The organism is Streptomyces sp. NPDC002754, assembly GCF_053592315.1.
This window is the reverse complement of sequence record NZ_JBSFVM010000043.1, coordinates 1-41823: the sequence shown is the minus strand read 5'-3', so window position 1 is coordinate 41823 and position 41823 is coordinate 1. Positions and strand designations below refer to the sequence as shown.

At 70.5% G+C, this 41823-nt stretch carries 41 protein-coding genes; 21 read left to right on the top strand and 20 right to left on the bottom strand.

Features of this window, described 5'->3' with window-relative positions:
* Positions 1–91: 91 nt before the first annotated feature.
* Genes ACWD2L_RS38300 through ACWD2L_RS38275 form a run of 6 tightly spaced genes read right to left on the bottom strand, consistent with a single transcriptional unit; the run spans position 92 to position 5044 of the window.
* A complete protein-coding gene (locus tag ACWD2L_RS38300; RefSeq protein WP_351340308.1) occupies positions 92–1036 on the bottom strand; it encodes a threonine/serine dehydratase in 945 nt (314 codons plus the stop codon).
* A gap of 47 nt (positions 1037–1083) precedes the next feature.
* Complete coding sequence (locus tag ACWD2L_RS38295; RefSeq protein WP_351340305.1) at positions 1084–1752, bottom strand: Type 1 glutamine amidotransferase-like domain-containing protein; 669 nt, start codon at positions 1750–1752, stop codon at positions 1084–1086.
* Positions 1753–1805: 53 nt separating this feature from the next.
* Entirely contained in the window at positions 1806–2663 is an 858-nt protein-coding gene (locus ACWD2L_RS38290) for an aldo/keto reductase (protein ID WP_351340302.1), read from the bottom strand.
* The gene (locus tag ACWD2L_RS38285) at positions 2660–3094 is read right to left on the bottom strand and encodes a cupin domain-containing protein (protein ID WP_351340300.1); all 435 of its coding nucleotides are present in this window, start codon (positions 3092–3094) and stop codon (positions 2660–2662) included. The genes ACWD2L_RS38290 and ACWD2L_RS38285 overlap by 4 nt, the downstream gene beginning before the upstream one ends.
* A 58-nt stretch (positions 3095–3152) precedes the next feature.
* A complete protein-coding gene (locus ACWD2L_RS38280) occupies positions 3153–4139 on the bottom strand; it encodes an aldo/keto reductase (RefSeq protein ID WP_351340297.1) in 987 nt (328 codons plus the stop codon).
* A 2-nt stretch (positions 4140–4141) separates the two neighbouring features.
* Entirely contained in the window at positions 4142–5044 is a 903-nt protein-coding gene (locus ACWD2L_RS38275; RefSeq protein WP_351340294.1) for a helix-turn-helix transcriptional regulator, read from the bottom strand.
* Positions 5045–5196: 152 nt separating this feature from the next.
* Between ACWD2L_RS38275 and ACWD2L_RS38270 the strand changes: the two genes are divergently transcribed.
* The 4 genes from ACWD2L_RS38270 to ACWD2L_RS38255 all read left to right on the top strand — a co-directional run bounded on the left by ACWD2L_RS38270 (position 5197) and on the right by ACWD2L_RS38255 (position 8225).
* Complete coding sequence (locus ACWD2L_RS38270) at positions 5197–6045, top strand: oxidoreductase (protein WP_351340291.1); 849 nt, start codon at positions 5197–5199, stop codon at positions 6043–6045.
* Positions 6045–6659, top strand: a complete 615-nt coding sequence (locus ACWD2L_RS38265) for a TetR/AcrR family transcriptional regulator (RefSeq protein ID WP_351340289.1) — start codon at positions 6045–6047, stop codon at positions 6657–6659. The genes ACWD2L_RS38270 and ACWD2L_RS38265 overlap by 1 nt, the downstream gene beginning before the upstream one ends.
* 265 nt (positions 6660–6924) lie before the next feature.
* Entirely contained in the window at positions 6925–7803 is an 879-nt protein-coding gene (locus tag ACWD2L_RS38260) for an MEDS domain-containing protein (RefSeq protein ID WP_351340287.1), read from the top strand.
* Positions 7803–8225 carry an ATP-binding protein gene (locus ACWD2L_RS38255; protein ID WP_351340284.1) on the top strand — a complete coding sequence of 141 codons (423 nt, stop codon included), beginning with the start codon at positions 7803–7805 and terminating at the stop codon, positions 8223–8225. Before ACWD2L_RS38260 ends, ACWD2L_RS38255 begins: the two co-directional genes overlap by 1 nt.
* Before the next feature lie 16 nt (positions 8226–8241).
* Here the strand turns inward: ACWD2L_RS38255 and ACWD2L_RS38250 are convergent, their stop codons facing one another.
* Entirely contained in the window at positions 8242–9765 is a 1524-nt protein-coding gene (locus ACWD2L_RS38250) for a PucR family transcriptional regulator (protein WP_351340282.1), read from the bottom strand.
* Between the two features lie 245 nt (positions 9766–10010).
* Here ACWD2L_RS38250 and ACWD2L_RS38245 point away from each other — a divergent pair, with 245 nt between their 5' ends.
* The 3 genes from ACWD2L_RS38245 (at position 10011) to ACWD2L_RS38235 (ending at position 13313) form a co-directional block, all read left to right on the top strand.
* On the top strand, positions 10011–11414 hold the full coding sequence (locus tag ACWD2L_RS38245; protein WP_351340280.1) for a purine-cytosine permease family protein: 1404 nt from the start codon (positions 10011–10013) through the stop codon (positions 11412–11414).
* Positions 11411–11908 (top strand): nucleoside deaminase, encoded by a 498-nt coding sequence (locus tag ACWD2L_RS38240; protein WP_351340277.1) that lies wholly within the window; start codon positions 11411–11413, stop codon positions 11906–11908. Before ACWD2L_RS38245 ends, ACWD2L_RS38240 begins: the two co-directional genes overlap by 4 nt.
* Before the next feature lie 61 nt (positions 11909–11969).
* On the top strand, positions 11970–13313 hold the full coding sequence (locus ACWD2L_RS38235) for an amidohydrolase family protein (protein WP_351340275.1): 1344 nt from the start codon (positions 11970–11972) through the stop codon (positions 13311–13313).
* A gap of 66 nt (positions 13314–13379) precedes the next feature.
* Here the strand turns inward: ACWD2L_RS38235 and ACWD2L_RS38230 are convergent, their stop codons facing one another.
* Positions 13380–14549 carry a glycosyltransferase family 4 protein gene (locus ACWD2L_RS38230; protein WP_351340272.1) on the bottom strand — a complete coding sequence of 390 codons (1170 nt, stop codon included), beginning with the start codon at positions 14547–14549 and terminating at the stop codon, positions 13380–13382.
* Positions 14546–15688, bottom strand: a complete 1143-nt coding sequence (locus ACWD2L_RS38225; RefSeq protein ID WP_351340270.1) for a glycosyltransferase 87 family protein — start codon at positions 15686–15688, stop codon at positions 14546–14548. The genes ACWD2L_RS38230 and ACWD2L_RS38225 overlap by 4 nt, the downstream gene beginning before the upstream one ends.
* Positions 15689–15830: 142 nt before the next feature.
* Here ACWD2L_RS38225 and ACWD2L_RS38220 point away from each other — a divergent pair, with 142 nt between their 5' ends.
* Together ACWD2L_RS38220 and ACWD2L_RS38215 are read left to right on the top strand one after the other, a co-directional pair.
* On the top strand, positions 15831–17033 hold the full coding sequence (locus ACWD2L_RS38220) for a sensor histidine kinase (protein ID WP_351340268.1): 1203 nt from the start codon (positions 15831–15833) through the stop codon (positions 17031–17033).
* A complete protein-coding gene (locus ACWD2L_RS38215) occupies positions 17030–17782 on the top strand; it encodes a response regulator transcription factor (RefSeq protein WP_351340266.1) in 753 nt (250 codons plus the stop codon). Before ACWD2L_RS38220 ends, ACWD2L_RS38215 begins: the two co-directional genes overlap by 4 nt.
* Here ACWD2L_RS38215 and ACWD2L_RS38210 read toward each other — a convergent pair.
* Complete coding sequence (locus ACWD2L_RS38210) at positions 17715–18197, bottom strand: MarR family winged helix-turn-helix transcriptional regulator (protein WP_351340263.1); 483 nt, start codon at positions 18195–18197, stop codon at positions 17715–17717. The genes ACWD2L_RS38215 and ACWD2L_RS38210 overlap by 68 nt on opposite strands.
* A 172-nt stretch (positions 18198–18369) precedes the next feature.
* Here ACWD2L_RS38210 and ACWD2L_RS38205 point away from each other — a divergent pair, with 172 nt between their 5' ends.
* From ACWD2L_RS38205 to ACWD2L_RS38195, 3 genes are read left to right on the top strand one after another with little or no spacing between them, the layout of a single operon-like run.
* Entirely contained in the window at positions 18370–19593 is a 1224-nt protein-coding gene (locus tag ACWD2L_RS38205) for a cytochrome P450 (RefSeq protein WP_351340260.1), read from the top strand.
* An 11-nt stretch (positions 19594–19604) separates the two neighbouring features.
* A complete protein-coding gene (locus ACWD2L_RS38200) occupies positions 19605–19802 on the top strand; it encodes a ferredoxin (RefSeq protein ID WP_351340257.1) in 198 nt (65 codons plus the stop codon).
* On the top strand, positions 19799–21001 hold the full coding sequence (locus tag ACWD2L_RS38195) for an NAD(P)/FAD-dependent oxidoreductase (RefSeq protein WP_351340255.1): 1203 nt from the start codon (positions 19799–19801) through the stop codon (positions 20999–21001). The genes ACWD2L_RS38200 and ACWD2L_RS38195 overlap by 4 nt, the downstream gene beginning before the upstream one ends.
* 48 nt (positions 21002–21049) lie before the next feature.
* Here the strand turns inward: ACWD2L_RS38195 and ACWD2L_RS38190 are convergent, their stop codons facing one another.
* Genes ACWD2L_RS38190 through ACWD2L_RS38180 form a run of 3 tightly spaced genes read right to left on the bottom strand, consistent with a single transcriptional unit; the run spans position 21050 to position 24026 of the window.
* Entirely contained in the window at positions 21050–21703 is a 654-nt protein-coding gene (locus ACWD2L_RS38190; RefSeq protein ID WP_351340252.1) for a LutC/YkgG family protein, read from the bottom strand.
* Entirely contained in the window at positions 21700–23244 is a 1545-nt protein-coding gene (locus ACWD2L_RS38185; RefSeq protein ID WP_351340250.1) for a LutB/LldF family L-lactate oxidation iron-sulfur protein, read from the bottom strand. Before ACWD2L_RS38185 ends, ACWD2L_RS38190 begins: the two co-directional genes overlap by 4 nt.
* Positions 23241–24026, bottom strand: a complete 786-nt coding sequence (locus ACWD2L_RS38180) for a (Fe-S)-binding protein (protein ID WP_351340247.1) — start codon at positions 24024–24026, stop codon at positions 23241–23243. The genes ACWD2L_RS38185 and ACWD2L_RS38180 overlap by 4 nt, the downstream gene beginning before the upstream one ends.
* A 284-nt stretch (positions 24027–24310) precedes the next feature.
* Between ACWD2L_RS38180 and ACWD2L_RS38175 the strand changes: the two genes are divergently transcribed.
* Positions 24311–25981, top strand: a complete 1671-nt coding sequence (locus ACWD2L_RS38175; RefSeq protein ID WP_351340244.1) for an L-lactate permease — start codon at positions 24311–24313, stop codon at positions 25979–25981.
* A gap of 12 nt (positions 25982–25993) precedes the next feature.
* On the opposite strand, the gene ACWD2L_RS38170 is transcribed toward ACWD2L_RS38175, so the two are convergent.
* Both ACWD2L_RS38170 and ACWD2L_RS38165 read right to left on the bottom strand, forming a co-directional pair.
* Positions 25994–26761, bottom strand: coding sequence for a FadR/GntR family transcriptional regulator (locus tag ACWD2L_RS38170; protein WP_451193412.1), 768 nt, complete (start codon positions 26759–26761; stop codon positions 25994–25996).
* Between the two features lie 108 nt (positions 26762–26869).
* A complete protein-coding gene (locus ACWD2L_RS38165) occupies positions 26870–27607 on the bottom strand; it encodes a DUF4232 domain-containing protein (RefSeq protein WP_351340240.1) in 738 nt (245 codons plus the stop codon).
* Positions 27608–27809: 202 nt separating this feature from the next.
* Here ACWD2L_RS38165 and ACWD2L_RS38160 point away from each other — a divergent pair, with 202 nt between their 5' ends.
* Positions 27810–29165 (top strand): helix-turn-helix domain-containing protein, encoded by a 1356-nt coding sequence (locus ACWD2L_RS38160; RefSeq protein ID WP_351340237.1) that lies wholly within the window; start codon positions 27810–27812, stop codon positions 29163–29165.
* 27 nt (positions 29166–29192) lie between these two features.
* Here ACWD2L_RS38160 and ACWD2L_RS38155 read toward each other — a convergent pair whose 3' ends face one another.
* Complete coding sequence (locus ACWD2L_RS38155) at positions 29193–30533, bottom strand: MFS transporter (RefSeq protein WP_351340234.1); 1341 nt, start codon at positions 30531–30533, stop codon at positions 29193–29195.
* A 20-nt stretch (positions 30534–30553) separates the two neighbouring features.
* Positions 30554–32242 carry an amidohydrolase gene (locus ACWD2L_RS38150; RefSeq protein ID WP_351340231.1) on the bottom strand — a complete coding sequence of 563 codons (1689 nt, stop codon included), beginning with the start codon at positions 32240–32242 and terminating at the stop codon, positions 30554–30556.
* 253 nt (positions 32243–32495) lie between these two features.
* On the opposite strand from ACWD2L_RS38150, the gene ACWD2L_RS38145 reads away from it, so the two are divergent.
* Positions 32496–33749 carry a PucR family transcriptional regulator gene (locus ACWD2L_RS38145; protein WP_351340228.1) on the top strand — a complete coding sequence of 418 codons (1254 nt, stop codon included), beginning with the start codon at positions 32496–32498 and terminating at the stop codon, positions 33747–33749.
* A gap of 47 nt (positions 33750–33796) precedes the next feature.
* Here ACWD2L_RS38145 and ACWD2L_RS38140 read toward each other — a convergent pair whose 3' ends face one another.
* The gene (locus tag ACWD2L_RS38140; RefSeq protein ID WP_351340225.1) at positions 33797–34411 is read right to left on the bottom strand and encodes a TetR/AcrR family transcriptional regulator; all 615 of its coding nucleotides are present in this window, start codon (positions 34409–34411) and stop codon (positions 33797–33799) included.
* 110 nt (positions 34412–34521) lie between these two features.
* Between ACWD2L_RS38140 and ACWD2L_RS38135 the strand changes: the two genes are divergently transcribed.
* Together ACWD2L_RS38135 and ACWD2L_RS38130 are read left to right on the top strand one after the other, a co-directional pair.
* Positions 34522–34782: a hypothetical protein gene (locus tag ACWD2L_RS38135; RefSeq protein WP_351340223.1), complete on the top strand. Its 261-nt coding sequence runs from the start codon at positions 34522–34524 to the stop codon at positions 34780–34782.
* 155 nt (positions 34783–34937) lie between these two features.
* A complete protein-coding gene (locus ACWD2L_RS38130; RefSeq protein ID WP_351340220.1) occupies positions 34938–35279 on the top strand; it encodes a DUF4333 domain-containing protein in 342 nt (113 codons plus the stop codon).
* 50 nt (positions 35280–35329) lie between these two features.
* Here ACWD2L_RS38130 and ACWD2L_RS38125 read toward each other — a convergent pair whose 3' ends face one another.
* A complete protein-coding gene (locus ACWD2L_RS38125) occupies positions 35330–36802 on the bottom strand; it encodes a DHA2 family efflux MFS transporter permease subunit (protein WP_351340218.1) in 1473 nt (490 codons plus the stop codon).
* A gap of 248 nt (positions 36803–37050) precedes the next feature.
* Positions 37051–37833 carry a MerR family transcriptional regulator gene (locus ACWD2L_RS38120; RefSeq protein ID WP_351340215.1) on the bottom strand — a complete coding sequence of 261 codons (783 nt, stop codon included), beginning with the start codon at positions 37831–37833 and terminating at the stop codon, positions 37051–37053.
* Between the two features lie 132 nt (positions 37834–37965).
* Between ACWD2L_RS38120 and ACWD2L_RS38115 the strand changes: the two genes are divergently transcribed.
* The 4 genes from ACWD2L_RS38115 to ACWD2L_RS38100 all read left to right on the top strand — a co-directional run bounded on the left by ACWD2L_RS38115 (position 37966) and on the right by ACWD2L_RS38100 (position 41500).
* Positions 37966–39078 (top strand): serine hydrolase domain-containing protein, encoded by a 1113-nt coding sequence (locus tag ACWD2L_RS38115; protein ID WP_351340213.1) that lies wholly within the window; start codon positions 37966–37968, stop codon positions 39076–39078.
* Between the two features lie 76 nt (positions 39079–39154).
* Positions 39155–39661 carry an ArsR/SmtB family transcription factor gene (locus ACWD2L_RS38110; RefSeq protein ID WP_351340210.1) on the top strand — a complete coding sequence of 169 codons (507 nt, stop codon included), beginning with the start codon at positions 39155–39157 and terminating at the stop codon, positions 39659–39661.
* A gap of 24 nt (positions 39662–39685) precedes the next feature.
* Positions 39686–40540 (top strand): M23 family metallopeptidase, encoded by an 855-nt coding sequence (locus tag ACWD2L_RS38105; RefSeq protein WP_351340208.1) that lies wholly within the window; start codon positions 39686–39688, stop codon positions 40538–40540.
* A 174-nt stretch (positions 40541–40714) separates the two neighbouring features.
* Positions 40715–41500, top strand: a complete 786-nt coding sequence (locus ACWD2L_RS38100) for a hypothetical protein (RefSeq protein WP_351340206.1) — start codon at positions 40715–40717, stop codon at positions 41498–41500.
* The last annotated feature ends 323 nt before the right edge of the window (positions 41501–41823 follow it).

Here is a 41823-nt window from a genome sequence, read left to right as displayed (position 1 = left end):
GACACCCTCCAGGACATGCTGCGGTGCTGGACCGGCATCTGCACCACCTGCGGCCGTCCGCTCACCAGAGCCAGAACCTAACGAAGCACTACTAGCCCATGTATGCGGCCACTTCATCCACGGATACGTTGCCGCCACAGACCACCAGTCCGAGCCGCGCGCCTTCGCCGGTCTTGGCCAGGACGCGGCGGGCCGCGGGCACGAGACAGCCCGCGGCGGGCTCGGCCCACACCTTGGCGTGCTCGGCCAGCTCCTGCACGCCGGCGAAGGCCTGCGTCTCAGGTACGACGAGCACTTCGTCGACCAGGTCGCGCACCATGTCGTAGGTCAGCGGGGACACGCTGGGAGCGCCGAGCGTGGGGATGCGCGAGTCGACGGCGACCGGCACAGGACCGCCGCGGGCCAGCGCCTGCGACATGGCATCGGCACCAGTGGTCTCCACACCCCAGACGCGTACGCCCGGTCGCAGAGCCCGCAGCGCCGCCGCCACGCCGGAGATCAATCCGCCACCCCCGATGGAGACCAGCACGTCCGTCAACTCGCCCGCGTCCGCGGCGAGTTCGAGCCCCACCGTGCCCTGGCCCGCGATCACCACCGGATCGGCGAACGGGTGCAACGGCGTGAGCCCGCTTGCCTGGAGCCGCTCCATGAGGGCGAAGGCCTCGTCCACAGTGGCGGTCAGTTGCACGTCGGCACCGGCGGCACGAGCGATCTCCACCGAGCGTGGCCGAGCGCTGCGCGGCATCACGACTGTGGCGCGCACTCCCAGGACGGCGGACATCTCCGCCACGGCCACACCGTGGTTGCCGCCGGACACCGCGACCACACCGGCCGCGCGCTCCTCGCCGGTCAGCGTGAGCAATTTCGATACGACACCGCGCGCCTTGAACGACCCGGTGCGCTGCAGCAGTTCCAGCTTCACCGTCACGGGAACACCGAACAGTGTGCTCAGCCCCGGACTGGTCACCGTGGGAGTGCGCACCACGTGACCGGCGATCCTGTCCGCCGCGGCTTCCAGCTCCTCCATACCGATCATCGCGCGCTCCTCACAGTTGTGTCCGGGGCTCCTTACGACGTGTTGAGTCACTGATGGAACCTCCAGCGGCCCTCAGAAACGACATCCACCTTGCCGTCCCTGACGCGGACGGCCGTGTCGTCGTCGATGAAGTAGATCGGGAAGTCCGCCCGCTCAACGATGCCATCGACCCAGGCGTCGTCCCGCTCGGGGAAGTTCGGCGAGTACAGGTGGGGCTTGAGATACCAGTCGAAGAGGCCGAACGGCGGCTCCACGGTCGTCGCACCGAGCAGGTGGAGGTCCTTGGAGTCCCCGATGATGTCGGCGGAGTGTTCGGTGAGATGACGGCTGAAGACCATCGACCCGGCGCTGACCCCCACATAGACCCGGTCCTCCAGCGCCTCCAGGAAGCCCTCGGCCAGACCGTTGCCGGTGATGCTGCGCGCGAGGTGGTAGTGGTTGCCGCCCTCGACATAGATGACGTCGGCGTGGAGCAGCCGGTCGAGCACCACTTGCCGGGGCAGGCCGTTCGGCTCCAGGACGTCGAACTCCCGCCAGCCGAGGCCATGCAGGCGGTTCAGGTCCTCGACGAACCACCCATGGTCCCCGGGCTCGGCGACCGACGCCGTGGGAACGAACACGACGTTCGCCGATCCGAACGGCTTGCCCAGCATGTCCCGCAGTGCACCCCGGAGTGTCTCGTTGCGCAAGCCACTCGCCGTCAACAGAAAGTTCATCGCGCGAGCCAAGCACGGCCGACGGGCGCGCGCAACGAGCCCGGGGCCCTGGCCTACTTGCCGCTGTAGACGGGGAACGCGCTGTGTTCCCCGTAGTCCACGTGGCGCAGGCCGCGCAGCGCGTCCATGTCGACGTCGGAGACCTCGAAGTCGACTTCGGCGTTGGAGCGCATGTGTGCGGGGTTCGCCGTCTTGGGGAGAGACACCGTGCCCAGTTGCAGGGTGTAGCGGATGCACAGCTGCGGGACGGAGACGCCGTACTTCTCGGCCATCGCCTTGACCTCGGCGTTCTGCAGGATGGCGCCGTGGGCGATCGGCGAGTACGCCTCGACGAGGATCTGCTTGCTCTCGCAGTAGGCCAGGAGGCCGGAGGGGGTGTTGCCGGCGTGGACAAGCAGTTGGTTCACGTGCGGTACGACGGTCGCGCCGCGCAGGATGTTCTCCAGGTCCTGCTGCTGGAAGTTGGACACCCCGATGGAGCGGATCTTGCCGGCCTTGTGCGCCTCTTCGAGCGCGCGCCAGGCCTCGCGGTTGCCCTCGGCGTAGTCGCCGCCGCGGAAGTCGTCCCACGGTTGCGGGCTGTGGATGAGCATCAGGTCGATGTGGTCGAGCCCGAGCTTCGCCAGTGACGCGTCGATCGCTTCGACCGCCCGGCCGTAGTCCTTGATCTCGGCGGCGAGTTTGGTCGAGACGAACAGTTCGTCGCGGGGTACGGCGGCGGTGCGTACGCCCTCGCCGACGCCGCGCTCGTTGCCGTAGGCCTGGGCGGTGTCGATGTTGCGGTAGCCGATCTCCACGGCCGCGCGGACCGCTTCGGCCGCCTTGTCGTCGTCGATGAACCAGGTGCCGAGTCCCAGCTTGGGGATCTCGACGCCGTTGGACAGTGTGTAGGTGTCGTCCAGGATGGTCATGCGGTCGCTCCGTTCCTCGGCAGCTCGCCGTACACCTCGTCGGTGACGGGTTCGAGCCATTCGTTGCTTACGCCCTCGCCGGGCGTGATGAGGGCGACGTGGGAGAACCACGAGTCGGCCTTCGCGCCGTGCCAGTGCTTCGTGCCCGCCGGGACGCGGACCACCGTTCCCGGCTCCATGCTGATGGGGTCCTCGCCGTCGGCCTGGTACCAGCCGCTTCCCGCCGTGCACAGCAGGATCTGGTCACCGCCGCCGCCCGTGCCGTGGTGGATGTGCCAGTTGTTGCGGCAGCCCGGTTCGAACGAGACGTTGCTGACGGGGACGCTTCCCGGGGCGAGCGGCGCCAGGTAGCTCTGGCCGGTGAAGTACTGGGCGAAGGCGTCGTTCTTCTCGCCGAGCGGGAAGATCTGGTCGAATTCGTTGGCGGTCATTTCGTTCGTTCCTTCTTTCTGTTCCAGCGCGTCGCGCTGCTGTTCCGGCGCGTCGCGCCTAGCGATTGACGTACGTCATGTGCTCGGCGTTGTAGCGGTCGCCGCTGACGCCGACCCGCTGCGCGAGGTCGTCGAGATCGGCCACCTCGTCCGCGGACAGCGCGACGGCCGTCGCGGCGTTGTTCTCCTGGATGCGTGCCGTGCGGCGGGTGCCGGGGATCGGCACGATCCACGGCTGCTGTGCGAGCAGCCAGGCCAGCGCTGTCTGGCCCGGCGTCGCGCCCTTCGTTTCGGCGAGCTGCCGAACGTGGGCGACGAGCGCCTGGTTCGCAGCCAGGTTCTCCGCCTGGAAACGCGGGACCCGGTGGCGGATGTCCCCGTCGGTGAAGACCGTGGACGTGTCGACGGCTCCGGTGAGGAATCCCTTGCCGAGAGGGCTGAACGGCACGAATCCGATGCCGAGTTCGGCGAGTGTGGGCAGCACCTCGGCCTCGGGATCCCGCGTCCAGAGCGAGTACTCGCTCTGGACCGCCGTCACGGGGTGCACGGCGTGTGCCGCGCGGATGGTGGCGGCCGAGGCCTCGGAGAGCCCGAAGTGCCCGACCTTCCCCTCCGCGATCAGCTCGCCGACCGTGCCCGCGACGTCCTCGATCGGCACGTCGGGATCGACGCGGTGCTGGTAGAAGAGGTCGATCATGTCGGTACGGAGCCGCCGCAGGGATGCCTCCGCCACCCGGCGGATCTGCTCGGGACGGCTGTCGAGACCGACACTCCGGCCGTCCTGGATGTCCCAGCCGAACTTCGTGGCGATCACGACCTGGTCGCGGATCGGCTCCAACGCCTCACCGACCAGCTCCTCGTTCACGTAGGGCCCGTAGACCTCGGCGGTGTCGAAGAAGGTCACTCCCTCGTCGACCGCGGAGCGCAGCACGGCGATCATGTCGTCGCGGCTGCCGGGGTTGGGGCCGTAGCTCTGGGACATGCCCATCGCGCCGAGCCCGATCGCGGACACGTCCAGGCCTTGTCCGAGGGTTCTGGTGTGCATGATCAACCTTCCTGGGTCGAGGTCCGGTGTCCGCCGCGCGGCGGACCCGCGGCGGGCGTCGCGGCGAGGCTCGCGAGCAGTTGCAGGCGCTCCTGGCTGGGCGAACCGGGCTCCGCGGCGTAGATGAGCAAGGACAGGCCCGGCTCGGCGGTCAGCTCCATCCCCTCGTACGTCAAGGTGAGGTCGCCGACCTCGTGGTGGTGGAACTCCTTGGTGCCCGATCCGTGGCGGCGCACATTGTGTGCTCCCCACCGGGTGCGGAATGCGTCGCTGCACGTGGACAGCTCGCCGATCAGGTCGTGCAGCTGCTTGTCCCGGGGGTCCCGGCCGGCTTCAGTGCGCAGGATCGACACGGTGACGTCCGCGGCCGCCTCCCAGTTGGGGTAGAACTCCTCGGCCCGTTCGTCGAGGAAGCAGTGGCGCGCCAGGTTTCCCTGGCCGGGGCCGTCGAGCACCTCGTCGTAGAAGGCGCGCCCGAGAGGGTTGGTGGCGAGGACGTCCATGCGGCCGTTGCGTACGAAGGCGGGCCCGAGGGCGATGGCGTCCAGCGCGCGGGCCAGGCTGTCCCTGGGCGCCCATTTTTTCTTCGACCCGCGTCTGCGCACGGGCCGCGCCGCGCCATTGGCCGCTCGGGCAAGGTCGAAGAGGTGCTCGCGTTCGGCGTCGTCCAGCCGCAGCGCCCGGGCGAGCGACTCCAGGACGGCGTCCGAGACACCGGCCAGCCGGCCGCGCTCGATCTTCGCGTAGTACTCCGGGCTCACGTCCGCGAGCATCGCCACCTCGCCGCGCCGCAGGCCCGCCACCCTCCGGTGCCCGGAAACCGGCAGCCCCGCCTGTTCGGGCGTGAGGTTCGCTCGTCGGGACATGAGGAACTCCCGTGCTTCATTGCTGGCCCTCGCGTCCATGCGTTCCACGCTAAGGCGCGAAGCCGCTGTGAGGGATGCCCTGCCAGTACGCCCCTCGCCGGAATCTGCACGACGATGACAAAAATCGACGGTGTGTAGACTTTGAGGTGAGGGAGCAACCAGGCTCCTTCCGAGTCCCAGCTGGGAGAACAATGCAGGAACAGAAGTGGCTCATCACCGGCGTCAGCACGGGCCTCGGACGTGCGTTCGCCCAAGCGGTCCTGGCCGCCGGGCACACCGTCGTCGGTACAGTCCGCTCGGAGAAGGACCTGCGGGCCTTCGAAGAGCTCGGCCCCGGGCAGGCTCACGGCCGCATCCTGGACGTGACGGACGGCGACGCCGTCTCGAATGTGATCACAGAGGTAGAGCAGAGCGTCGGAGCTTTGGATGTCGTCGTCGCCAACGCCGGCTATGGCCTGGAGGGCACCTTCGAGGAGACGCCGCTGGCCGAGGTGCGGCGGCAATTCGAGGTCAACGTACTCGGGACAGTGGCCACCCTGCAGGCAGCACTGCCCCACATGCGCCGGCGTCGCCGCGGACACCTGATGGCCGTCACTTCCATGGGCGGGCTCATGGCCGTGCCCGGCATGTCCGCCTACTGCGGCAGCAAGTTCGCGCTGGAAGGCATCCTTGAGGCGCTGGGCAAGGAGGTCGCGCAGTTCGGGATCCACGTGACGGCGATCGAGCCCGGCTCCTTCCGTACCGACTGGGCCGGACGGTCCATGACACGCGCCGCGCAGTCCATCGACGACTACGACGAGCTGTTCACCCCCATCCGCGAAGCGCGGCAGAAGGCAAGCGGGAACCAACTGGGCAACCCGGCCAAGGCCGGGGAAGCCGTCGTGCACATCACGACGGTGGACCAGCCGCCGGCCCACCTCGTCCTGGGCTCGGACGCGCTGCGACTGGTCACCGCCGCGCGCACGGCCGTGGACGAGGAGATCCGCGCATGGGAGACGCTCTCCCGTACGACCGACTTCGCCGAGGGTGCTCAGCTCTGATGCCCGGCCACCACCCCACGCGAAGCCGACGTGCCGCCGAACGCAAGGGCGATGTCCGGGAGCGGGCCATTCTGGACACCTGCGAAGCTCTGCTGGCGCGGAAGGGCTACGACGCCATGACCGTCGGCGACATCGCCCAGGGCGCCGGCATCACACGCGGCGCCCTGTACTTCTACTTCGGCTCCAAGCAAGAAGTGGTCACGGCGCTCGTGGCCCGGACGGTTGAGCACCTGTGGGAACGGTCCCGGGTCACCGCGCAGGCCGATGAGCCGCGCCAGGCCATCGCGGCAGCCATACGGCGCACGGTCGACCTGTGGAACGAGCACGGCCTGGTCATGCGCACGGCGATCGACCTGTCCCTGACAGTGCCGGAGATCGGCGAGCTGTGGAACCACACGGCTGACCTGTTCATCGCGGCTATCACCGCCGTCCTGGAACGAGCCGGCATCCAGGCCGGCGCCGCACCGGACCAGGCCCCGGCGATGGCACGCGCCCTGTGCTGGATGATCGAGCGGACCTTCTACCACGCCTCGCAGGAGTCCCGCGAGAAGCTCCAAGATGCGTCGGAGACTTGCGAACACATCTGGCTGGTCAGCGCCGGCCTGACCGTCTGATTCATCTGGCATAGACGGTGGAGCACAAGAACCGGGCCTCGCGGTTTCGGCAGGACAAGCCGACGAGATCTCGGCCCGAACCTGACATTGCACGCCATCCCGCCGATCCGGCGTGAAATACGGCGTCTCCGTGCATTTTTTCGATCGTCCTGAGCGGCACTTCTGTCAGATCGTTGCGATAACCGGGCAATCGCATGGCTATTCGTTGCAGATCACTAGCATGTCCGCGTATTTGTCTCGTGGGCCGTCATGGATGAGGTGAGGGATGGCCAGCACTGGCTCGGCATCTGCCGGTACGGTCCCGGTGCAACAGCTCCGGCCCGGCGACCACGCCTTTGTCAGTTATGACGACGATGACGCGGGCCGTGACGTGGTGTCCGCTTTCGCCTGGACGGGTGTGGTGAAGCGGGAGAAGGTGATGATCTTCGCCGCGCCTCAGCTGGCCGAGGGCGAGGTGTGGAGACGGCTCGACGTGCCGGGCGCTCTGCTGGGCGCCGCCCGCGAGCGCGGTCAGTTGGTGGTCAGCAGCATGCGCGCGCTCATTCACCCCGAGGACGGGTTCACTCCCGATCGGCAGTGGCAGCGCATCACGCAGGAGACCGACCGTGCCCTGGCCGAGGGCTATCGCGGGCTGCGCGCCTATATCGACATGCACTGGGTGGGGGACCTGAACGCGGACGTCGAGGTGATGATGTATCGCGAGTCCCACGCCCACCACTTGTTCACCGAGCGCCCCTATACGGAGATCTGCGCCTACGACAGCCGCTGGTTCACCCCCGCTGTACTGGCGGCCATGCACCAGACCCACCCTTGCCGACTACTGCCCCATCTGGGCGCCTTGCACGTGGAACACGCGGACGGCGCGGTGAAGTTGGCGGGCGAGGCCGACCTGGCTACACGTGAGCAATTCATCGGTGCCATGCGCGAGGGACTGAGACGCAGTGGCGAAGCCCGGCATCTGACCGTGGACCTGTCCGGTCTGATCTTCCTCAGCGCGGGCTGTGCGGTGGACCTGCTGCGGCTGGTTCGGGCCCATACCGATGGGCCGGTCCAGGTGCGCTGCCAGCAGGTCACGGCCCGCGTACTGGCTCTGGCAGGTGCCGGTCATGTGCCCCATCTGGTGCTCAGTGAGGTGAGCCGCTGATGACGACCCCGCCCGGCCCCCGCGAGGTACCTGTTGTCACCCTGCTGGAATCCCGCTTCGCCCAGGACGACCTGCCCCGGCTGCGGATGCTCGTCGAGCAGCATGCGGACCGCGAAGGGCTGACCGAGCCCCGGCGGGGCGAGTTCATCGTGGCGATGGACGCCGTGGCCGTCAATGCGGTCGAGCACGCGGGCGGGGGCGGCACACTGGTGTTGCAGCGCAGCAACGGCCATCTCTCCTGCCACATCCATGACTTGGGCCCCGGTTTCAGCGCCACGGTCATCCCTGAGCCGGCTCCCGGGCTCGACGGCGCCGCGGACGGGCGCGGGCTGTGGCTGGCCGGCCTGCTCACCGACGACCTCACCATCACTGCGGGCCCCAGCGGAGCCACAGTGACCTTGACCGTGCAACTGCCCCACTGAAGCGCGACAGGGGCCCTCACCGAATACTCAGCGCCAGGCAGAAGTCGACGCGGTCGCGCAAGGTGGCCAGGCTGTGCCCGGTGAGCTCCTCCACCCGTCGCAGGCGGTAGCGCAACGTGTTGACGTGGACGTGGAGTTGCTCGGCGCAGCGCTGCCAGGATCCGGACGCGTCGAGGAACACGGTGAGCGTGGCCACGAGGTCGCTGCCGTGGTCGGCGTCGTAGCGTTCGACGACGCCGATCAGCCGGTCGCGGTAGAAGCGGCGTACGTCGTCGGGGACGGCCGCGAGCAGGAGTTGGTACGAGGAGAGGGCGCCGCGCTCGGCGGTGCGGACGGTGCCGGTGCCGAGGGCGGCGACCCGGAGCGCGTTGCGGCCCTCCTCCAGAGAACGGCGCAGACCGGCCGCGCCGGTGGTCGGCCCACCCGTGCCGATGGCCGCGTGGCCGTCGGCCAGCAGCGGGGTGAGCCGTTGCGCTGCGTCGGCCGTGTCGTGGTCGTCGGCCGGTACGAGCATGAGGTGGGCGCCGCCCTCGACGGGAATCGGCACCGAACAGCCCGGGTGCCGATCGGCGACGTCCTCCAGGACGGTGGCGGCGAGTTCGGCCCCGTACGGGCTGCCGGTGGTGCTCACGTAGACCGCGCTCAGAGGGGCTTCAAGCGTGAGCCCGAGGCTCGTGAGGCGGGCGGCGGCCGCCTCCTCCCGGCCGTCGGTGAGCAGGTCGACGGCCTCGCGCAGGAAACGTGCCTCGATGCGGCGGCGTTCCTGCGTGGCCGCGCCGTCGAGCGCGAGCAGCGCGCACACCTCCCACGCGGCGTCGGCCACGCCCGGCGCCCAGTCGCGGTAGTCGCCCGAGGCGGCGAGGTACCCGGCGGGCGGGCGGTGCGCGGCGGGTGACTGGACGGGGAACAGGGTGAGTTCGCCCTGGCCGGGGACGGATCGTACGGCGGGGAAGCCACCGGCGCCGAGCGCGTCGTGGTGGGCGCGGGCGAGTTGCCGCTCGCTCATCGAGGGGACACCGCCCGCCCGTGGCACACCGGTCGCGGAGAGCACCGCGCACCACACACCGGTGGCCCGCGCGAACACGTCGATGAGTCCTTCGGCGCCCTCGCCAGCGGCCATGCTCGCGACCAGGCCGCGGTGCAGGTTCGCGGACGGCGCTCGGCGGTGGCCGCCGCCGAGCGCCGCGAGCACGGTCTCGGTGAGCGCGGCGAACGACACGTCGTCGTCGACGGTGAGCAGCGTCAGGCCGTGCCGGGCACAGGCGTCGGCCAACGGCTCGGGCAGCGCGCCGACATCCGCGGTTCCCGCGACGAGCGCGGCGACTCCGGCCCCGGTCAGGGCGGCGACGAACACATCGGCGTCGCGCGGCTCTTGGTACCAGGTCGTGCTGGTCAGGACGAGTTCACCGCCGTCGAGGTAGCGTCCCGGGTCCGGCAGGTCGGTGGTGTAGACGCCCCGGACACGCGGGCTCTCGGCGCGGGGCTCCACGACGGGCTGCAGCCCGAGCCTCGACATCGCGAGCAGTTCGGCGAGCTGCACCGGTCGGCCTCCTCGACGCCGCCCACGTACGGGCCGGCGACTCGTGTTACAGGGATGCACACCGGCGTGCACGGGGTTTGGAGCATAGTACGGGCCCGCCGCGCGAAAGCGGCCGTGCGTCTGGAGAGCTGTGCAATCCCGCTCGGGCGGCGCCGCCGGTTCACTGAGGGACGCAACGAGCCGCATGCCCACCCGCACCTCCCCCGCTCCCGTACTCCCCCGTCCTGTATTGGTGAGGAGCCATCATGCGCGCCGACCCCGAACGTCCCTCGACCGTCGAACCTCCCTCAGCCATCGAACGTCCCTCGGCCATCGAACGCCTGGGAGCCCAACCCGTCCCGCTCACACGTCGGCATGGCCGCCCCTGGTCACTGTTCACGCTGTGGTTCGGCGCGAACGTGCAGTTCGCGACGCTCAGTGTGGGCGCCCTTTCGACGTCGGTGTTCGGCCTCGACCTGCTGCCCGCCGTCCTGGCGATCCTCACGGGCACCCTGCTCAGCTCTGCCCTGGTCGGCCTGTTCTCCACGCGCGGGCCGCTCACCGGTGTGCTCCAACTCGTGCAGTCGCGCGGCCCGTTCGGGCGGCTCGGGAACCTGCCGTCCGCGGCGTTCACCGTCGTCAACGGCGTCGGCTGGTGTGTCGTCGACTCGCTCCTCGGCATCTACCTCCTGCGGGACCTGACGGGCATCGGCTTCGCCCCGGCCCTCGCCCTGATGGCACTGGCCCAGGTGGGCATCGCGGTCGTCGGCTACCGGCTGATCCACACCGTTGAGCGGGTGCTCGCGGTGGTCCTCGTGGTGGTGTTCGCGGTGATGTCGGCGTACGGCTTCGGGGCGGCGCGGGCGACGGCGCCCGTCGACCCGGCCGACGGCTCAACAGCGGCGTTCCTGCTGGTCGTCGCCGTCACCGCGGCGCGCGTGCTCGGCTGGTCCGCGTACGCGTCCGACTACAGCCGCTATCTGCCGCGGCAGAGCCGGCCGCACCGGGTCTTCCTCGCGGCGGGTGGTGGCTGCGCGGTCGCCGGGGTGTGGATCGGATCGCTCGGTGCGGCGCTCGGCACGGCGGGCGGGCTCGACGACCCGAGTGCGATGGTCAGTGGCCTGCTGCCGCACGCGCTCGGCACGGTGGTGCTGTTGTGCCTGCTGCTCTCCACGCTCGCCTCCACGGTCATCGACCTGTACTCGGGTGCGATGGCGGCGCTCGTCGCCGGGTTCGCCCTTGCGCGCTGGGTGTCGGTGCTCGTCGTCGGCGGCCTCGGCACCGGGCTCGCCTGGTACGCGGGGCACGGTGACTTCGCGACGCAGCTCAACGACTTTCTCCTGATGACGGGTTACTGGCTGGCGCCGTGGGGTGCGGTGATGATCGTCGCGTACTGGGGGCGGGGGCGGCGCGCGGTCGCGGACCCGTACGACCCGGGGCACCGCTTCGGCCGGGGCCTGCCCTGCGTACTGCTCGCGGTCGCCGCCGAGCTGCCGTTCATGAACCAGTCCCTGTACACGGGGCCGTTGGCCGCGGCGCATCCGGCGCTCGGCTCGTTCGGCCTGTTCGTCGGGTTCGCGGTGGCGGGCGTCGCGTACACGGTGCTGTGCCCGCGCCCCCGCGTGCCCGAACTGCCCACTACGTACGAGACGTTGAGGAGCCAGACATGACCACCACGGCCGCATCCACCGCACCCACCGCACAAGATGAGCTGTTCCTGCGAGCGGCGATCGCCAGGGCCGCGCAGGCCCGCGACGCCGGCAACCACCCCTTCGGCGCGCTGCTCGTCCTGGACGGGGAGCAGGTTCTGGAGGCCGGCAACACCGTTGTCACCGAACGGGATGCCACCGGCCACGCCGAGACCAATCTGGTGCGCCTCGCCACGCGCGCGTACGACCGTGGCGCGCTGGCCCGCGCGACGCTCTACACCTCCACGGAGCCGTGCGCGATGTGCACCGGAGCCGTCTACTGGAGCGGCATCGGCCGGGTCGCCTACGCCCTCGGCGAGGACGAACTCCTCGCCCTGACCGGCGCGAACCCCGAGAACCCGACGATGGCCCTGCCCTGCCGGGATGTCCTGGCCAGCGGTCAGCGCGCGGTCGAGGTGGTCGGCCCGTGCCTGCACGAGGAGGCGTCCGCCGTCCACGCCGGGTTCTGGAACTGAGTCCGCTGCCAACGGAATTGAACCCGCCGCCGCCTCCCGCACCGGTCTTGAGGAGCACACCATGTCGCCGCACCGCACACTCATCCACAACGGCATCGTCATTCCCTGCGACGGCACGAAGGCCGTCCTGGACCCCGGTTCCGTCCTCCTGGAAGGCGACCGCATCGTCGCCGTCGACCGCCCGGAGGCCTTCGCCACCACCGACGCCCAGGTGATCGACGCAACCGGTCACGCCGTCATCCCCGGGCTGCACAACACCCACCTGCACTCCGGCCTGTTGCGCGGCACCGCCGAGTCCAAGTCGCTGTGGGACTGGCTGCGCGACTACGTGGACCCGGCCCACAAGGCGCTCACCCCCGAGATCGCCGAGGCCGCGTCGCTGCTGTGCTACACGGAGTCGCTGCGCGCGGGCACCACATCCGTGATGGACATGTGGCGTCACATGGAGGGCTCGGCGCGCGCCGCCGAACAGGTCGGCATCCGCGCGACTCTCGTCCCCTACGTCGCCGATCTGCCCGGCTACGACTACTTCGAGTCCCTGGAGACCAACCGCCGCCTACTGGACACTTACCGCACGTACGCGGGCGGCCGGGTCCGCTCGTGGGTCGGTCTCGAGCACCTCTTCTACTGCAGCGAGGACGCCTTCCGGGCGGCCGCCGCCCTGGCCGAGGAGTTCGACACCGGCCTGCACACCCACTCATCGGAGACGACCTGGGAAGTCGAGGAGTCGGTACGGCAGTTCGGCCGCCGCCCCATCGAAGAGTTCCACCACCGCGGCATCCTCGGACCGTGCACCGTGGTCGCCCACTGCGTGTGGCTCGACGACCGCGAACTCGATCTGCTCGCCGAGACGGGCACGGGCGTCGCCCACTGCCCGTGCTCCAACATGAAGCTGTCGTCGGGCCCGGCCCGCGTCGCCGACATGCGTGCGCGAGGCATCGCCGTCGGTATCGGCAGCGACGGCGAGAAGGAGAACAACAACCTGGACCTGCTGGAGGAGATGAAGTTCGCCTCTCTGCTCCAGAAGGTCACCTCCCTCGACCCGACGACCGGCGACCCGTGGGACATCCTCGACATGGCCACCCGGGACGGCGCCCGCGCCCTGGGCCTGGACGGCGTCACGGGTTCGCTGGAGGCGGGCAAGCGGGCCGACGTGGTGACCGTCGACCTGCGCCGCCTCCACACCACTCCCCTCCTCCACGGCGACGACTTCAACGCCGTCCCCCACCTGGTGTTCTCCGCGTCCGCCGCGGACGTCGACCAGGTGTGGGTCGACGGTGAACTGCTCGTGGACGGCGGGACGGTGCGCTCCGTCGACACGGAGAAGGTACGTCTGGAGGCGCAGGCCGCGGCCGAGGACCTGTTCCGCCGCCGGGCGACCCTCACGAAGGGACTCGTGGGGTGACACACCCGGCACCGCTGAACACAACTCCACGGAACCAGGCGGGACTCAGCCGCGGTCCGGCGGCGCTCACTCCCCCTGCCACTCCCCAGGCTGAAGCATCCCGGCCAGCGTGGCGTAGGAGTGGGACCAGGTCCATTCCGTCCGGACCCAGTGGCGCCCCTTCTCGCCCATGCTGTGGGCGAGTTCGGGGTTGCGGAGGAGTCTGGTGAGTCGGTCCGCCGTCGCCGCCACCGAGTGGCCGTCGACGACATGGCCGGTCTCGCCGTCGCGTACCGCGTCCGGGGCGCCGCCTGAGTCGCCTGCCAGGACGGGGAGTCCGGACGCGGCGGCTTCCAGGTAGACGATGCCCAGGCCCTCCACCTCCAGGCCGCGCATGCGGGTGCGGCAGGGCATGGCGAAGGCGTCGGCGGCGGCGTAGAAGGCGGGGAGGGTGTGGTGGGGGTGGCCGCCCGCGAAGACGACCGCGTCCAAGACGCCCTCCGTCACGGCGAGTTGGCGTAGTGCGGCGGCGTACGGTCCGTCGCCGACCAGGAGGAGCATGGCGTCGGGGACGGTCTTGCGGATCCAGGGCAGGGCTCTGATCAGAGTGTCCTGGCCCTTGCGTGGCACCAGACGTGCGGCGCACAGAATCACTGGCCGCCGGCCCAGACCGTAGCGGGCCCGCACCGGGCCGCCGTCCAGACCGGGGCGGAAGGCCGTGGTGTCCACGCCGGGGACCAGACGTGCGGTGCGGGTGCCGGGAGCCAGGGCCGCTTCGATCGGCCGACGGGTGCTCGCGCCCAGCCAGGTCACGGCGTCGACCTGTGTGCCGATGCGGTGCAGCAGGCCGCGGGCGCCGGGGGTGCGGGCCCACCACGCCTCGTGGCCGTGTGTGGTGGCGACGGCGGTACGGATGTCCGTCGTCGCCCGCAGGCGGCCCGCCATCAGCCCGAGGGGCGCTGCCGCGCCGAACCACACGCGGTCGCAGCCGTACCGGCGGGCCACGGACGCGGCGTGTGCGGTGGCTCGAGGGGTGGGCAGGAGGGTGCGTCCCCGGTGGCGGATCACCGGGTAGGAGAAGGTCTCGTCGGATACCGAGGCCGTCGGCGTCAGTGTCGGTGTCGGTGTCGCAGCCGGCGTCGAGGTGAAGACGGCCACCTCGTCGGGCGGGAAACGGTCGGCCAGTTCGCGGACGAAGGTCTCGATGCCGCCCTGGCGGGGCGGGAAGTCGTTGGTGACGATCAGCGTACGGCTCATGCGAGGGCCTTCTCCCTGGTGTCCGTGGTGGGGGTGAGGGTGGCGCGGCGCCGTGGTGCCCCGTACGCCGTCGCGCCGAGCACCAGCGGATGGACGAGATAGCCGAAGCGCGTCGCGGGCATCAGGGCGATGGCGAGGCCCAGGCCGAGGGCAAGCCGGACAGCCGCCGCCCGTGCGGACTTTGGTGGTCGGACCATCACCGACACCGCGAGCAGGAGCGCGCTCACCGTGAGGAGCGTGAGCGTGATCACCGTGCCTCCGGGGACGTACGTGGCGAGCAGTTGCCCGGGCAGTGGACTCGCGGCGGGCGAGGTGGTGTCGGTCAGGCCGAGTGGGAAGGCGCCGACGTTTCGGTAGAAGCCGGCGGGGTCGATGAGGGCGAAGGGCAGCACGGCCGCCGTCGTGGTGGAGAGCGCCACGGCCGCGTACCGCAGCGCGGGCCGCCCGCCCTGGCACGCCGCGATCAGTGCGAGCACCACGGGAAACGCGGGCCAGGCCGTCCACTTGAGGGCGGCAGCGACGCCGAGTACCAGGCCCGCCCGGCCCGGCCGGCCCCGTTCGGCGAGGACGAGCCCGAGGCACATCAGACCGACCACCGGCAGGTCGACTCCACCCACCGCGAGCGGCAGCGCGACCAGCGGGCAGGCGAACAACCACCCCCGGTACAGGCCGCCCGCGACGAGGCACACCACGAAGGTGCCGCCCAGCCACCAGCGGGCATCACCCGGCAGCACACCGAAGAGCGCCATGCCGGGCAGGTACGGGTTGAAGTCGGCGACGGCCACGGGATCGGTGACGTACGGACTGCCCGTCGTGAACAGGAGATGCCCCGACCGTTCGACGACCGTGAGCTCCAACTGCCCGAGCCCCGCCGCCACTTGCCAGACGAGCGGCACCATCACGGCCCCCACCACCGCGACCGGCCGGGCAGCTGGGCGGGAGCGCGCGTCGCAAGCCAGGACCGCCGCGAGCGCGTAGCCCCCGGCCGCCGCCGCGCCCCACACCTGGTGCGGCCGCAGATCCGAGGCCAGGGCGAGGCCCAGCGCGGCGACGGCACACGCGGCCCATGCGTACGGCTCGTACCGCGCATACGGCGCAGGCAGGATGTGCCGCACGTACCGTTGAAGGCTTCTGGTCATGTCCGTCGACGCTACGAATCCGCGGGCCGGAGGGCGTCAACCGTGGCTCCGCACCTGTGACTCAACCCGTGGCATGACATCCGCCGCCGACCTCAACCCGTGCGGTGACGCGCTTGCCCGCGCCGACCTGGACCATGGACGTATGAGTACGCCCCTTCAGCAGCGGTTCCGCGCCTGGATCGCCGCACCCGCCTACCCCTGGGTCACCGGCGGCGCCCAGACCGTCGGCGCCGTGGTGGAGTTGGTCTTCTTTCCCGGGTCCGTGACCACCACGATCGGGGTGCTCGTCTCCGCCGCCTCGCTGGTGTGGCGGCGGTCGTTCCCGCCGGTCACCGTGCTCACTGTGGCCGCGGGGCTGATCGGGTTCGCCGGGGACGTCAACCTGTACGTCTCGATCGTGGTGAGCGGGTTGATCGGCTGCTACACCCTGGGCCGTAACCGGGTGTTGCACCCCGCGATCACCGTCGCGGGCGGTGCACTCGGGGCGCTGTGCGTGAACCTCGTACACATCAACACATGGGCCGGGATGAACCTGCCGGTGCCCGCGCTGTGGGAGCACGATTCCCTGAGCCTGTTCGCCGAGTCGCTCCTGCTGACCGTGGTCATCTTCGGGGCCGTGATGATGGGTGACGCGGTGCGCTCCCGGGAGGAGACCCGCAATGAACGGAACCTGGCGCAGGGCCAGTTGATCGCGATGGAGCGACAGCAGGCCGCAGAGGCCGAGCGGGCCGCCATCGCCCGTGAGCTGCACGACATCGTCTCGCACTCGGTGTCGATGATCGCCGTGCAGGCCGAGAGCGCCACGTACACCACCCCGGGACTCACCCCCGACGCCCGGGACGGCTTCCAGCAGATCGCCGACACCGCCCGTTCCTCGATGGCCGAACTGCGCCGTCTGCTCGGCGTACTGCGCACCTCCCAGGGGCAGGGCGACACCGCCCTCACCGCGCCGCAGCCGACGCTCTCCCATCTCGCCGAACTCGTCGAGCAGCACCGGGTGGTGAGTGGCGAGGCCGAGCTGCGGGTCACGGGCACGCGGGTGTCGCTGCCCGCCGTGTGGGAGCTGTCCGCCTACCGGATCGCCCAGGAGGCGCTGACCAACGCGCGCAAGCACGCGCCCGGCGCCCGTACCGTGGTGGAGATCGACTACGGCGCGGACAGACTGCTCACCCTGCGCATTCACGACGACGGCCCGGGACCCGGTTCCGGTCCGGGCTCCAGTGCGGGCCACGGTCTGACCGGGATGCGGGAGCGGGCGGCCCTGGTCGGGGGCCGGCTCACCGCGGGCGCGGGCCCGGACGGAGGGTTCCTGGTGGAGGCAGAGCTTCCCTGGGAGGCCAAATGATGGACGCGGAGAAGGAGTTGGGTGTGATCAGGGCATTGGTCGCCGACGATCAGGCGGTCGTCCGCACCGGCTTTGTGAACCTGCTGGGCACCCAGGAGGACATCGAGGTCGTGGGCGAGGCCGGGGACGGGGCGCAGGCGGTGCGCATCGCCGCCGAGACCCGGCCCGACCTCGCGCTCCTGGACATCCGGATGCCGAACAAGAACGGCATCGAGGCGGCCCGCGAGATCCTGGCCGCCTCCGACGGCACGACCAAGGTGCTGATGCTGACGACCTTCGGCCTCGACGAGTACGTGTACGACGCGCTCGCGGCCGGAGCGGGCGGCTTCCTCCTCAAGGACGCCACGTTCCCCGAACTGCTGCACGCGGTACGGGTGGTGGCGGCCGGCGACGCCCTGCTCTCGCCCGAAATCACCAAGCGGGTGATCAGCACATTCGTGCATGCGCGCGCGTCACGGATTCCGGCCCACTCCGTGGGAGAGCTCACGACGCGCGAGGCGGAGGTGCTCACGCTGATCGCACGAGGGCTGTCCAACGCGGAGATCGCGGGACGCCTCACCATCACGGATCACACCGTGAAGACCCACATCAACCGGCTCTTCGCGAAACTGGAGCTCCGGGACCGGGCACAGGCCGTGATCGTCGCGTACGAGTGGGGACTGGTTCAGGTGGGAACCGGCGTCAGCCCTTCGCGTCCTGCCCCGAGCGGTTCAACGGCAGCCCTTCCAACTGTTCGATACTCCTGTTGAGTTCGCCGAGCAGGGTCAGGAACTGACGCGTCGCCTGGTCCGTCCATTGCGTGGCGTCGATGAGGCGTGCGGCGCCCTCGAGGTTGATGGCCCGGTCGACCCGGAGTCGGTCAAGACCCAGGGGGGTGGGCCGATACTTGCGTGCCATGCCGCCATCGGGGTCAGGGAGGCGCTCCACCAGGCCCTTGTCGAGCATGGCTCCGACCTGCCTGCTGATGGTGGACATGCCGAGCTGGAAGGTGTGTGCCAGCTCCTTGAGCGTGAGCGGCTCGCCGGCCTGCAGGCGGGTGAGCAGAACGTAGGCGGAGCGTTCCAGGGTCAGGCCTGCGCGGGGGCCGCGCGAGGAGACGAAGTGGCGGGACAGGAGCGTCAGCTCCCGTTCGAAATCGTCGAGTCGGCGCTCCCGCTCATCCATGCCTCTGCCCTTCCTGCGTCAACGCGTCGCTCCATCATCGCGCACGACTGCCCCGCGCTCCGACAACCTCGGCTTGTGCATGATGCAATTGATGTGCATGATGAAACTATATTGCATGATGCACATCAAGTGGTGCCCTGCTCTCCCCCACACATGAGCATTGGAGTAATGCGTGAGCGCAGACCTGTCCGCAGGACAGCCCGCCGTCACCTATCCAACCGAGCGCGCCTGCCCGTTCAGCCCGCCGGCCGAGTTCGCCGAACTTCGCGCCGCTCAGGGTCTGCCGCGGGCCCAGGCCCTGGAAGGGGCCCAGCCGCGGTTGATCACTCGCTACGAAGACGCCAAGGCCGTCTTGTCCAGCCCGAGCGTCTCCGCCCGGCTCGACCACCCGGGATTCCCCCTGTTCAGTCCCAGTGACGTCCAGCAGCGGGACGACGGGACGGAGAGCCTGATCCGCACCGACGACCCCGACCACCTGGTCCAACGCCGCCGCCTGGCGCGACACTTCACGGTCAAGCGCGTCAACGCCCTGCGCGAGGACATCCAGCGGACGGTCGACGAGGCAGTCGACGACCTGCTGCGGGCAGGCCCGTCCGCCGACCTGATCGAGCTGGTGGCTCAGCCCATCCCGGCCCGGGTCATCTGCCTGCTGCTGGGCGTGCCGTACGCCGATCACACCTTCTTCCGGGACGCCGCCACCCGTGCGCTGGCCGGTCACGCCGACCCGGCCGACGTACGTACCGCCCTGGGTGAACTGGCCGCGTATCTCGACGCGTTGGTGGACGAGAAGCTTCGCGACGCCGACGGTGACGACGTGCTGACGCAGCTGACCCGGGATCTGCTGGTGCCCGGCACCATCGACAGGCCGGAACTGATCACCATCGCCATGACGCTCCTCGTCGCGGGCTTCGAAACCACCGGCAACATGATCGGCCTCGGTACGGCACTGTTCCTGCGCCATCCCGAACAGCGGGACCTGTTCCTCGCCGGGGACGAGGCGGCGCAGGCCGAGGCGGTCGAGGAAACGCTTCGCTACCTGTCCGTCGCCCATCACCCCCGGCAGTTCGCCGTCACGGAGGACATCACGGTCGGCGGCTGCCCCATCCGCGCCGGGGACGGCGTGCTGATCTCCCTCCCCTCGGCGAACCGGGACGCGGCCGCCTACGACGATCCGGATGTCTTCGACGTGCGGCGCCAGGCGCGCGGACACCTCGCGTTCAGTCACGGCACACACCAGTGCCTCGGCCAGGCGCTGGCCCGCCTGGAACTGCAGTTGACGTTCCGCACCCTGTTCACGCGGGTGCCCACACTGCGCGCGGCCGACGCTTCGCGCCCGTACGACGTCAAAGCGAACGGCCGTGTGCACGGCCTCAGCTCGTTCCCCGTCGCCTGGTAGGAGGACCTCAGATGAATATCACCATTGACGAAGACAAGTGTGTCGGAGCGGGCCAGTGTGTCCTGGTCGCCCCCGATGTGTTCGACCAGCGTGACGAGGACGGCGTCGCCGTTCTCCTCTCCGAGGAGACGCCGGAGCAGGAACGTCCCCGCGTCGAGGAGGCCGGCCGGATCTGCCCGGCCGCGGCGATCCTGTGGGACGGCCAGTGAGCCGGCACATCGTCATCGTCGGCGCCGGCGCCGCCGGTCTTTCCGTGGCGGAGGAACTGCGACGCCTGGGTTACGACGATGCCCTCACCCTCGTCGGCGCGGAGGACCACCCGCCGTACGACCGGCCGCCCCTGTCCAAGCGTTTCCTCAAGGGCGAGGCAGGGGCCGAGCAGCTCCGGCTGGCAGCACCCGACGCTCTGGAACGGCTCGATGTCACCGAGCACCGGGGGCGCCGGGCCGTCGCCGCGGATCTCGTGGCACGCACGGTCACCCTGAACGACGGAACAGTAGTGCGCTACACCGACCTGGTCGTCGCCACCGGCGTCACGCCACGCACCCTGCCGGATACGGCGGAGCTCTCCGGGGCGGTGACACTCAAGACCCTCGACGACGCGCAGGCCCTGGCCGGGCGGCTGCGTCCGGGACAGCGGCTGGTCGTGGTGGGCGGCGGGTTCCTGGGTACGGAGACGGCGTGGACGGCGCTGAGTCTGGGGTGCGACGTCACGCTGGTGACCCCGACACCCACCGTGCTGCCGGGGCTCGGCGACCACGTCGGCACCCTCGCCGGGGAACGGCTCACCGCGGCCGGTGCCACGATCGTCACCGGGGCGACCGTCGAGAAGGTCCACCACGACGGCCAACTCCCCCTCGGTGACGGCCTCGAGGTCCTGCTCGACGACGGCACGCGGCTCACCGCCGGGACGGTCCTCGTCGCGATCGGCTCGACGCCGGACGTCGACTGGCTCACCACCACAGGGCTCGACCTGTCCGACGGCGTCCGGTGCGACGCCGTCGGCCGCGCCGCGCCGGGTGTGCACGCCTGCGGTGACGTCGCGGCCTGGTACCACCCGCAGCGCGGTCGGCACCTGCGCCTGGAACACCGGATGCACGCGGGTGACCAGGCCCGCGTGGTCGCGGCGGATCTGCTGGAGGAGCAGCGGGAGTTGGAGTGGTTGCCCTTCTTCTGGACCGACCAGGGGCCGCACAAGATCGTCGTCCACGGGCTCATCACACCCGAGACGGAGTTCGAGACCCATGAGGTCGACACGGACCACGATCGCTTCACCGGCGTCTACCGGGACCGGGCGGACGGGCGGGTGTCCGCCGTCCTCGGCTGGAACGCCCCGAAGCAGGTCCTTCGCCTGCGCCGCGAGCTGCTCACCAACCCGGCACCCGCCACCGCGTCCACGTCCGGCTGAGCGCACGGCCGCCGCCGGGGAGTGCTTCCAGCACCCCCCGGCGGGACCTCACGCGTCGGTGCGGATCACCACGTCCAGGGTGCGTGGCCCGTGCACGCCCTCCACGCGCTCCAGCTCGATGTCGGAGGTCGCCGACGGGCCGCTGATCATGGTCGTCGGGCGCTCCGGGACCAGCCGCGCCAGGGCCTCGGGCACACCGACCTCCACGGTCGACAGGTCGACGACACAGACGTGGAGGTCGGGCACGAGGGACAGCGCACGGCGGCCCTGTCCAGGGGAGGCGTCGAGGAAGATCGTGCCGGTCTCCGCGCAGCTCACCGCGGACGATGTCACCACACCGTCCAGGGCGTCGAGTCGCGGCGCCGGCACGTCCGCGGTGTCCTCGCGTACCGTGCCGTCGAACGCGCCGAGCCAGGACGGATCCAGGCCCGCCGGCACACCCACCGTGCGGGCCCCGCGTCCTGCGAGCACCCGTGCGATCGTGGCGGACGTCTCGTCGGCGGTACAGGTGACCACCGTGGCCTTGTAGTCGACGAGTCGGTCGACGAACAGGTCGAGCCGCTGCGCGTCGGGCAGCGTGCGCCCGGTGTGGTAGGACCGTTCCACGGTCACGTCGGGCTTCGGTGCGAGGGTCAGAGCGTCACGGACCCGGCCGAGCACGGTCGTTCGGGCGTCGGCCTCGGTGCCGGGGGTCGTCGTCATCGCTGTTCCTCGGGGTTCTCGGCGGCTGCCGCGCCCTCGGCGGCGGCCCGGCGCAGCGTGTCCTCGCCCTCGGCGGAGGCCAGCCACGAGCGGAAGGTCTGCTTCGGCGGCGCGGGGGTGTCCCGGGTCGCGCTCCAGCCGTCGAACGGCGGCGGCAGGTGTGTGATCTTCCGGTCCTTCCCGGCGATCACCCGGCCCAGCCCGGCGGCCTTCTGCGCGCCCGCGTACACCTTCGGCCGGGACATCACCGCGGCGGCCGCCTTCATCGCCAGCTTCTCGGCCGTCGTCCCCGAGCGCTCGGTGTTCTGGTGGCGCAGCTCGACGAGGAGCGAAGGGATGTCGATCTTCACGGGGCAGGCGTCGAAACAGGCCCCGCACAGGCTGGAGGCGTACGGCAGCGAGGAGTTGGGGTCGTCCTTCGCCTCGTGCATACCCGCCAGCTGCGGGGTGAGCACCGCCCCGATCGGCCCCGGGTACGTCGACCCGTACGCGTGCCCGCCGGCCCGTTCGTACACCGGGCAGACGTTCAGACAGGCCGAGCAGCGAATGCAGTTGAGGGCCTCACGGCCGACGGAGTCCGCGAGCGCAGCGGTCCGACCATTGTCCAGCAGCACGAGGTGGAAGTCCTGCGGCCCGTCGCCCGGCGTGACACCGGTCCACAACGACGTGTACGGGTTCATCCGTTCACCGGTGGAGGAACGCGGCAGCAGCTGGAAGAAGACCTCCAGGTCGCGGTAGCGGGGCAGCACCTTCTCGATGCCCATGACCGTGATCAGGGTCTCCGGCAGGGTCAGACACATCCGCCCGTTGCCCTCGGACTCGACGACCGACAGGGTGCCGGTCTCGGCGATGCCGAAGTTGGCCCCGGAGACGGCGACCTTCGTCGTCATGAACTTCTCGCGCAGATAGGCCCGCGCGGCGGCCGCCAGATGCTCCGGTACGGAGTCGAGCCCCGGATCGACTCCGGGGATGCCGTCGAGGAAGATCTCGCGGATCTCGTCGCGGTTGCGGTGGATCGCCGGCACCAGGATGTGCGAGGGCTTGTCGTGTGCCAACTGCACGATGAGCTCGGCCAGATCGGTCTCGTGGGCCTGGATCCCGCGCTCCTCCAGGTGCTCGTTGAGCCCGATCTCCTGGGTGGCCATCGACTTGACCTTGATGACCTCCTTGCTCTTCGTCGCCTCCACGAGCCGGGTCACGATCTCGTTCGCCTCGACCGCGTCCCGCGCCCAGTGGACGGTGCCGCCTGCCGCGGTGACCCGCTCCTCCAACTGCTCCAGCAGCTCGGGGAGGCGGTTCATCGTGTCCGTCTTGATCGCGGAGCCGGCCGTCCTGAGCTGCTCCCAGTCGGGCAGCTCGGCGGTGACCGCGAGCCGCTTGGTGCGGATGGTGTGTGTGGCCCTGTGTAGGTTGCCGCGCAACTGTTCGTTCTGCAGCTCGGTGTGGGCGGCCTTCGGGAACTTCTGGTCGCCGCGCAGGTTCCCCGCCCCGTACGGGGCGCGCGGCGGGGCGGAGGGCATGCCGAGGAAGGTGTTGCTCATCGGGCGGCCTCCGTCAGGGCGCCCGGGGCGTCCACGGTGTGCGGGGTGGTGCGGGTGGCGGCGAGGATCTGCGCGAGGTGCAGCGTTCGGGTGCCGGAGCGGATCCGGGACAGGCCGCCGCCGATGTGCATCAGGCAGGAGGCGTCACCGGCCGTGCACACGTCGGCCCCTGTGTCGCGCACGTTGGTGAGCTTGTCCTCGAGCATCGCGCTGGACGTGTCCGCGTTCTTCACGGCGAACGTGCCTCCGAAGCCGCAGCAGGAGTCGGCCTCCGGCAGCTCCACGAGGTCGATCTCGTCGACGGCGCGCAGCAGTTGCAGCGGCTTGTCGCCGACGCGCAGCATGCGCAGCGAGTGGCAGGTGGGGTGGTAGGTCACCCGGTGCGGGAAGTACGCGCCGACGTCCACGGCGCCGAGCACGTCGACGAGCAGTTCGGACAGCTCGTACGTCTTCGCCTTGACCTGCGCGACCCCCGAGCGCAGCGCCGCGTCCCCGTACCGCTCGGCGACGATCTCGTGCTGGTGGCGCACCGATCCGGCGCAGGACCCGGAGGGCATCACGACGGCGTCGATCGAGGCGTCGCCGAACTGCTCGGCGAAGTTCCGCACCAGGGGCAGGGGCTCGCGCTGGTACCCGGTGTTCACGTGCATCTGCCCGCAGCAGGTCTGGTCCGGCGGGAACACCAGTTCGTGACCGAGCCTGCTGAGCAGGACGGCCGTGGCCTTGACCGCGTCAGGGAAGAGGGTGTCTCCCAAGCACGTGGCGAAGAGTCCGATACGCAAGGGGGACCTCCACGATCTAGTCTCGCGATCCGATTTACGGTCCGACCATACTACTGTCGCTCCAAACTCCGGCCAGGCGCCACCCTCCGTATGGGAAGGACATCTATTTGGTCGGACCTCATTGACATCGGGTGTTACCGAGTGCGCTACTGGACGCGCCCGCCGCCCGGAGCGGCCGGCACCCGAACGGTCAGTAGGCGGCAGCCGCGACCGTTCCCCACCGCGCCCCGTGGGCGCGAACCCCTGAGCCCGCATGGTCCGGAACTCGACGAGGAGTACTTTTCGTGGCCTCAGCATCCCCGGCGGTCCTCGCCGCCTTCACCCCGGACGTGCACGCCGTCGGCGGCAGTCTCGCCGGCACCGCACTCCTCGGCCTCGTCCCGCTGGCCGCGTTCTTCGTCCTGCTCATGGTCGCCAAGCGGCCCGCACTGCAGTCCGCGCTCGGCGCCCTGCTCACCGCGCTGCTCGTCGCCGTGTTCGGCATGGGCATGCCCGTCGACCTCGGCCTGCTGTCCGCCACGCAGGGCGCCGTCTTCGGCCTCTTCCCGGTGATGCTCATCGTGGTCGCGGCCATCTGGTTCTACGAACTCACCGTCGTCAGCAACCGCTTCGAGGACCTGCGGCGCTCCTTCAGCGCGGTCGGCCGCGGGGACCTGAGGGTCCAGGCCATGCTCATCGCGTTCTGCTTCGGCGGCCTCCTCGAGGCGCTCGCCGGGTTCGGCGCCCCCATCGCCATCACCTCGGCGATGCTGATGGCGCTCGGCCTGCCGCCGCTGCGCGCCGCCGTCACGGTCCTCGTCGCGAACACCGCACCCGTCGCCTTCGGCGCGATGGCCATCCCGATCACCACGGCCGGCAACCTGACGGGCATCCCTGCCGACGAGGTCGCCGCCGTTGTGGGCCGGCAGAGCCCGCTGCTCGCCCTGTTCGTCCCGACGCTGCTGCTCTTCCTCGTCGACGGGTGGCGCGGCGTGCGCCAGTTGTGGCCGATCGCCGTGGTCACCGGAGCCGTCTTCGGCGTCGCGCAGTTCTGGTGCTCAAGCCACTTCGCGTACGAGCTGACCGATGTCGTCGCCGCGCTCGCGGGCTTCGCCGCTGCCGTGCTCATGCTCCGCTTCTGGAAGCCCGCCACCCCCGACGACCAGCGTTCCCGGGTCGAGGCCGAGCGGCTCACCCCGCGCCGCGTCACCCTCGCCGTGCTGCCGTACCTGCTCGTCATCGTGATCTTCGCGCTCGCCAAGCTGAAGGTGGGCGGCGTCGACGTGCCCGCCGCCCTTGCCCACTGGAACATCGAACTCCAGTGGCCCGGCCTCTACGGCGAACTCCTCGCGCCCGACGGCACCCCGGCCGGCAGCGCGGTCTACAAGCTGGAGGTGCTCGGCAACCCCGGCACCCTGCTGATCCTCTCCGGCCTGCTCGTCACCCTGATCTACCGCGTCACACGCAGCAGGCAGTACCCGATGACGGGGTGGATGGCGCTGCGCGCGGCGGGCCGCACGGTGACGAACATGCGCGTCGCCATCGCCACCGTCGCGACCGTGCTGTCCCTGTCCTACGTCATGAACCAGTCCGGTCAGACCGTGGCCATCGGCACCTGGCTGGCCGCGGCCGGCGGCGCCTTCGCACTCCTGTCGCCCTGTCTCGGCTGGCTCGGCACCGCCGTCACCGGCTCGGACACCTCGGCCAACGCGCTCTTCGCGACACTCCAGCAGACCGCGGGTCAGAAGGCCGGCATCGACCCGACGCTGCTCGTCGCCGCGAACACCTCCGGCGGCGTGGTCGGCAAGCTGGTCAGCCCGCAGAACCTGACGATCGCCGCGACCGCCGTCGGCCAACCCGGCAGCGAGCGCATCCTGCTGCGCAAGGTCGCCGGCTACAGCCTCGGCATGCTGGCCGTCCTGTGCGTCCTCGTCTACCTGCAGTCGCTGCCGGCGCTGTCCTGGATGCTGCCGTAACGTTGCCCGGCCCTAGGAACGCTTCTTGGCCCGGGGCCTGGACCGCGGATCGGCCGGGCCGCCGCCCTCGACGAGCGTGCCGTGGAAACCGCGGATGTGTTCCTCGACGAGGTCGGCGGCGCGGCCGCCCTCGCCGGCCCGGACCAGCCGCAGTAGTTCGGTGTGCTGCTCGTTGAGCGCGCGGGCCGTGCTCGGCCAGTCCTCGCCGGTGGCCTCTTCGGCCTTGAGGATCAGCGTCCGCACCGACTCCCGCACGGCGGAAGTCAGCGTCGAGATCAGGTCGTTGCCCGAGATGCGGGCGATGTGGACGTGGAACTGCGTGTCCAGGTCGTTGAACTCGCCGACGGTCAGGCCCGGTTCGCGCATCCGCTCCAGGATCTGCGCCGCTTCGGCCAGTTGTTCCTCGTACGCGGAACGAGCAGCCGCCTCGAAGCTGGAGCGCTCCAAGGTCACCCGGGCCTCCATCACATCCTCCAGGCTGTAGCTGCCGAGCGCGACGTGCAGTCGCAGCAGCCTGCCCAGAGCGTCGTCCGGGTTCTGCACGATGCGGGCGCCCGCATCCGGGCCGCGCCCCACGGTGGCCACCAGGACGCCGATGGTCTCCATGACCCGGAGCGCCTCGCGCAGCGCCGACCGGCTGACCCCGAGCACCGGGGCCAGCTCACGCTCGGGCGGGAGCCGGTCGCCGGCCTTGAGCTCACCGGCGAGCACCTGCTCCTCGATGCTCTCCAGGACGAGCTCATGTGTCCGCGACTGCCTGACCGGACGCCATTCCGCCACTGTCGGCACCTCCCCAACCCGCTCGCTGTATCGGAACCTCACTATGGCACAACTGGCGTAAGGTCCGACCATTGAGTCGCATCTGCCGGATTCGACGACGTTCGTCCGTCACCAGGTGAGCGCGTCGTCCATGTTCTGCTGCCAGTACGTGACCGTGATGGTGCTGTCGACGTAGGCGCCCTTGGCGGGCAGAGCCGGGTGCGAGGTGCCCACGGACCCCTTGCCGGAACGGCCCTGGAAGTTGACGGCGATGCTCTTCTCCGTGTGGCCGCCCTCGCCGCCACCGTCGGCGGAGGACAGGTTCACGGCCGAGTAGCCGGACTCGCCGGGGGACAACGTGACGACCGCCTGCGGCTGCGAGTCCTCGATGACCGGCGGCACGGACTGGGCCTCGCCGAACTGCACGGCCGGGTAGCCGTAGAGGTAGCAGCCGGTACTGCCGGTGTTGGTGACGGTGAGCAGCATGTGGTTGACGGGGCGGTTCACCGGCGCCGCGACCGTCTTGGTGTTGGTGTCCGTGCAGGTGACCAGCTTGGTGGAGGCGGAGCCCTTGGAGTCGGCGGGGGCCTGGGTCGCCGCCGCGTCCTTCGAGGCGGGGGCCTCCGTGGCGGGCTCGCCGTCGCTGTCGCCGGATCCGCTGGGGTCGGTGCCACTGTCGCCGGTGCCGCTGTTGTCGCCTGCGGGCCCCTCAGAGGCGGTGGGCGACGCGGTGGAGGAGGAAGGGGCGGACGCGCCCTCGTCGTTGACGCCCGTTCCGTCGTTGCACGCGGTCAGGGAGAGTGCGGCGAGTGCGACGGTCGCGGCGGCGGTCATCAGACGGGTGCGGGAGTTCCGGATGCTGGACATATGAGTGCGCCCTTTCGGTGTCTTGCTGGCTGTGGTGCTTGGATGACTGCAGCTTGTGGGGTGATCCGTCCCAACTGCCACGCCAGCCGGGGAATTGGGGACACTGGAACGCCGAAATGGGCTCTGACCTGGGGAAATACGCTTCCCCTGGAATGCGTGGATGGGACGCGGGGGGGGGATGGAGGAACGGGTGTCAGGGGATATGGGGACGAGGCCGGGGGCCGGCGCGGCGGACGAATTCGCGTCGTCGCTGCGAGAGCTGAAGGACCGTTCGGGACTCAGCTACGGGGTGCTCGCCAAGCGGCTGCACATGAGCACGTCGACGTTGCACCGTTACTGCAACGGCACGGCTGTACCGAACGACTACGCGCCGGTCGAGCGTCTCGCCCGGGTCTGCAAGGCGACGCCGCAGGAACTGGTCGACCTGCACCGCCGGTGGATCCTGGCGGACGCGGGCCGGGGGCGTAAGGGGGAACAAGGGGCGGGACCGGTCACGCCGGCAGCGTCTGCCGCACCAGCGACTCCGGCCGCGCCGGCAGCATCAGCCGCACCAGCGACTCCCGAGCTTGAGCCGGCCCTCGCGGTCGAGCCCCCGGGCGCTCCCCTGGTCGAGTCCGTGGCCGACTCCGTGGCCGAGCCCGCGGGGCGCCGACGCAACCGCACCGCTCTCATCGCCGCCGTGGCCGCGGCCGCCGTGCTCGGGGCCGTCGTCCTCGCCGTGAACCTGCCGTCCACCGGCGGACGCGGCGACTCGGCCGACCGGCAGCAGGCCGCCGGTGCCACCGCCGCCGCGACCGACGGCGGCACCCCGCACACATCACGGTCGGCCTCGCCGTCCGCGAGCGCCAAGAAGAAGGGCGACAAGCCGGCGGACGGCGCCTCCGCGTCCACCACCACGGGGCCCGGCAAGTCCACCGCGCCCGGCGGTTCCAAGGTCGCAGGCTCCGGCAGCGCCACCACCCCGCTCCACGTGGCCACCCGCCCGTACGTCTACGAAAGCCCGTGCAGCCAGCACTTCCTGGTCGACAGCGAACCGGAGCAGGTCGGCCCGCCCGCGACCGAGCAGGACGCGGTGCGCTGGGCGAACGCGTACGGGGCGGTCTCCTCCGGGGAGCAGCGCGTCGCGCTCACCGTGCAGGGCACGGGCAGCGACACGGTGGTCCTGGAGGATCTGCACGTACGCGTCGTCGGCAAGGCGGCGCCGCTCGCCTGGAACGACTACTCGATGGGTGTCGGCTGCGGTGGCGGCGTCTGGACCAAGTCGTTCGACATCGACCTCGACAACGGCAGCCCCACCGTCACCGTCAAGAACGGCCAGCGCGACTTCCCGTACAAGGTCAGCGAGTCCGACCCGGAGGTCTTCTACGTGAACGCGCACAGCACGGCGCACGACGTCCGCTGGGAGCTGACCCTGGACTGGTCGAGCGGCTCACGCCACGGCACCGTACGCATCGACAACTCCGGCAGCGCCTTCCGTACGAGCGCCAACTCCGGCCGCCCCGGCTACGACTACCCGCTGGGCGGCAGCGAGTGGATCAAGCGGGAGGAGCAGCCGTAGGGGGCGTACGGGGCGAGGTGTTGGTCCTTACTGCACGTTGTCGCGCACGCGCAGTCGTGCGCCCAACAGGCCGCCCAGCGCGGTGAGCAGCGAGATCACGGCGAGGAGCGCCGCGGCCGGCCAGGACACCGAACCGCCGGCCGCGTTCAGCAGAGCCGTGGCGATCATGGGCAGGAAGCCCGTCACCGCACCGGCGATGTTGTAGGCCAGGGCCACCCCGCTGTAGCGCAGATGCGCGGGGAACAGTTCGGTCAGCAGGGCACCCGAGACGGCGTAGGTCACCGCGAGGAGCGCGATGCCGAGCGCCACGGCGAGGATCACCGCGAAGTGGTTGCCGGTGTCGATGAGCCAGTACACCGGGAAGGCGCACACCGCGGAGGCGACGCCGCCCCAGAGGGTCACGCGGCCCGCGCCGATCCGCTCGGACACCCTGCCCATCGCCATGATGACGAAGATCTCCACCACGGCCGCGACGAGCGTCGCGTTGACCACAAGGCCCTTCGGCAGACCGAGGGTTCCGGTGCCGTAGCTGATGACGAATGTGGTCAGCAGGTAGAAGCCGCCGACGCCGAGCAGGGCGGAGGAGATCGCCACGAGGAGGCGTCCCCAGGCCGTACGGAACACCTCGACGGCCGGTACCTTGGCGCGCTGGTCCTTGCGGAGCAGCTCATCGAAGAGCGGGGACTCCTCGACCTTGCGGCGGATGAAGTAGGCGAGCGCGGTCAGCGGGAAGGCGAACAGGAACGGCAGGCGCCAGCCCCACGAGTTGAAGATGTCGTCCGGCATCATCAGCACCAGCGCGAAGGCGCCGGAGGACATCAACGTGCCGACGGGCGAGCCGATCTGCGGCAGCGCCGCGTACCGGCCGCGCTTCTCGGGCGGCGCGTGTTCCACGGCGAGTGTGACGGCGCCGCCCCACTCGCCGCCGACGGCGACGCCCTGCAGCAGCCGGAGGAAGACCAGGAGCAGCGGTGCGGCGAGGCCGATGGTCGCGTAGCCGGGGAGCAGGCCGATGACACCGGTCGCGATGCCGATGCTGATCACGGTGATGAGCAGGGCCGGGCGGCGTCCCATCCGGTCGCCGAGCCAGCCGAACAGGACGGCGCCGATGGGCCGGGCGGCGAAGCCGACGCCGAAGGTGCCGAATGCGGCGAGCGTCGCGGTCGCCGGGTCGAGCGACGAGAAGAACTGGCTGTCGAAGACGATCGCGGCGGCGGTGCCGAAGAGGAAGTAGTCGTACCACTCCAGCGCCGTGCCGACGAAGGCGGCGAAGGCCACGCGTCCGGCCGCCTGTCCGGTGACGACGGGGCCGGTCCCGTCCGGTGGCGCCTGGTCCGCCTCGGCCCGCGTGCGGTCGAGTTGCGTCATGGGGTGCTCCTTGTGCGGTGTCACGCGCTGGGCCGCGCGGGGACGGGAAGGTCGGCACTGGCGCCGGTCACGGGGCCGAGGCCGTTCAAAGAGTCGGCTCCGTGGACGCAGGCACCCTCGACGAAGGTGGCGAGGACCTCGACGGCCCCGATCCGGGACGGGTCGACCGCGACCGGGTCGTCGGACAGCACCACGAAGTCGGCGTACTTTCCGGGCGTGAGGCTGCCGCGGCGGTCCTCCTCGTGGCTCGCGTACGCGGCGTCCAGGGTGTAGGCGCGCAGCGCCTGTTCGGCGGTGGCCCGCTCGTCACCGGCGAGCAACAGGCCGTCGCGGCTGAGCCGTTGGACCATCGACTGCATACCGAGCAGCGGCGCGCCGGCGGCCACCGGCCGGTCCGAACTGCCGGGCACCCGCAGCCCGTGCTCCAGGAAGGAACGGTGCCGGTACAGCCAGCCGATCCGCTCGGGACCCAGCGCCTCGGCCATCGTGTCGCCGACCGCGTACAGGAAGTGCGGCTGCGGAACGGGGATGACGCCGAGTTCGGCGTAGCGGCCGAGCTGGTCGGGGCGGACGACTCCGGAGTGCTCGATGCGGTGGCGGGCGTCCGGCCTCGGCAGCGCCTCCTGCGCGCGGGCGAAGGCGTCGAGGGCGAGGTCGATGGCCTCGTCGCCGATGGCGTGTGCGGCGACCCGCCAGCCGGCCCGGTGCGCGGCGACCATCAGGTCGCGCATGTCGTCGGGGCTGTCCTGGTACACGCCGTGGTGGCCGTGCCCGCACAGCGGTTCGGTGACGGCGGCGGTGCGGCCGATCAGGGAGCCGTCGAGCCACAGCTTCACCGGGCCGATCCGCAGCCGGTCGTCGCCGAAGCCGGTGCGCAGGCCGAGGTCGATGCCCTTGGTGATGCCGTCGGACTCGTGCGCGGCGAGCGCGTGGAGGTTGTCACCGGCGACCATCATCTCGACGCGGACCGGCAACGTGCCGCGTTCGCGGGCGAGTTGGTAAGCGGCCGCCTCGACGGGGCTGCGCCCGATGAGCCCCTGGCCAATGCCCGCCTCGGTGACGTGGGTGAGGCCCTCGGCCGTGTACACGGAGGCTGCCTTGGAGATCGCGTCGGCGAGGCCCGCCACGGAGACCGGCAGGGTGAGCGAGGTGACCAGGTGCTGCGCGCGCTCCTGGAGCAGTCCGGTGGGGCTGCCGTCGGCATCGCGGACGACGACACCGCCGTCCGACTCGCGCACGCTGCCGTCGAGCACGCCCACCCGGTCGAGCACGGCGCTGCTGACCACGCACATGTGGCCGGACCGGTGCTTGAGCCACACCGGGCGCCCGCCCGCGGCCCGGTCGAGGGCGCCGCGGTGCGGGTGTCCGCCCATCACGGTGTCGTCGTATCCGGCGCCGACCAGCCACGCGTCGGCGGGCAGGGTGGCGGCGCGGGCCGCGACCATGTCGTAGAGGGCTTCCAGGGTGGCGGCGCCGGACAGGTCGAGCTCGTCGAGGGTCTGTCCGAACCACGCCATGTGGTTGTGCGCGTCGGCGAAGCCGGGCACGACGGTCGCGCCGTGGAGGTCCACGGTGGTGCGCGCCGGGAGGTGTGCGACGTCGTCGTCCAGGCCGACGATCCGGCCGTTCAGCACGCCGAGCGTGTGGGCGGTGGGCCGTCGGCCGTCGACGGTACGGATGCGGGCGTTGGTGAGTTTCAGATCGATCATGAGCCTCAGGCCTGGTGGTGCGGCCGGACGAGCGGGGGCCGGCGGCGGGCGAACACGGACGAAGCAGAGGAGCGGTCGGCGGCCCACGGTGGCCGGCGCCCGGTCCGGGCCGCCGCCCCTTTCGATTGGGCAATGGCCAGTGAACTTCCGGGGCCTTGGTGAGCGCGCTCCGCTCTCAATCAGCAGAATGCCTGGTGAACAGCGCTACGAACAGTGGTGGACCGCTCACGGTTCACGACGCCATAATGGGCAGATGCACAAGCGAACCGCCGCGGGGGCGGAGAAGGCCACGGACCCGCCGGCCGCGGACCCCGCCGTCTCCCCGCCCGCACCCGCGGAGGCGGCTCGGGAGCGCGGGGCGTCCGAGCCGGTGACCCGGGCGCTGCACGCCCTCGTCCGCGACTGCCTCCTCGACCTGGACCGCCTCGTCGAGCGCTACGTCGACGAGATCTCGCAGTTCGACGGCTACCGGAGCGCCGTCGACCGGGCGGAGCTGACGCGGATCGGCCGCACCTGCTACGAACTCCTGCTGCGCATCATCGCGGACCTGCCCACCTCGCCGGAGCTGCTGGCCGCCTCCGAACAGTTGGGCCGCCGCCGCGCCCACCAGGGCGTGCCGCTGGACGCGCTGATGCAGGCGATCCGCACGGACTTCCGGGTGCTGTGGACCGAGTTCCTGGAGCGCACACCCACCGCCGGTCTGCCCGACCTGACCCGGAGCGCGGTGCGGGTGTGGGAGGCCGTCGAGTACCACGCGGTCCACACCCATGCCGCCTACGTCGACGAGATCGCCGTGATGGACCGCGAGCGCGCGCGGGAACGGGCCACGCTGATCGGACGGCTCCTGTCGTCGGACGGCCGCGACCCGCAGCTTCTCGCGCAGGCCGCGACGCTGCTCCAGGTGGAGGCCACCGACGACTTCACGGTCGCCATCGCGCCGCCCGAGTCCCAGGTCCGACTACGGGAGGCCGTCGACGCCCACCTCGGTGACCGCGGCACGCATCTGCAGCAGCACCACGGCATGCTCGTCCTGATCAGCGCGCTGCCGCCCGGCGCGGACGGCAGGCCCCCGCGGTGGCTCGAGGACGTGGCGTGCGCGTTCGGCCCGACGGCGCAGGGTCTCGCGCGGATCCCCGACACCGTGCGCATCACCGAGGCCATCGCTTCGGTGTTGACCCCTGACGCCGCGGGGCCGGTCGCCCTCGCGGACGTGTGGATGCCGGTGGCCGTCGCCCGCCTCGGCCCCACGGCCGCCGTCCTGGCCCGTACGGTGCTGGCCGGTCTCACCGACCTGGCGCCGCACGAGCGTGAGCGCCTTGTCGAGGCGGTCACCACCTACTGCGACACGGGTTCGGCGAGCGCCGCGGCCCGCGAGCTGTACTGCCACCGCAACACGATCCTGAACCGCCTCACCCGCTTCGAGACCCTCACCGGCTACCGCCCCACGCGCCCCGCGGACGCGGCCACGATCCTCTTCGCTCTGCGCGCCGAGGCACAGACCACGTGACACTTCCCGTGACCCCCTGATGGCCCGGTGCGTCCGACTGCACCGGGTCAGCCGCCTGCGGGCGGGGCTTCGAGCAGGCGATCGACGTGGTGTTGGAGGATGGCCAGCGCCGCGGTCGAGGTGTGGTGGCCCGCCAGGACGTGGGCCGTGAGTCCGTCGGCCAGGGCGAGGAGTGTTCGCGCCTCGAGGTCGGGGTCGAGGTTCCGGCGTACTTCCTGCGTGTCCTGGCCGTAGCGGATGAGCCACACGACGAGGTCGTGGAGCTTGGCGTAGGTCTCGTGCAGTACCGCGGCCAGCTCTTCGCTGGCGGGCGCTCGGGCGACAAAGGCCAGCCAGACGCGAGCCTGCGTCCTCGACTCCTCGTCCAGCAGGGCGAGTTCGGCCAGGGTGTGAGAGAGCAGGGTCGAGGCGGCTTGGGGCGTGGAGGTGACGGCGATGCGCCGGCCGGCGCGTTCGCTGACATGTTGGGTGATGTGTTCCAGGGCGAAGAGCAGCATGTCCTGCTTGGTGCGGAAGCACCGCTGAACGGCACCCATGGACACCTGGGCCTGGGCAGCGACGTCACGGAGGCTGACAGCCTCCATGCCAGAAGACGCGATCAGGGCGCAAACCGCTTCCGCGATGCGTCGGCGCCGCTCCTCGTAGTCGACCTGCTTGGGCACGGCCTTCCCCTTCCCTGTTCCGATGCACTTGCATCATATCCGACTTCACTGCACGATGTGATGCGAGCGCATCACAACGATGCGTCGACGCTGGAGACGGGGAACTCACCATGACGAAGCAGGTCCAGAGGTCGAACCGCAGCTCAGGTGAAGGGTTGTTGTGGCTGTTCGGCGCCATCCTGGTGGTTCAGGGCTTCGGCTCCGCGGCCACCGAGGCGGGGTGGAATACGAGCTTTGGTGTCGCGGGCCTTCTACGGGCCGCCCATCTGCCCGAGTGGACGGCGCTCCTGATCGGCTTGGCGGGCGCGGCACTGCTGGGCGTGGCGGCGCGTAGCCACTTCGCACGGAGGCGAGCGGATCGTCGCGCGTGAGGGGCCGGCGGCAGAGTCAGGTGGGCGACGTCACTGCGATCGTGAAGACTGCGATCGTGAAGACATCGTGGGCAAAGATTGCGGCCGGAACCACGGGGCGACCTTGCGCGTCCCGGAGCTTGACGTGACCAGTCTTTGACCCAAGAGGAGCCTCCATGCAGCAGTCGACTCAGCGACGGATCGCCGTACGAGCAGCAGGGGCGCTGTTGGCGGTGGCCTTCGCGGCGGGTTGTTCGGCGAGCGTGGGATCGAAGAGTGTGAGCAAGGACGAGGTCGCCAAGCAGGCCTCGACGGCCCTGGGCAAGCAGATCGGCCGGGAGCCCGACGACATCACCTGCGAGGACGACCTCAAGGCCGAAGTGGGCGCGACCGTCCGCTGCGAACTCACCGACGGCGGGGGGAAGCTGGGCATGACGGTCACCGCGAAGTCGGTCGACGGCGACAAGGTCAACATGGACTTCAAGGTCGACGACGCTGCGGCGGGGGGCGCGTCCTGAACCCCACGGATGGGGTCACTCCCAGCCCGGCCCCCGCCCCCCCGATTCGGCTACGGGCGCCCGGAAGAGCGCGTGCCACGGCCGAAGAACAGTGAGGTCGCGAACGCCACAAGGCCGATGACGCCCGCGAGGATGAACGCCGCGCTCAGGCCACTCGCGTCGGGCGCACCGGACGCGGCCTCGGATGCCAGGGACGCCACCGTGACGAAGACCGCCGTACCGCACGCACCCGCGACCTGCTGCATCGTCGCGAGGATCGCACTGCCGTGGGAGTGCAGGTGGTCCGGGAGCGCGCTCAGGGACGCCGTCATCAACGGGGTCATCATCAGGCCGAGTCCGCCCATCAGCAGCAGGTGCATGCCGATGACCGCCACCAGCGAGGAGTCCGCGCCGAGCAGCGAGAACAGCCACAGCGAGGCCGCCAGCGCGGCCGCGCCCGGGATCACCAACGGACGGGCGCCGACACGGTCGTAGAGCCGGCCCACGGGGCGGCCGAGGAGACCGAGGAGCAGGCCGCCGGGGAGGACGGCGAGGCCGCTGACGAACGTGGTCGTCCCCATCACCGTCTGGAGGTAGAGCGGGAGCAGAATCGCGGCCGCGCCCAGCATGCACATGAACAGCAGCGCGGACAGCAACAGGGCCACGGAGAAGGTGGGGTTCGCCAGCGGACGCAGATCCAACAGGGCGCGGTCCTGGCGCTGCAGGCGCAGTTGGCGCAGGACGAACACGGTGAGGGACAGGACACCCGCGACGATCGGCATCCACGGCGCGATGGTGTGCTCCCCGCCGCCGGACTCACCGATGGACGCGAGGCCGTAGAGGACGCCGCCGAAGCCGATGGCGGAGAGCACCACCGACAGCACGTCCAGCGGCACCTTTCGGGTCTCACTGTCCAGGCGCAGCCATATCGCGCCGATCACCAGAGCCGTCAGTGACAGCGGCAGAACGATCCAGAACATCCAGCGCCAGCTCAGCGAGGACAGCACCGCGCCGCCCACCGTCGGGCCGATGGCCGGGGCGACCGCGATGACGATCGTGATGGTGCCCATCATCGCCCCGCGGCGCTCAGCGGGGACCAGGCGCATCACCGTCGTCATCAGCATCGGGATCATGACGGCGGTGCCGAAGGCCTGCACCACGCGCCCGGTGAGCAGCACGCCGAAGCCGGGCGCAAGGGCGCTGATCAGGGTGCCAGTGCTGAACGCCGTCAGCGAGGCCAGGAAGATCCGGCGCGCGGAGAAGCGCTCGAGAAGGAAGCCGGTGATCGGGATGACCACGGCCATCGTCAGCAGGAAGCCGCTGGTGAGCCACTGCACCGTCGTCGTGGAGACCCCGAGGTCGACGGTGAGGTCACGCAGGGCGACGCTCAGGATCGTCTCGTTGAGGATCATCACGAACGCGGAGGCGACGAGGACCGCGATCAGGACGCCTGCGCGCGCCTGAGGCCCGCCCGCGGGCGGGGCGGCCGAACTGCCGCCGTCGTCGGGCGCGTCCACGCGCTCGACGTTTGTTGGCTGGCTCATGTGGGGGTGTACCTCGCAAGAGTCGGTAGAAGTCATGGGCCAGGCGGTGGCGTTGAGCGCCCTGATGAGCGCCCTGAGTGGCCCGGCAGGAGAATGCGCGCACATACAGCGCGCACTCAACCCTCCAACGCCCCGTCGTAGCACCGCATTCCAGGTATGACGGTCATCACAGGTCGACGCCCGCCTACCGCCCTACCGCCCTACCGCTCTACCGCTCTACCGCTCTACCGCTCTACCGCTCTACCGCTCTACCGCTGCGGGAAGTCAACACCGGCCGCGTGCAGCCGCGCTTCGACCAACGCGTTCAGCCGGGCGAGGGCGGGCGCGTCGTCCTCCCGGTGGTGGTTGACCAGTTCGTACCGGGCCGCGCCGTCTGATCGGCCCTGAAGTCCGGTCCCCGCCGCCAGCAGCGCGCGGTCGGTCAGCACCTTCTCGGCGAGCGCGGACGCGAGTTCGTCGAGCCGTGGGTCGTCGGGCGGCCAGGAAGTCGCGTCCCAGGCACGCTTGGTCAGCTCGACGTGCCCGGGATCGTCCAGGAGGCGCTCGAGCCGGGTCAGGAAGGCGTCGAACATCTCCGGGACCACCGCGCGTGTCAGCACCAGCGCCTCTCGCTGCGTGGCCACGTACTCGGGCTTGAAGCCGAGTTCGGCCATACGGTCAAGGGCCGCGCACGCCCGGTCGGGCAGCAGGGCCCTGTCCCCGTGGGCGATCCGGTGCAGCGTGTCGCGGCGCGCGACCAGGTCCTCGATCTGGTCGGTGAGCCGGCAGTGAACGTCGTCCAGGGCGGCGGCGAACCGCTCGGTGCCCGCGTCGAGCAGTTCGCCGACCTCGGCGAGCGGCACTCCGGCCCCGGCCAGGGTCCGCGCCTGGACCAGCCGGAGCAGTTCGGCCGAGCCGTAGCGCCGGTAGCCCGACGTGTCCCGCTCCGGCTCGGCGACAAGTCCCAGCCGGTGATAGTGGCGCACGGTCTTGATCGTGACTCCGGCGTAGGCCGCCGCCTGACCGATGGTGAGCCCACCCTTGGCACGCATCCGTCCCCAACTCCCCCGTCAAGACTCGCACTTGACCTTGACCTTGACCTTGACCTTAGGGCAGGCACCAGGCTCGCCGTACTACCACTTCGGAAACGGCTCCGGAGACCACGTCACACGTAGGAGACGACCATGAGCCAGCCCCCGCGCACCACAGCCGACTCCCCCGCCCAGCCGGGCCGACCGCACCTGCGCGGCCTCCTCCAGGAGATCGTCGATTCCGGAATCACCGGAGTGCAGCTGCGGGTGCACGACGAGCGGGGCACGTGGAGCGCCTCCGCCGGTGCGGCCGAGCTGGGCGGCGACGACAAGCCCCCGGCGGACGGGCACGTCCGCATCGGCAGCAACACCAAGACCTTCACCGCGACGCTGGTGCTGCAACTGGTGGCCGAGGGCAAGGTCGACCTCGACGCACCGGCCGTCGACCACCTCCCCGAGTTCGACCTCGACCACCGCATCACGGCGCGCATGCTGCTGCAGCACACCAGCGGGGTGTTCAACCACACCGGCGAGTTCTCCGAGGACGGGACCGTGGTCCCCGGGATCCCCTCGACCATCGCGGGCAAGGAATGGGTGGACAAGCGATTCGACACGTACCGCCCGCGGGACCTGGCCCGGCTGTCGCTGTCGAAGCCGCCGCGGTTCGAGCCGGGGGCGGGCTGGAGCTACTCCAACACCAACTACGTGCTGGCCAGGCTGCTGGTCGAGAACGTCACCGGCCGCCCGTGCGCCGAGGTGACACAAGAGCGGATCCTGAAGCCGCTCGGCCTGACGGGCACGGTGGTGCCGGGCACCTCGCAGGACATCCCCGAGCCGTACGCCCACGCCTACTACCGGTACGAGGACTCCGGCCGGCCGCACACGGTCGACGTCACCCGACAGAACCCGTCCTGGGTCGATGCCGGCGGCGACATGATCTCCACCACCGAGGACCTGCACACCTTCATCTCCGCACTGGCCCGCGGCGAGTTGCTGCCCGCACCGCTCCTCGCCGAGATGAGCACGCCGCACCCGGAGAGCGGTTTCGGGCTCGGCCTGCGCGTACAGCAGACCGGCCCCGGCGGCGACACTCTCCTGTTCCACAACGGCGGCCACAGCGGCCACGCGGCCCTGATGTACAGCACGGCCGACGGCAGCAGGACCCTGACCGCCGCGCTCAACTACGTGGACGACGCGGAAATGACCCTGGCGGAACCCTTCATGAAGGCGCAGGAGCGGCTCGCCCAGGCGGTGTTCGGCAGCTGAGCCCGCGCAGGGGGCCAGGACCGTGCGCGGCACGATACGGCTTGCACGGGATTACATAATTACGTAATCTCGTGCCATGGATCTGGAAGAGCGTGTCTCCGAGCTCGAGCGACGCCTGGCGCAGTTGGAGAGCGTGACCCCTGCTGCGCCGGTCGTGGGAGAGGGCGAGTTGTGGGCCCTCGACGCGCTGAAGGAGCGTCACCCGGTGACGCAGGACACGGACGGAGCCGTCCTGTTCACCGGGGCGGTACGTGTGCCGACGGGGCACCGCTACGAGTGGCAGTACGGCGTGCTCACCCAGACGCTGTTCGACGACGACTGGTCAGAGGTGGCCGAGTCGTTCGCCGCGCTCGGCCACCCGGTGCGGCTGAGGCTGCTGCGGGAGATCCTCGGCGGCCTGCGCACCGCCGCCGAACTGGCGTCGCTCGAGGACATCGGCACGACCGGCCAGATCTACCACCACCTGCGCCAACTCACCGGTGCGGGCTGGCTCCACACTCCGGAGCGCGGCCGCTACGAAGTGCCTGTGGGCCGAGCGGTGCCGCTGCTGGTGGCACTCACCGCCGCGCGCCCCGTGACCTGACCACTTTTCGTACGAGGGGGAACCATGTCCGTAGACCGACGCAAGGTCGCCGCCAGGATCCAATACGCGCTGTGGCTGGTCTTCTTCGCCCAGATCGTCGTCAGATTCTTCATGGAACTTCCCTACAACTACTGGGTGAGTTGGCTGCCCGCACTCGGCGCGATCGGCATCGGCCTGGTGACCTCGCGCTCCGCCCGGCATCGAATCGAGACCCGGCCGCCGGCGCCGGTGGAGGTCGCACCCCCGGTCACCGGCCGCTGGTCGGCCGTCAACAGCCCCGCGGACAAGGTGCCGAGCCACGGAACGCACCACCTCGCCCAGACCTACGCCATCGACATCGCGGCGGAGCCGGCGGAGGGGCCCGCTCGTCCCGCCCCCGTGTGGTTCTGGCCGGTCGCCCACCGCAACCGGGACTACCCCGCCTTCGGGGCACCGCTGTACGCGGTCGCCGATGCCACCGTCGTGCACGCCGAGGACGGCCAGCGTGACCACCTCAGCCGTAGCTCCCTCGCAGGAGTGCTGTACTTCTGGCTCATCGAGGGTGTCTTCCGCACGCTCGGCGGGAGCCGCCGGGTCGTGGGCAACCACATCGTCCTCGACCTGGGCGAAGCGACGTACGCCGTGTACGGACACGTCCAACGGGGCTCGCTGGACGTCCGGGCGGGCGACAAGGTCGTCGCCGGCCAACTGCTCGGCCGTTGCGGCAACTCCGGCAACTCCACGCAGCCGCATCTGCACTTCCAGCTGATGGACGGGCCGGACCTGGAGACCGCGCGCGGCATCCCGTTCAGCTGGCACGAGGTCGGAGTGCCCGCCGCCGGTACGGCCTTCACCGTCGGCGAGCGCACCTCGGCCACGGAACCGTCCCACCACGCCTGACGAGGCCGCGGTGTCGGTCGGCCCGGTGTCTCAGGGACACGCCGAGATCGTCATCACCTCGTAACTGCGCTTCCCCCGAACACATCCGATCAGGCAAGCTCAAGATCAGCGAAGGGCACACAGCCCGGCCGATCGACCATCCGCACATCCGTACAACAACGGGGGAACCACATCATGCTCCGCAACCACCGCCGCAAGGCCGTCCTCACCGCCGCCGCCCTGATGGCCACGACCACGCTGCTCACGGCCTGCCAGGGAGGCGCGGACGACAGCGCCGCGTCGGGCGGTTCCGAGTCGTCGAACGCGGCGTCGGACACGAAGGACAAGGGCGGCGACACCGGTTCGGCTTCCGCGGGCAACGCGGAGTCGCAGGCCGGCAGCGGCTCGGGCAGCGCGTCCAAGGGCAAGGGTGTGAGCGGCACCTGGTTCGGCAACGTCTCCTACCTGGCGCCCGGCAAGTACACCGTCTCCGACCAGAAGGACACCAAGCAGGCCTTCTTCACCTCGACCGACACCGACATCCAGGGTGCCGGTGTCATCTGCGGCGACGCCGAGGGCCAGGCCGCCACACCGTGCAGCGAGCAGGAGCTCGAGGCCGCCTCCAAGAAGGGCGTCTCCGCCACGGTGAAGATCAAGAACGGCATAGCCGTCAGCATCGTCGAGGACCACTCCAGCAGCGGTGGCGGCTCGGACACCGACAAGCCGAGCAAGCTCAGCTCCGGGGAACTCGGCTACCTGGCCCCGGGCAAGTACACCCTCGACAACGACGGCAACACCACTTCCTTCTTCACCGCCACCGACACGACCATCAACGGCAACGGCTGGATCTGCGGCGAGAACGGCGACAACAAGCCCTGCACCGAGGACGAGCTCGAGGCCGCGGCGAAGAAGGGCGGCGTGCGGGTGGTCGTCGATCTCGACAACGGCACCGCCGTCACCATCGACGAGGAGCACAACTAAGGCAACTGACTGGGCGACCAGGGCAACCAGGGTCTTCCTGAAGGAACTTGCTCACCGGTCGTTGGCTCGGAGCGTCGCCACGGCGGAGACGGTGGCATAGCCGCGCCATTCGAGCGTCGCGGCTTCGGAGTAGCTGGTCACCTTCTCGGCCGTGAACGGCCGAGCTTGTACGGCTCGGTTCGTTCACACCTTGTCGCGCTCCCGACTGCCCCCTACGACAGGGCGGTTACGGGTCGCATCTCTCCTCAGCGGCTGCGTGCCGGTGAGGGGACGGGCATGGTGACGAATGCCCACGCCGAGCGTGCGCGGTTGCGCACGTTGAC

Bases quoted from the DNA above. Each gene is read 5' to 3' on its own strand.
- ACWD2L_RS38135 (WP_351340223.1), top strand. From the start codon at position 34,522: ATGACGAAGCAGGTCCAGAGGTCGAACCGCAGCTCAGGTGAAGGGTTG.
- ACWD2L_RS38110 (WP_351340210.1), top strand. From the start codon at position 39,155: ATGGATCTGGAAGAGCGTGTCTCCGAGCTCGAGCGACGCCTGGCGCAG.
- ACWD2L_RS38265 (WP_351340289.1), top strand. From the start codon at position 6,045: ATGCCCGGCCACCACCCCACGCGAAGCCGACGTGCCGCCGAACGCAAG.
- ACWD2L_RS38200 (WP_351340257.1), top strand. From the start codon at position 19,605: ATGAATATCACCATTGACGAAGACAAGTGTGTCGGAGCGGGCCAGTGT.
- ACWD2L_RS38240 (WP_351340277.1), top strand. From the start codon at position 11,411: ATGACCACCACGGCCGCATCCACCGCACCCACCGCACAAGATGAGCTG.
- ACWD2L_RS38150 (WP_351340231.1), bottom strand. From the start codon at position 32,242: ATGATCGATCTGAAACTCACCAACGCCCGCATCCGTACCGTCGACGGC.
- ACWD2L_RS38260 (WP_351340287.1), top strand. From the start codon at position 6,925: ATGGCCAGCACTGGCTCGGCATCTGCCGGTACGGTCCCGGTGCAACAG.
- ACWD2L_RS38185 (WP_351340250.1), bottom strand. From the start codon at position 23,244: ATGAGCAACACCTTCCTCGGCATGCCCTCCGCCCCGCCGCGCGCCCCG.
- ACWD2L_RS38165 (WP_351340240.1), bottom strand. From the start codon at position 27,607: ATGTCCAGCATCCGGAACTCCCGCACCCGTCTGATGACCGCCGCCGCG.
- ACWD2L_RS38280 (WP_351340297.1), bottom strand. From the start codon at position 4,139: ATGCACACCAGAACCCTCGGACAAGGCCTGGACGTGTCCGCGATCGGG.
- ACWD2L_RS38120 (WP_351340215.1), bottom strand. From the start codon at position 37,833: ATGCGTGCCAAGGGTGGGCTCACCATCGGTCAGGCGGCGGCCTACGCC.
- ACWD2L_RS38215 (WP_351340266.1), top strand. From the start codon at position 17,030: ATGATGGACGCGGAGAAGGAGTTGGGTGTGATCAGGGCATTGGTCGCC.
- ACWD2L_RS38145 (WP_351340228.1), top strand. From the start codon at position 32,496: ATGCACAAGCGAACCGCCGCGGGGGCGGAGAAGGCCACGGACCCGCCG.
- ACWD2L_RS38275 (WP_351340294.1), bottom strand. From the start codon at position 5,044: ATGGACGCGAGGGCCAGCAATGAAGCACGGGAGTTCCTCATGTCCCGA.
- ACWD2L_RS38190 (WP_351340252.1), bottom strand. From the start codon at position 21,703: ATGACGACGACCCCCGGCACCGAGGCCGACGCCCGAACGACCGTGCTC.
- ACWD2L_RS38295 (WP_351340305.1), bottom strand. From the start codon at position 1,752: ATGAACTTTCTGTTGACGGCGAGTGGCTTGCGCAACGAGACACTCCGG.
- ACWD2L_RS38125 (WP_351340218.1), bottom strand. From the start codon at position 36,802: ATGAGCCAGCCAACAAACGTCGAGCGCGTGGACGCGCCCGACGACGGC.
- ACWD2L_RS38245 (WP_351340280.1), top strand. From the start codon at position 10,011: ATGCGCGCCGACCCCGAACGTCCCTCGACCGTCGAACCTCCCTCAGCC.
- ACWD2L_RS38270 (WP_351340291.1), top strand. From the start codon at position 5,197: ATGCAGGAACAGAAGTGGCTCATCACCGGCGTCAGCACGGGCCTCGGA.
- ACWD2L_RS38230 (WP_351340272.1), bottom strand. From the start codon at position 14,549: ATGAGCCGTACGCTGATCGTCACCAACGACTTCCCGCCCCGCCAGGGC.
- ACWD2L_RS38235 (WP_351340275.1), top strand. From the start codon at position 11,970: ATGTCGCCGCACCGCACACTCATCCACAACGGCATCGTCATTCCCTGC.
- ACWD2L_RS38115 (WP_351340213.1), top strand. From the start codon at position 37,966: ATGAGCCAGCCCCCGCGCACCACAGCCGACTCCCCCGCCCAGCCGGGC.
- ACWD2L_RS38300 (WP_351340308.1), bottom strand. From the start codon at position 1,036: ATGATCGGTATGGAGGAGCTGGAAGCCGCGGCGGACAGGATCGCCGGT.
- ACWD2L_RS38100 (WP_351340206.1), top strand. From the start codon at position 40,715: ATGCTCCGCAACCACCGCCGCAAGGCCGTCCTCACCGCCGCCGCCCTG.
- ACWD2L_RS38155 (WP_351340234.1), bottom strand. From the start codon at position 30,533: ATGACGCAACTCGACCGCACGCGGGCCGAGGCGGACCAGGCGCCACCG.
- ACWD2L_RS38285 (WP_351340300.1), bottom strand. From the start codon at position 3,094: ATGACCGCCAACGAATTCGACCAGATCTTCCCGCTCGGCGAGAAGAAC.
- ACWD2L_RS38255 (WP_351340284.1), top strand. From the start codon at position 7,803: ATGACGACCCCGCCCGGCCCCCGCGAGGTACCTGTTGTCACCCTGCTG.
- ACWD2L_RS38210 (WP_351340263.1), bottom strand. From the start codon at position 18,197: ATGGATGAGCGGGAGCGCCGACTCGACGATTTCGAACGGGAGCTGACG.
- ACWD2L_RS38225 (WP_351340270.1), bottom strand. From the start codon at position 15,688: ATGACCAGAAGCCTTCAACGGTACGTGCGGCACATCCTGCCTGCGCCG.
- ACWD2L_RS38290 (WP_351340302.1), bottom strand. From the start codon at position 2,663: ATGACCATCCTGGACGACACCTACACACTGTCCAACGGCGTCGAGATC.
- ACWD2L_RS38220 (WP_351340268.1), top strand. From the start codon at position 15,831: ATGAGTACGCCCCTTCAGCAGCGGTTCCGCGCCTGGATCGCCGCACCC.
- ACWD2L_RS38130 (WP_351340220.1), top strand. From the start codon at position 34,938: ATGCAGCAGTCGACTCAGCGACGGATCGCCGTACGAGCAGCAGGGGCG.
- ACWD2L_RS38105 (WP_351340208.1), top strand. From the start codon at position 39,686: ATGTCCGTAGACCGACGCAAGGTCGCCGCCAGGATCCAATACGCGCTG.
- ACWD2L_RS38160 (WP_351340237.1), top strand. From the start codon at position 27,810: ATGGGGACGAGGCCGGGGGCCGGCGCGGCGGACGAATTCGCGTCGTCG.